At 71.5% G+C, this 56,240-nt stretch carries 50 protein-coding genes, 2 tRNA genes and 1 riboswitch (2 of these 53 cut by a window edge); of the genes, 20 read left to right on the plus strand and 32 right to left on the minus strand.

Annotation, left to right across the window (positions count from 1 at the left end; genetic code table 11):
- On the minus strand, positions 1 to 663 hold the 5' portion of the coding sequence (locus ACZ7LT_RS21945) for an extracellular solute-binding protein (protein ID WP_471237743.1). The gene continues 621 nt to the left of window position 1, outside the view; the window shows 663 of its 1,284 coding nt (coding positions 1-663); its start codon is at positions 661 to 663; its stop codon lies beyond the left edge, outside the window.
- A gap of 286 nt (positions 664 to 949) precedes the next feature.
- On the opposite strand from ACZ7LT_RS21945, the gene ACZ7LT_RS21950 reads away from it, so the two are divergent.
- The 7 genes from ACZ7LT_RS21950 (at position 950) to ACZ7LT_RS21980 (ending at position 8,491) form a co-directional block, all read left to right on the plus strand.
- Positions 950 to 1,714 (plus strand): GntR family transcriptional regulator, encoded by a 765-nt coding sequence (locus ACZ7LT_RS21950; protein WP_471237744.1) that lies wholly within the window; start codon positions 950 to 952, stop codon positions 1,712 to 1,714.
- 217 nt (positions 1,715 to 1,931) lie between these two features.
- Positions 1,932 to 2,186 (plus strand): DUF3311 domain-containing protein, encoded by a 255-nt coding sequence (locus ACZ7LT_RS21955; protein WP_471237745.1) that lies wholly within the window; start codon positions 1,932 to 1,934, stop codon positions 2,184 to 2,186.
- Positions 2,183 to 3,811, plus strand: coding sequence for a monocarboxylate uptake permease MctP (gene mctP, locus ACZ7LT_RS21960; RefSeq protein WP_471237746.1), 1,629 nt, complete (start codon positions 2,183 to 2,185; stop codon positions 3,809 to 3,811). The genes ACZ7LT_RS21955 and mctP overlap by 4 nt, the downstream gene beginning before the upstream one ends.
- Before the next feature lie 116 nt (positions 3,812 to 3,927).
- Positions 3,928 to 4,431 (plus strand): GNAT family N-acetyltransferase, encoded by a 504-nt coding sequence (locus ACZ7LT_RS21965; protein ID WP_471237747.1) that lies wholly within the window; start codon positions 3,928 to 3,930, stop codon positions 4,429 to 4,431.
- A 64-nt stretch (positions 4,432 to 4,495) separates the two neighbouring features.
- A riboswitch (cobalamin riboswitch) is annotated at positions 4,496 to 4,618 on the plus strand.
- A 137-nt stretch (positions 4,619 to 4,755) separates the two neighbouring features.
- The gene (locus ACZ7LT_RS21970; protein ID WP_471237748.1) at positions 4,756 to 7,116 is read left to right on the plus strand and encodes a ribonucleoside-diphosphate reductase subunit alpha; all 2,361 of its coding nucleotides are present in this window, start codon (positions 4,756 to 4,758) and stop codon (positions 7,114 to 7,116) included.
- On the plus strand, positions 7,116 to 8,123 hold the full coding sequence (locus ACZ7LT_RS21975) for a ribonucleotide-diphosphate reductase subunit beta (protein WP_471237749.1): 1,008 nt from the start codon (positions 7,116 to 7,118) through the stop codon (positions 8,121 to 8,123). The genes ACZ7LT_RS21970 and ACZ7LT_RS21975 overlap by 1 nt, the downstream gene beginning before the upstream one ends.
- A 164-nt stretch (positions 8,124 to 8,287) precedes the next feature.
- Positions 8,288 to 8,491 carry a hypothetical protein gene (locus ACZ7LT_RS21980; protein ID WP_471237750.1) on the plus strand — a complete coding sequence of 68 codons (204 nt, stop codon included), beginning with the start codon at positions 8,288 to 8,290 and terminating at the stop codon, positions 8,489 to 8,491.
- Positions 8,492 to 8,549: 58 nt separating this feature from the next.
- On the opposite strand, the gene def is transcribed toward ACZ7LT_RS21980, so the two are convergent.
- The 8 genes from def to ACZ7LT_RS22020 form a co-directional block, all read right to left on the minus strand.
- Positions 8,550 to 9,179, minus strand: a complete 630-nt coding sequence (gene def, locus ACZ7LT_RS21985) for a peptide deformylase (RefSeq protein WP_471237751.1) — start codon at positions 9,177 to 9,179, stop codon at positions 8,550 to 8,552.
- 61 nt (positions 9,180 to 9,240) lie between these two features.
- Positions 9,241 to 10,221, minus strand: coding sequence for a tetratricopeptide repeat protein (locus ACZ7LT_RS21990; protein ID WP_019889310.1), 981 nt, complete (start codon positions 10,219 to 10,221; stop codon positions 9,241 to 9,243).
- Positions 10,222 to 10,335: 114 nt separating this feature from the next.
- Positions 10,336 to 11,616, minus strand: a complete 1,281-nt coding sequence (locus ACZ7LT_RS21995) for an HD-GYP domain-containing protein (protein ID WP_471237752.1) — start codon at positions 11,614 to 11,616, stop codon at positions 10,336 to 10,338.
- A complete protein-coding gene (locus tag ACZ7LT_RS22000) occupies positions 11,613 to 13,019 on the minus strand; it encodes an HD-GYP domain-containing protein (protein WP_471237753.1) in 1,407 nt (468 codons plus the stop codon). Before ACZ7LT_RS22000 ends, ACZ7LT_RS21995 begins: the two co-directional genes overlap by 4 nt.
- Positions 13,020 to 13,128: 109 nt before the next feature.
- Positions 13,129 to 13,434: a mycothiol system anti-sigma-R factor gene (gene rsrA / locus ACZ7LT_RS22005; RefSeq protein WP_019889307.1), complete on the minus strand. Its 306-nt coding sequence runs from the start codon at positions 13,432 to 13,434 to the stop codon at positions 13,129 to 13,131.
- The gene (locus ACZ7LT_RS22010) at positions 13,431 to 14,087 is read right to left on the minus strand and encodes a sigma-70 family RNA polymerase sigma factor (RefSeq protein WP_019889306.1); all 657 of its coding nucleotides are present in this window, start codon (positions 14,085 to 14,087) and stop codon (positions 13,431 to 13,433) included. The genes rsrA and ACZ7LT_RS22010 overlap by 4 nt, the downstream gene beginning before the upstream one ends.
- Before the next feature lie 231 nt (positions 14,088 to 14,318).
- On the minus strand, positions 14,319 to 14,954 hold the full coding sequence (locus ACZ7LT_RS22015; RefSeq protein ID WP_471237754.1) for an alpha/beta hydrolase family protein: 636 nt from the start codon (positions 14,952 to 14,954) through the stop codon (positions 14,319 to 14,321).
- Between the two features lie 40 nt (positions 14,955 to 14,994).
- Positions 14,995 to 15,810 (minus strand): SOS response-associated peptidase, encoded by an 816-nt coding sequence (locus tag ACZ7LT_RS22020; RefSeq protein ID WP_471237755.1) that lies wholly within the window; start codon positions 15,808 to 15,810, stop codon positions 14,995 to 14,997.
- Between the two features lie 50 nt (positions 15,811 to 15,860).
- Here ACZ7LT_RS22020 and ACZ7LT_RS22025 point away from each other — a divergent pair, with 50 nt between their 5' ends.
- From ACZ7LT_RS22025 to ACZ7LT_RS22040, 4 genes are all read left to right on the plus strand, one after another.
- On the plus strand, positions 15,861 to 16,547 hold the full coding sequence (locus ACZ7LT_RS22025) for a M50 family metallopeptidase (protein WP_471237756.1): 687 nt from the start codon (positions 15,861 to 15,863) through the stop codon (positions 16,545 to 16,547).
- Between the two features lie 28 nt (positions 16,548 to 16,575).
- Complete coding sequence (aroA, locus tag ACZ7LT_RS22030; RefSeq protein WP_471237757.1) at positions 16,576 to 17,892, plus strand: 3-phosphoshikimate 1-carboxyvinyltransferase; 1,317 nt, start codon at positions 16,576 to 16,578, stop codon at positions 17,890 to 17,892.
- Positions 17,893 to 17,896: 4 nt separating this feature from the next.
- On the plus strand, positions 17,897 to 18,904 hold the full coding sequence (gene rsgA / locus ACZ7LT_RS22035; RefSeq protein ID WP_471237758.1) for a ribosome small subunit-dependent GTPase A: 1,008 nt from the start codon (positions 17,897 to 17,899) through the stop codon (positions 18,902 to 18,904).
- A gap of 109 nt (positions 18,905 to 19,013) precedes the next feature.
- Positions 19,014 to 19,337 carry a DMT family transporter gene (locus ACZ7LT_RS22040; RefSeq protein WP_471237906.1) on the plus strand — a complete coding sequence of 108 codons (324 nt, stop codon included), beginning with the start codon at positions 19,014 to 19,016 and terminating at the stop codon, positions 19,335 to 19,337.
- Here the strand turns inward: ACZ7LT_RS22040 and ACZ7LT_RS22045 are convergent.
- The gene (locus tag ACZ7LT_RS22045) at positions 19,303 to 19,935 is read right to left on the minus strand and encodes a TetR/AcrR family transcriptional regulator (protein ID WP_471237759.1); all 633 of its coding nucleotides are present in this window, start codon (positions 19,933 to 19,935) and stop codon (positions 19,303 to 19,305) included. The two genes, ACZ7LT_RS22040 and ACZ7LT_RS22045, sit on opposite strands and share 35 nt — an antisense overlap.
- Positions 19,936 to 20,054: 119 nt before the next feature.
- Here ACZ7LT_RS22045 and hisN point away from each other — a divergent pair, with 119 nt between their 5' ends.
- Both hisN and ACZ7LT_RS22055 read left to right on the plus strand, forming a co-directional pair.
- Entirely contained in the window at positions 20,055 to 20,849 is a 795-nt protein-coding gene (hisN, locus tag ACZ7LT_RS22050) for a histidinol-phosphatase (protein ID WP_471237760.1), read from the plus strand.
- Between the two features lie 244 nt (positions 20,850 to 21,093).
- On the plus strand, positions 21,094 to 21,495 hold the full coding sequence (locus tag ACZ7LT_RS22055) for a CBS domain-containing protein (RefSeq protein ID WP_471237761.1): 402 nt from the start codon (positions 21,094 to 21,096) through the stop codon (positions 21,493 to 21,495).
- A gap of 61 nt (positions 21,496 to 21,556) precedes the next feature.
- On the opposite strand, the gene ACZ7LT_RS22060 is transcribed toward ACZ7LT_RS22055, so the two are convergent.
- Positions 21,557 to 23,008 carry a catalase gene (locus ACZ7LT_RS22060; protein WP_471237762.1) on the minus strand — a complete coding sequence of 484 codons (1,452 nt, stop codon included), beginning with the start codon at positions 23,006 to 23,008 and terminating at the stop codon, positions 21,557 to 21,559.
- Positions 23,009 to 23,151: 143 nt separating this feature from the next.
- Here ACZ7LT_RS22060 and ACZ7LT_RS22065 point away from each other — a divergent pair, with 143 nt between their 5' ends.
- Positions 23,152 to 23,568, plus strand: coding sequence for a Fur family transcriptional regulator (locus tag ACZ7LT_RS22065; protein WP_471237763.1), 417 nt, complete (start codon positions 23,152 to 23,154; stop codon positions 23,566 to 23,568).
- A 145-nt stretch (positions 23,569 to 23,713) separates the two neighbouring features.
- On the opposite strand, the gene ACZ7LT_RS22070 is transcribed toward ACZ7LT_RS22065, so the two are convergent.
- The 4 genes from ACZ7LT_RS22070 to ACZ7LT_RS22085 form a co-directional block, all read right to left on the minus strand.
- Positions 23,714 to 23,787 (minus strand) — tRNA-Met (locus tag ACZ7LT_RS22070).
- Between the two features lie 72 nt (positions 23,788 to 23,859).
- Positions 23,860 to 25,953, minus strand: a complete 2,094-nt coding sequence (locus ACZ7LT_RS22075) for a tetratricopeptide repeat protein (RefSeq protein ID WP_471237764.1) — start codon at positions 25,951 to 25,953, stop codon at positions 23,860 to 23,862.
- A gap of 196 nt (positions 25,954 to 26,149) precedes the next feature.
- Positions 26,150 to 26,223, minus strand: a tRNA-Met gene (locus tag ACZ7LT_RS22080).
- Positions 26,224 to 26,300: 77 nt separating this feature from the next.
- Positions 26,301 to 29,195 carry a UPF0182 family membrane protein gene (locus ACZ7LT_RS22085; RefSeq protein WP_471237907.1) on the minus strand — a complete coding sequence of 965 codons (2,895 nt, stop codon included), beginning with the start codon at positions 29,193 to 29,195 and terminating at the stop codon, positions 26,301 to 26,303.
- Positions 29,196 to 29,332: 137 nt separating this feature from the next.
- Between ACZ7LT_RS22085 and ACZ7LT_RS22090 the strand changes: the two genes are divergently transcribed.
- Positions 29,333 to 29,890 carry a PPA1309 family protein gene (locus tag ACZ7LT_RS22090; RefSeq protein WP_471237765.1) on the plus strand — a complete coding sequence of 186 codons (558 nt, stop codon included), beginning with the start codon at positions 29,333 to 29,335 and terminating at the stop codon, positions 29,888 to 29,890.
- A 54-nt stretch (positions 29,891 to 29,944) separates the two neighbouring features.
- Here ACZ7LT_RS22090 and ACZ7LT_RS22095 read toward each other — a convergent pair whose 3' ends face one another.
- The 3 genes from ACZ7LT_RS22095 to ACZ7LT_RS22105 all read right to left on the minus strand — a co-directional run bounded on the left by ACZ7LT_RS22095 (position 29,945) and on the right by ACZ7LT_RS22105 (position 33,177).
- Positions 29,945 to 31,033, minus strand: coding sequence for a YlbL family protein (locus tag ACZ7LT_RS22095; protein ID WP_471237766.1), 1,089 nt, complete (start codon positions 31,031 to 31,033; stop codon positions 29,945 to 29,947).
- A 458-nt stretch (positions 31,034 to 31,491) separates the two neighbouring features.
- Complete coding sequence (locus ACZ7LT_RS22100) at positions 31,492 to 31,953, minus strand: molybdenum cofactor biosynthesis protein MoaE (RefSeq protein WP_471237767.1); 462 nt, start codon at positions 31,951 to 31,953, stop codon at positions 31,492 to 31,494.
- Between the two features lie 114 nt (positions 31,954 to 32,067).
- Positions 32,068 to 33,177 (minus strand): SDR family oxidoreductase, encoded by a 1,110-nt coding sequence (locus ACZ7LT_RS22105; protein WP_471237768.1) that lies wholly within the window; start codon positions 33,175 to 33,177, stop codon positions 32,068 to 32,070.
- A gap of 191 nt (positions 33,178 to 33,368) precedes the next feature.
- On the opposite strand from ACZ7LT_RS22105, the gene ACZ7LT_RS22110 reads away from it, so the two are divergent.
- Positions 33,369 to 34,763: a zinc-dependent metalloprotease gene (locus ACZ7LT_RS22110; RefSeq protein WP_471237769.1), complete on the plus strand. Its 1,395-nt coding sequence runs from the start codon at positions 33,369 to 33,371 to the stop codon at positions 34,761 to 34,763.
- A complete protein-coding gene (locus ACZ7LT_RS22115) occupies positions 34,760 to 35,281 on the plus strand; it encodes an NUDIX hydrolase (RefSeq protein ID WP_471237770.1) in 522 nt (173 codons plus the stop codon). Before ACZ7LT_RS22110 ends, ACZ7LT_RS22115 begins: the two co-directional genes overlap by 4 nt.
- 85 nt (positions 35,282 to 35,366) lie before the next feature.
- On the opposite strand, the gene ACZ7LT_RS22120 is transcribed toward ACZ7LT_RS22115, so the two are convergent.
- The 4 genes from ACZ7LT_RS22120 to ACZ7LT_RS22135 form a co-directional block, all read right to left on the minus strand.
- The gene (locus tag ACZ7LT_RS22120) at positions 35,367 to 36,122 is read right to left on the minus strand and encodes an AIM24 family protein (RefSeq protein WP_471237771.1); all 756 of its coding nucleotides are present in this window, start codon (positions 36,120 to 36,122) and stop codon (positions 35,367 to 35,369) included.
- Between the two features lie 17 nt (positions 36,123 to 36,139).
- On the minus strand, positions 36,140 to 36,820 hold the full coding sequence (locus ACZ7LT_RS22125; protein WP_471237772.1) for an AIM24 family protein: 681 nt from the start codon (positions 36,818 to 36,820) through the stop codon (positions 36,140 to 36,142).
- Positions 36,821 to 36,834: 14 nt separating this feature from the next.
- On the minus strand, positions 36,835 to 38,436 hold the full coding sequence (locus ACZ7LT_RS22130) for a TerD family protein (RefSeq protein ID WP_471237773.1): 1,602 nt from the start codon (positions 38,434 to 38,436) through the stop codon (positions 36,835 to 36,837).
- Positions 38,437 to 38,544: 108 nt separating this feature from the next.
- Positions 38,545 to 39,120: a M48 metallopeptidase family protein gene (locus tag ACZ7LT_RS22135; RefSeq protein ID WP_078513406.1), complete on the minus strand. Its 576-nt coding sequence runs from the start codon at positions 39,118 to 39,120 to the stop codon at positions 38,545 to 38,547.
- A 195-nt stretch (positions 39,121 to 39,315) separates the two neighbouring features.
- Here ACZ7LT_RS22135 and ACZ7LT_RS22140 point away from each other — a divergent pair, with 195 nt between their 5' ends.
- Positions 39,316 to 40,467, plus strand: coding sequence for a ThiF family adenylyltransferase (locus ACZ7LT_RS22140; protein WP_471237774.1), 1,152 nt, complete (start codon positions 39,316 to 39,318; stop codon positions 40,465 to 40,467).
- Between the two features lie 63 nt (positions 40,468 to 40,530).
- Entirely contained in the window at positions 40,531 to 41,934 is a 1,404-nt protein-coding gene (locus ACZ7LT_RS22145) for an ABC1 kinase family protein (protein WP_471237775.1), read from the plus strand.
- 19 nt (positions 41,935 to 41,953) lie between these two features.
- Here the strand turns inward: ACZ7LT_RS22145 and ACZ7LT_RS22150 are convergent, their stop codons facing one another.
- From ACZ7LT_RS22150 to ACZ7LT_RS22170, 5 genes are all read right to left on the minus strand, one after another.
- Positions 41,954 to 42,160, minus strand: coding sequence for a hypothetical protein (locus ACZ7LT_RS22150; protein WP_471237776.1), 207 nt, complete (start codon positions 42,158 to 42,160; stop codon positions 41,954 to 41,956).
- A gap of 113 nt (positions 42,161 to 42,273) precedes the next feature.
- The gene (locus ACZ7LT_RS22155; RefSeq protein ID WP_471237777.1) at positions 42,274 to 42,597 is read right to left on the minus strand and encodes a hypothetical protein; all 324 of its coding nucleotides are present in this window, start codon (positions 42,595 to 42,597) and stop codon (positions 42,274 to 42,276) included.
- On the minus strand, positions 42,594 to 42,965 hold the full coding sequence (locus ACZ7LT_RS22160) for a WhiB family transcriptional regulator (protein WP_471237778.1): 372 nt from the start codon (positions 42,963 to 42,965) through the stop codon (positions 42,594 to 42,596). Before ACZ7LT_RS22160 ends, ACZ7LT_RS22155 begins: the two co-directional genes overlap by 4 nt.
- Positions 42,966 to 43,137: 172 nt before the next feature.
- Positions 43,138 to 43,470, minus strand: coding sequence for a hypothetical protein (locus tag ACZ7LT_RS22165; RefSeq protein ID WP_471237779.1), 333 nt, complete (start codon positions 43,468 to 43,470; stop codon positions 43,138 to 43,140).
- A gap of 169 nt (positions 43,471 to 43,639) precedes the next feature.
- Positions 43,640 to 45,817 (minus strand): ATP-dependent DNA helicase UvrD2, encoded by a 2,178-nt coding sequence (locus ACZ7LT_RS22170; protein WP_471237780.1) that lies wholly within the window; start codon positions 45,815 to 45,817, stop codon positions 43,640 to 43,642.
- Between the two features lie 145 nt (positions 45,818 to 45,962).
- On the opposite strand from ACZ7LT_RS22170, the gene ACZ7LT_RS22175 reads away from it, so the two are divergent.
- Positions 45,963 to 46,205, plus strand: coding sequence for a mycoredoxin (locus ACZ7LT_RS22175; protein WP_019889264.1), 243 nt, complete (start codon positions 45,963 to 45,965; stop codon positions 46,203 to 46,205).
- A gap of 114 nt (positions 46,206 to 46,319) precedes the next feature.
- Here the strand turns inward: ACZ7LT_RS22175 and nudC are convergent, their stop codons facing one another.
- The 5 genes from nudC to ACZ7LT_RS22200 form a co-directional block, all read right to left on the minus strand.
- Positions 46,320 to 47,267, minus strand: coding sequence for an NAD(+) diphosphatase (gene nudC, locus ACZ7LT_RS22180; RefSeq protein ID WP_471237781.1), 948 nt, complete (start codon positions 47,265 to 47,267; stop codon positions 46,320 to 46,322).
- Between the two features lie 59 nt (positions 47,268 to 47,326).
- Complete coding sequence (locus ACZ7LT_RS22185) at positions 47,327 to 48,748, minus strand: dipeptidase (RefSeq protein WP_471237782.1); 1,422 nt, start codon at positions 48,746 to 48,748, stop codon at positions 47,327 to 47,329.
- A 10-nt stretch (positions 48,749 to 48,758) separates the two neighbouring features.
- The gene (locus ACZ7LT_RS22190) at positions 48,759 to 52,235 is read right to left on the minus strand and encodes an ATP-dependent helicase (RefSeq protein ID WP_471237783.1); all 3,477 of its coding nucleotides are present in this window, start codon (positions 52,233 to 52,235) and stop codon (positions 48,759 to 48,761) included.
- Between the two features lie 69 nt (positions 52,236 to 52,304).
- Positions 52,305 to 53,126: a hypothetical protein gene (locus tag ACZ7LT_RS22195; RefSeq protein WP_471237784.1), complete on the minus strand. Its 822-nt coding sequence runs from the start codon at positions 53,124 to 53,126 to the stop codon at positions 52,305 to 52,307.
- A gap of 105 nt (positions 53,127 to 53,231) precedes the next feature.
- Positions 53,232 to 56,240 carry the 3' portion of an ATP-dependent helicase gene (locus ACZ7LT_RS22200; protein WP_471237785.1) on the minus strand. 408 nt of this gene lie beyond the right edge of the window, so only the last 3,009 of its 3,417 coding nucleotides appear in the window; the start codon falls outside the window, past its right edge — the gene reads right to left on this strand; it ends in the stop codon at positions 53,232 to 53,234.

Consider the following 56,240-nt stretch of genomic DNA (forward strand, 5'->3'; position numbering starts at 1 on the left):
GCCCTTCCACTTGTCGCCGTCCTTGACCGCGAGGTCGCTGCCCTCGTCCCAGACGAAGCCGGCGTAGACGTACCAGCTCTGGCCGGGCAGGTAGATCGGCTGGGTCTTCGGGTCGGAGGCCTTGAGCTTCTTGAGGCCGTCGATCCACTCCTGGCGGGTCTTGGGCGGCGTGACACCGGCCTTCTTGAAGGCGGCCTTGTCGTAGATGACGACACGGTTGGCGGCGTACCAGGGGGCGGAGTAGAGCTTGCCGTCCAGCTCGTTGGAGGCGAGCATGCCCTTGTTCCAGGCGTCGTGGCCGAGCTTGGCCTTGTCGCCGGTGAGGTCGGCGAGGCCGCCGGTGGCGGCGTAGCCCGCGGTCTGGGTGTTACCGAGCTCGACGACGTCCGGCGGGGTGTCCTCGGAGAGGGCCGTGGTGACCTTCTCCTGGATGCCGTTCCACTGCTGCTTCTCGACCTTGACCTTGACGCCCTTGTGCTTGGCCTCGAACTCCTTGGTGACCTCGGCCATCCACGCGTCCGGGGCCGAGCCGTCCATCACCCAGACGGTCAGGGTCTTGTTGCCCGACGCGTCCGTCCCGCCCTTGCCGTCCTCGGAGCCGCACGCGGCAATGCCGACCATCATGCCCGCGACGCCGATCGCCGCGATGAGCTTGCGCTTCACGCCACCCTCCTCAGGGATGCCTGCAACCCCTGCCCACCGCGCGAAGTCATACGCCTCGTCATGCTCGTTGGGGCTGGGACCTGGCCTTTAATGGTTTAGACCAGTACCGGGAGCTTGGCCTAGACCTTTAGGGGTGTCAAGGGTGTATAAGAAGGGCAGTCGGGTCCGTTATCGGACCGACACCTGAGGAGGGGCGACGACCCGTGACCGGTCCGTGCCACCATGTGAGCCGCAGCAGACGGAGGAGCCGGTGACGGCAACAGCACAGGAGTCGGGAAGGCAGGCCATGGCCACGGACGGGGGCAGTACGGAGAACGAGGGCGGGGCCACCACCCGTACCGCGCGCGTGCCCAAGTACTACCGGCTCAAGAGGCATTTGCTCGACATGACGGAGACGCTTCCGCCCGGCACCCCGGTGCCGCCGGAGCGCACCCTCGCGGCCGAGTTCGACACCTCGCGCACCACCGTGCGCCAGGCCCTCCAGGAGCTGGTCGTCGAGGGCCGCCTGGAGCGCATCCAGGGCAAGGGCACGTTCGTCGCCAAGCCGAAGGTCTCCCAGGCGCTCCAGCTCACCTCGTACACCGAGGACATGCGCGCCCAGGGCCTGGAGCCGACCTCCCAGTTGCTGGACATCGGGTACGTCACGGCCGACGACACGCTCGCCGGGCTGCTCGACATCAGCGCGGGCGGGCGGGTGCTGCGGATCGAGCGGCTGCGGCTGGCCAGCGGCGAACCGATGGCCATCGAGACGACCCATCTGTCCGCCAAGCGCTTCCCGGCCCTGCGCCGGTCGCTGGTGAAGTACACCTCTCTCTACACGGCGCTGGCGGAGGTGTACGACGTCCACCTCGCCGAGGCCGAGGAGACGATCGAGACCTCGCTCGCCACCCCGCGCGAGGCGGGCCTGCTCGGCACGGACGTCGGCCTGCCGATGCTGATGCTCTCCCGGCACTCGCGGGACGAGAACGGCGAGCCGGTGGAGTGGGTGCGCTCCGTCTACCGCGGCGACCGCTACAAGTTCGTCGCCCGCCTGCAGCGGCCGAACGGCTGACCCGAAGGACTGGCCCGAACGGCTGAGAAAAGCCTGGTAATTCGGTGAACCGGTGCCCCGGCACATCCGTGAGGAGTGCCGGGGCACCGGTATGTCCAGGGCCGGCGGTCAGATCGACACTCGTCCGTTATTCGGACGGGGGTTCCATAGACCGAAACAGTCCCCTAGATTTCCTGCGCATTACGCAGGTGATCAGCGGAGGGGACGGTATCGCCGTATGTCGGAAGAGACGCAAGGAAAACCGCCGACCATCACGCCTTTGCGCGTCGTGGTGGCGCTGTGCCTCATCGCACCGTTCGTGGCCATGCTCTGGGTGAGCTCGTACGCGAAGACCGAGCCGGCCTTCATCGGCATGCCGTTCTTCTACTGGTACCAGATGGCCTGGGTCCTGATCTCGACCGCTTTGACGATGGTCGCGTACAAGCTGTGGCAGCGTGACCAGCGCGCCCGCAAGGAAGGTGCGTCGAAGTGAAGGACGGCGTGAACGGCGTCGCACTCGCCGTCTTCATCTTCTTCTTCCTGGCCGTCACGGTCATGGGATTCCTCGCCTCGCGCTGGCGCCGGGCGGAGAACGAGAACAGCCTCGACGAATGGGGCCTCGGCGGCCGCTCGTTCGGCACCTGGGTGACCTGGTTCCTGCTCGGCGGCGACCTCTACACCGCGTACACCTTCGTCGCCGTCCCGGCGGCGATCTACGCGGCGGGCGCGGCGGGCTTCTTCGCCGTCCCGTACACGATCCTGGTGTACCCGCTGATCTTCACCTTCCTGCCCCGGCTCTGGTCGGTGTCGCACAAGCACGGGTACGTCACCACCTCCGACTTCGTCCGGGGCCGCTTCGGCTCCAAGGGCCTGTCGCTGGCGGTCGCCGTCACCGGCCTGCTCGCCACCATGCCGTACATCGCCCTCCAGCTCGTCGGCATCCAGGCCGTCCTGGACGTGATGGGCGTGGGCGGCGGCGAGACCACCCACTGGTTCATCAAGGACCTGCCGCTGCTGATCGCCTTCGGTGTGCTCGCGGCCTACACCTACTCCTCCGGCCTGCGGGCCCCCGCGCTGATCGCCTTCGTCAAGGACACGCTGATCTACATCGTCATCGCGGTGGCGATCATCTACATCCCGATCAAGCTCGGCGGCTTCGACGAGATCTTCGCCAAGGCCGGTGAGGCGTACGCGCAGATCAACCCCGCGACCGACAAGCCGCGCGGGGCGCTCGTGCCCGGGGAGATGGGCCAGTGGGGGTACGCCACCCTCGCGCTGGGCTCCGCGCTCGCGCTCTTCATGTACCCGCACTCGATCACGGCGACGCTCTCCTCGCGCAGCCGTGAAGTCATCCGCCGCAACACCACGATCCTGCCGCTCTACTCGCTGATGCTGGGCCTGCTGGCGCTGCTCGGCTTCATGGCGATCGCCGCGGGTGTGAAGGTGAAGAACGGTCAGCTGGCCATCCCGCAGCTGTTCGAGAACATGTTCCCGGACTGGTTCACGGGCATCGCCTTCGCCGCCATCGGCATCGGCGCGCTGGTCCCGGCGGCGATCATGTCGATCGCGGCCGCGAACCTCTTCACCCGCAACATCTACAAGGACTTCCTGAAGCCGGACGCCACGCCGGCGCAGGAGACCAAGGTCTCCAAGCTGGTGTCGCTGCTGGTGAAGGTGGGCGCGCTGGCCTTCGTCCTCACCATGGACAAGACCGTCGCCATCAACTTCCAGCTCCTCGGCGGCATCTGGATCCTCCAGACCTTCCCGGCGCTGGTGGGCGGCCTGTTCACCCGCTGGTTCCACCGCTGGGCGCTGCTGGCCGGCTGGGCGGTCGGCATGGTCTACGGCACCGCGGCGGCGTACGGGGTCGCGAGTCCGACGCAGAAGCACTTCGGCGGCTCGTCGGCCGAGATCCCCGGCATCGGCGAGATCGGCTACATCGGTCTGACCGCGTTCGTCCTGAATGTCGTCGTGACGGTCGTGCTCACCTTCGTGCTGCGGGCGGCCAAGGCGCCCGAGGGCGTCGACGAGACCTCCCCGTCCGACTACACCGCGGACGCGGGCGACCCGGGCGTCAAGACGGAGCTGCCTCCGGCGACGGCCGGCTCGGCGCACTGACCTCCCGGCCTCCCGAGGGCCGTCGGGTGTTCCTTCGCGGAGCGCCCGGCGGCCCTCGTCGCGTGTGCGCGGCGATTCGGTGGGCGCCGGCGGCCCGGCCGGGTCACACTCACGCCATGGAGATAGCCATTCGTACGGCACTGCCGGCCGAGTACGAGGCCCTCGGCGAACTCACCGCACAGGCCTATCTGGACGACGGCCACCTCGATCTCAACGAGGACGACGACTACCTGGGCGTCCTGCGGGACGTGGCCCGCCGGGCCGCCGAGGCGGAGGTGCTGGTCGCCGTGGACCCCCGGGGGTGCCTCCTCGGTGGCGTGACCTTCGTCGCCTCAGGGGCGCGGCCGTGGGCCGACGTCGCCCGGGCGGACGAGGCCGAGTTCCGGATGCTGGCGGTCTCCAAGGAGGCGCGCGGACAGGGAGCGGGCGAGGCGCTCGTACGGGCCTGTGTGGAGCGGGCGCGGGCCACGGAGGGGTGCGTACGGCTGATGCTGTCGACCCAGCCGTCGATGGGGTCGGCCCACCGGATCTACGAGCGGATGGGGTTCGTACGGACTCCTGAGCGGGACTGGGAGCCGATTCCCGGTCTCCGGCTGCTCACCTACGGGTTGGAGCTCTGACGGGGAGTCCGGATACACGACACACAACATGTGGGGGGTGCCGCATCCGGCGCCCCCCACATGTATGCTCATGCTCGCTGTCGTCGCAGGGGAATCCGGTGGAAATCCGGAACTGTCCCGCAACGGTGTGTTTGGTGTACGTGTGCACCCGATGAGTCCGAGGACCTGCCGACAGCGCGCCCGGTCCGTCCGTTCCGGGTGCCGAAGACGTCCGGGCCTCGCGGAATGGGCCGGTGGACGCCGCGCATCCGCCGTCACCGGTGTGTGCCCGTGCGCCCCGACTCCTGCCGCCGGCCCCGAGCCGAGCGAGGGAGAGCCCCCACAGTGACCATCGCGCCCGCCGATCCGGCCTCAGCGATTGAGAACGACGGACCCGGGACCGTACTCCTGCGGACCCTGACCGACCTCACCGCCGATCTGCCCGAGACCGACCCGGGACGGGTGGCGGCCGCCGCGCTGCGCGGCCGGCACGCCGGTTCGGACGAGGCGGAGCTGCGGGAGCTGGCCACCGAGGCGGCCGCCGGGCTGATCTCCGAGGACCCCGCCTACTCCCGGCTCGCCGCCCGGCTGCTCACCCGCGCCATCGCCGACGAGGCGGCCGGCCAGGGCGCCGTGTCGTTCTCCGCGTCGGTCGCGGTCGGCCACCGGGAGGGCCTGATCGCGGACCGTACGGCCGACTTCGTGGCGCTGCACGCGGCCCGTATGGACGCGCTGATCGACCTCGACGCGGACGACCGCTTCGGCTACTTCGGTCTGCGCACGCTCTACTCGCGCTATCTGCTGCGCCACCCCCTGACCCGCAAGGTGATCGAGACCCCGCAGCACTTCATGCTGCGCGTGGCCGCCGGTCTCGCCGAGGACGACTCCGAGCTCGCCCTGGACGAGGTCGCCTCGCTGTACCGGCTGATGAGCCGGCTGGACTACCTGCCCTCCTCCCCCACGCTCTTCAACTCCGGCACCCGCCACCCGCAGATGTCCTCCTGCTATCTGCTGGACTCGCCGCTGGACGAGCTGGACTCGATCTACGACCGCTACCACCAGGTCGCGCGGCTGTCGAAGCACGCGGGCGGCATCGGCCTCTCGTACTCCCGTATCCGCGCCCGCGGTTCGCTGATCCGCGGCACCAACGGCCATTCCAACGGCATCGTGCCGTTCCTGAAGACGCTGGACGCCTCCGTCGCCGCGGTGAACCAGGGCGGCCGCCGCAAGGGCGCGGCCGCGGTCTACCTGGAGACCTGGCACGCGGACATCGAGGAGTTCCTGGAGCTGCGCGACAACACCGGTGAGGACGCCCGGCGTACGCACAACCTGAACCTCGCGCACTGGATCCCGGACGAGTTCATGCGCCGGGTCGACGCGGACGGCGAGTGGTCGCTGTTCTCCCCGGCGGACGTGCCGGAGCTGGTGGACCTGTACGGCGAGGAGTTCGACGCCGCCTACCTCAAGGCCGAGGCGGCGGGCCTGGCCAAGAAGACCATGCCGGCCCGCGACCTGTACGGCCGCATGATGCGTACGCTCGCGCAGACCGGCCAGGGCTGGATGACGTTCAAGGACGCCTCCAACCGGACCGCGAACCAGACGGCCCTGCCCGGCACGGTGGTGCACTCCTCGAACCTCTGCACCGAGATCATCGAGGTCACCAACGACGACGAGACCGCGGTCTGCAACCTCGGCTCGGTCAACCTCGGCGCGTTCGTGCTCCCCGGGACGGGCGAGCTGGACTGGGAGCGCCTGGACGAGACGGTCCGTACGGCCGTGACGTTCCTCGACCGGGTCGTGGACATCAACTTCTACCCGACCGAGCAGGCGGGCCGGTCCAACGCCAAGTGGCGCCCGGTGGGCCTGGGCGCGATGGGCCTCCAGGACGTCTTCTTCAAGCTGCGGCTGCCCTTCGACTCCGCCGAGGCGAAGGCGCTGTCCACGAAGATCGCCGAGCGGATCATGCTGGCGGCGTACGAGGCCTCGGCCGACCTCGCCGAGCGCAACGGCCCGGTCCCGGCCTGGGCCGAGACCCGTACCGCCCAGGGCGTGCTGCACCCCGACCACTACGGCGTGGAGAAGGCCTGGCCGGAGCGGTGGGAGGCGCTGCGGGCGCGGATCGCGAAGACCGGAATGCGCAACTCGCTGCTGCTCGCCATCGCCCCGACCGCGACGATCGCCTCGATCGCCGGTGTGTACGAGTGCATCGAGCCGCAGGTCTCCAACCTGTTCAAGCGCGAGACGCTCTCGGGTGAGTTCCTCCAGGTCAACTCCTACCTGGTGGAGGAGCTGAAGGAGCTCGGCGTGTGGGACGCGCAGACCCGTGAGGCGCTGCGCGAGGCCAACGGCTCGGTGGCGGGCTTCACCTGGGTGCCGGCCGAGGTGCGCGAGCTGTACCGCACGGCGTGGGAGATCCCGCAGCGCGGTCTGATCGACATGGCCGCGGCGCGGACCCCGTTCCTGGACCAGTCGCAGTCGCTGAACCTGTTCATGGAGACGCCGACGATCGGCAAGCTGTCGTCGATGTACGCGTACGCCTGGAAGCAGGGGCTGAAGACCACGTACTACCTGCGCTCCCGCCCGGCGACGAAGATCGCCCGCGCGGCCCGCGCCGCCACCACCGTCCCCCTCCAGCAGACGGCCGCCGACGCCGACGCGATCGCCTGCTCCCTTGAGAACCCCGAGTCCTGCGAGGCCTGCCAGTAATGTCCGAGAAAAACCTGCTCGACCCGGGCTTCGAGCTGACTCTCCGTCCGATGCGCTACCCCGACTTCTACGAGCGCTACCGGGACGCGATCAAGAACACCTGGACCGTGGAGGAGGTCGACCTCCACTCCGACGTGGCCGACCTCGCCAAGCTCAGCCCGGGTGAGCAGCACATGATCGGCCGTCTGGTGGCGTTCTTCGCGACCGGCGACTCGATCGTGGCGAACAACCTCGTGCTGACGCTGTACAAGCACATCAACTCCCCGGAGGCGCGCCTTTATCTGTCGCGCCAGCTCTTCGAGGAGGCCGTGCACGTCCAGTTCTATCTGACGCTGCTCGACACCTACCTGCCCGACCCCGACGACCGGGCCGCCGCGTTCGACGCCGTCGAGAACATCCCCTCCATCCGCGAGAAGGCGCAGTTCTGCTTCAAGTGGATGGACTCGGTCGAGAAGATCGACCGCCTGGAGACCCAGGCCGACCGCCGCCGCTTCCTGCTGAACCTGATCTGCTTCGCGGCGTGCATCGAGGGTCTGTTCTTCTACGGCGCGTTCGCCTACGTGTACTGGTTCCGGTCCCGGGGCCTGCTGCACGGTCTGGCGACCGGCACCAACTGGGTGTTCCGGGACGAGACGATGCACATGAACTTCGCGTTCGAGGTCGTCGACACCGTCCGCAAGGAGGAGCCGGAGCTCTTCGACGACGCGCTCCAGCAGCAGGTCACGGACATGCTGAAGGAGGCCGTGGAGGCGGAGCTGCAGTTCGGCCGCGACCTGTGCGGCGACGGTCTGCCGGGCATGAACACCGAGTCGATGCGTGAGTACCTCCAGTGCGTCGCCGACCAGCGCCTCCAGCGGCTGGGCTTCGCGCCGGTGTACGGCTCGGAGAACCCGTTCGCGTTCATGGAGCTCCAGGGCGTCCAGGAGCTGACCAACTTCTTCGAGCGCCGGCCGTCGGCCTACCAGGTCGCGGTCGAGGGCACGGTGGACCTGGACGAGGACTTCTGAGGCTTCCGAGCCTTATGAGTCTTCTGAGCAGCGGATTCCGGATGTGGAGATAACGGATCATTCGCCAAAGCTTGGCTTAGAGTGATCTCGCCCCGCCCGGACAGGTGTCGCACAGCTGTCCGGGCGGGGCATCCATCGTCTTCCGACGCATCAGGGGGATCCGCATGTCTCGTACCGCTCGCGCACTCACCACCGCCGCGATCGCCGCGCTGCTGGTGGGCGGCGCCGCCGCCACCGCCTCGGCGGACACCGGCTGGACGACGAAGCCTGCCGACACCGGCTGGACCTCCACCCCGGCCGACACCGGCTGGACCTCGACGCCGGCCGACACCGGCTGGACGTCCGCCCCGGCCGACCTCGGCTGGTAGTAGCCGCACACGAAGGGGCCCCGCTCGCACACGCGAGCGGGGCCCCTTCGTGCGTACGTCAGTCGTTGGGGACGGTCTCGTACCGCGGGGTCCCCTCGGCCATCTGCTTCAGCGCGTCCTTGCGCTCGCGCTTGGACAGCCGGTCGATGTACAGGTAGCCGTAGAGATGGTCCGTCTCGTGCTGGAGGCAGCGGGCGAAGTAGCCCGTGCCGCGCACCTTGATCGGGTTGCCCTGCGCGTCCTGGCCGTGGACCTCGGCGTAGTCCGGGCGGGCCAGCGAGGCGTACGCCGTCGGGACGGAGAGGCAGCCCTCGTTGGAGTCGTCCAGGATCCGGTACTCGGCCGGCAGCTCCTGGAGCACGGGGTTGACCACGACACCGGTGTGCCGCACGCCCTCGTCGTCGGGGCAGTCGTAGACGAAGACCTTGAGGTCGACGCCGATCTGGTTGGCGGCGAGCCCCACACCCTCCGCCGCCTTCTGGCTGGCGAACATGTCGTCGATCAGCGCCGCGAGCTTGTCGTCGAACTCCGTGACGTCCTTGCACTCCTTGTGCAGGACCGGGTTGCCCACGACCGTGATCGGCCGCGCCGTGCCGCGCTCGCGGTACGCGAGCTCACGCGCCTCGCAGTCCTCCGTGTCGACGACGAAGCCGTCGTTCACCTGCTCGTCCGTCTCCTGCTGCGCCATTGGGCCGCACGCCTTCCTCAAACACCCCAGTCAGTGGTCCCGTACAGCCTACGGCCAGCTGTCAGCAGACTTCTTCGAGATCCCGCCACTCTCGGCTGTCGGGGCTGTCCGCGACCCACCCGTCGAGCAGCCCGCGCACCAGACCGGCCGGCGCCGCGATGCCGCACTCGCGCTCGGGCACCCACAGCTCGCCCGGGGAGCGGTGGCCGAGCGGCCCCGGGTGCCCCGGCTCGCTGTGGTCGTGCGGGTCGAGGTGCTCGCCCTCGCCCTCGGCGCTGGGCATGGTCGATTCCGAGCAGGCCCGGCACAGCAGCCGGACCGACGAGGACCAGTCCTCCGCGGCGAACCCGGCGTCCGCGGCCAGCTGCTCCAGGGCGTCCCGGTCGGCCTCGGTGGCGGCCTCCAGGAGGACCACCCAGGTCGGCACGGGCGACGGCGCCCACAGCTCGATCTCGTCGAAGACGGGGTACGACGGCCCGGCGGAGGTGGTCCGCTCGCCGTGCGGGACACCGTCGTGCAGCACGACCTCGCCCCAGCGGCGGCCCGAGGACGGCAGCGGGATGGAGAGGACCTCCATCCGGGCCGGGTCGAGACGGCGGCCCCACACGACCTCGGCCTCGCCCTCCGGGGAGAGCCGCACGGCCGCGCTGCCCAGGTCCATCCCGGCCGGTTCACCGGTCCCGGCGGAGGCGCCGGGGACCTTCAGGCCGTACGCCTGCCAGGCGCGCCGGGCCAGCGGCCAGTCCTGCAGGGCGGTGGCGGCGATCCCGACGTTCCACCAGTCGGGAGCGCCGGTCTCCTTGTCGAGCAGGGCGACCGCGCGCAGCCCCGCGGCGCGGGCCTGCTCCCAGTCGTGCCGGAACTTGTGCAGCAGCGCCAGGTTGAACCAGGACTCGGAGAGCCAGGGCTCCAGGTCCGCCGCACGCGTCAGAAGCGCGCCCGCGTCCTCGTACCGGCCGTCACCGATCAGCGTGAACGCGCGGTCGGTGGCCTGCCGCCACGAGGCGGAGGGCCGATGCCGTACCTTCCCGAAGATCCTCACGATTCCCGCCTGCCGGTCGCTCGGGTTCAGGCCCGAGGGAACCCTCGACAACACTGTCACCCTCTTGTTCGCATCCAACCATGCCCGGTCGGACGCCCGCTCATTACCCATGGGTTACCCAGGTCGACCGGGGGCGACGCCGCCCCGGGCCAGGACTCTGGCGAGGGACTCGACGACCTCCGGCTGGTAGTCCCGGGCGGTGCCGAGCCTGAGCCGTTCGAGTGCCTTCAGGGCGCCCGCCGCGGTGTCCCCCGCAAGATCGTCGTACGCGTTGACGGCACGGACGATCCGGGCGGGCAGGGGTTGTTCGCGGTACGGATCGGCCTGGCGTTCCACGACGACGGCGACGGCCGCCGGCACCCCGGTCTGGCGGACGACGGCCCCGCCCAGCAGCGCTATCCGCCGCTGCTGGGGGACCGGCAGGAGGGCGGTGGCGCCCTCCGGTACGGGGTCGACGAGGGAGAGCTGTCCGATGTCGTGCATCAGGGCCGCGTATTCCAGTACGGTCAGCTCCGCTCCGGACATGCCCATCTCCCGGCCGACCGCCCCGCTGAGGGCCGCCACCCGCCGTGCATGCCCCGCCGGGGTGTATCCGGCGATCTCGGTGGCGCGGGCGAGCGAGGCGATGGTCTGGCCGTTGACCGTGCGGACGGCGGCGTACCGGCGGAAGGCGAGCTGGGTGAGGAGGAGGGGTACGCAGAAGACGGGCAGCGCCCAGAGGCCTGCGGCGGCGACCCCGAGGGCCATCACGGCGCCGGTCGCGCAGACCGCGGAGCCGATGCCGAGGTGGGCACGCAGCTGGTCACGGAGGAGAGGGCCGTACGGGTAGCCGCTGCGGGCGCGCTGGATCAGGGCGGCGAGGACGGCGTCGCACAGGGCGGTCAGGACCAGCAGGACCAGCAGGAAGAGGGCGAAGAGCGGGCCGTGGCCGATGTGCTCGGTGACCAGGCCGGTGTTGTAGGGCGGCTGGAAGCAGACGGCGGCGAAGCCGACGGTCAGCACCCGGCGGACGACATGGTCGAGGGCGGGTGCGCGGCCCCGCGCGACATGGAGCACGTTTCCGGCGAGTGCCCCGGCGACGACCACCGAGACGACCTGGAGGACGCCGTGGGTGGTGGGCTCCCCCGCGCTCTCGCCGAGCAGGGCGTACGCGAGCGCCCCGGCGGCCCCGAGCGGCGCGGGCTCCTTTCCGCCCAGCTCGCCGGGGAGGGCGCCGGGCGCGGCGCCCCAGCGGGCGAGCTCGCCCACCGCGATGAGCACCCCGAAGGCGAGTGCGGTGCCGCGCTGGTCGACACCGCACCACAGGGTGTGGCCGAGCCCCCCGGCGGTGAGCAGGGCGGCGGCGCCGTACACGACAGCGACCGGGGCCGCCACGCGCGCGTGGCGGGCGGTCATGGCCGGGCCCCTGGGTGCGGGGCGGGCAGCGGGCCGACAGCGAGGCCGGGGCCGGGCGCGGCCGGTGCGGAGGGCCGGGGTGGCGGAACGTTCCCGCTGGGTTCGTCGGCGGTGACGTCCGACTGCCAGCCGTGCCGGTCGAGGGCGCGGACCAGCGCGCGGACCATCCGGGGGTCGAAGTGGCTGCCCGCGCACCGCCGGAGCTCGGCGAGCGCCGTGCCGACCGGGCGGGCCCGGGAGTAGCAGCGGGTGGAGGTCATCGCGTCGAAGGCGTCCGCGACGGCGACCACGCGCGCGAACTCCGGGATCTGAGTCCCGCTCAGCCCGTACGGATAGCCGCTGCCGTCCATCCGCTCGTGGTGGTGCAGGATCGCCGAGCGCGCCTCGCCGAGGAAGCCGATGCCGCGCACGATCTCGTGTCCGTACTCCGGGTGCAGCTCGATGATCCGCCGCTCCTCGGGCGTCAGCGGCCCGTCCTTGCGCAGCACCCGGGTGGGCACGCCCAGCTTGCCGACGTCGTGCAGGATCCCCGCGAAGCGCAGGACCTCCAGGCGTCCTTCGTCCATGCCCAGCTCGCGGGCGATGAGGACGGACGCCCGGCCGACCCGTTCGCTGTGGCCCCGGGTGTAGCGGTCCTTGAGGTCGACGGCCTGCACGAGCGCCCGGATGGTGGCCTGGTGCGCGGCCCGTTCGCGGTGGTACTGCGCGAAGACCCAGCAGGTGATGTACATCGGCAGCAGCACGAAGAGCGCGGCGACCGGCCCGTGGGCGCTGCGCCAGAGCACGGCCATCATCAGTCCGGCCAGTCCGTGCACGGCGTGCGGGGCGAGCGAGGGCCACAGCAGCCCCCGCCAGGCGGTGCGCACCGGCCGCCGCTCCGCCGTGACGCGGATGCCGCCGTCGAGAACGGCGAGGACCAGGCAGAAGGTGCACGTCGAGACCGCGGCGGGCAGCAGGACGTACGGGAAGTCCGGGGTCCCCGAGGCGCCGCCGAGCGCGGCCGGGCCGCCGAGGAGCGCCGCGGCCTGCGCGGCGGCCCAGGCGGCGAGGGCGAGCCGGCCGGCCCGCCAGATCCGGCGCGGCCGGGCCGGGCGCTGGTCGACCCTGGCCAGCAGCGCACCGGGCAGGGCGACGGCCGCCGCCCCAGCGGGCGGCAGGAGCAGCGCGGCGGCGAGGAGCACGGGAAAGAAGGATCCGGTGCCGGGCGGCATCGACCCGAGGTGGGTGCGGCCGAGCAGCGGACAGCGTGCGGGCACTTCGCAGGCGGCGTAGAGCCCCGCCAGCAGGGCGACGGCTCCCCAGGAGCCGCGCGCGGCCGGCCCGAGGACGGGCAGCGCGCAGACCACGGCGCCGGCCACGACGCACCCGATGTACGCGCGGGCGGCTCCAGGAATCCCCATCACCCGCGTCACGCTAGCGACTTGGGCACAGCATCACGGCGGGTAACGGCCGATTAGCACCATCGGGTGATGGGGGCTGCTATGGCGCGGGGCCGGGACCCGCGCCGTACGATCAGGTCTCCTGAGGCGTCGGTGCCGACACGTCGTGGTCGGGGACGATCTGCCCGGAGCGGATGAGGTCGATCCGGCCCATGACCTTGGCCCTGAGGTCGGTGGGCACGTCGTCCTGGCCGCAGCACCGCTTGACCAGTTTCTTCACGGCCTGCTCGAGCCCGTACTTCTCCAAGCACGGGGAGCACTCCTCGAAGTGCGACTCGAACTTGGTGCAGTCGCTGTCGGGCATCTCATGGTCGAGGAACTCGTAGAGATGGTCGAGTACCTCACTGCAATCCGTCTCGTGCGGCTCTCCGCAGCTCATGAGCCCGAGCCTTTCAGATCGTTCGACGACTCTCCGGCGCCCGCGGGCACGAGCCCGCGGTCGCGGGCGTAGTCCTCGAGCATGCCGCGCAGCTGGCGGCGGCCCCGGTGCAGTCGGGACATCACCGTACCGATGGGTGTACCCATGATGTCCGCGATCTCCTTGTACGCAAAGCCCTCGACATCCGCCAGATAGACGGCGATGCGGAACTCCTCGGGGATCGCCTGCAGCGCTTCCTTCACATCGGAGTCGGGCAGGTGGTCGAGAGCCTGCGACTCCGCCGACCGCAGACCCGTCGACATGTGGGACTCGGCCCGGGCGAGCTGCCAGTCCTCGATCTCCTCGGCGGCGCTGCGCTGCGGCTCGCGCTGCTTCTTGCGGTACGAGTTGATGAAGGTGTTGGTCAGGATCCGGTACAGCCATGCCTTGAGGTTCGTGCCCTCACGGAACTGGTGGAAGGATCCGTACGCCTTCGCGTAGGTCTCCTGCACCAGATCCTCCGCGTCGGCGGGATTGCGCGTCATGCGCAGCGCCGCGGAGTACATCTGGTCGAGGTATCCGAGGGCGTCCCGTTCGAAACGCGCATTGCGCTCGGCGGCCGTCTCCTCGGGGCCGTTGTCGGTCCCTGTGTCGGTCCCAGTGACCGGACCCACCTCCTCCAACGATGTGGCGGATCCGAATGCGGACCCACTCGATTCGGAGGATAGACGAGGAACCGCTCCGCCCGCCGCCCGAATAGGGGCGGTCTTGGCCGCGGGCAGCACCGTCCAGTCCAGGTCAGCGGCGCGCGAGCGGCTCGGGCAGATGGTCGAACTCATGCGACGGGCTCCCTCTCCAAAGCTCTTTCTTCCGATGCACCCGTTGCAACAGAGGGGTCGCCCGCATCATTCCCGGAGAGTTCCGATCCATTTCCGAACGCCTTCGGCGATCACACCGAGAGCGTCGTCCTGGGTGAGCGGGGCGCGCTTGGGCACGGCGAAGGAGTGGTCGCCGAATGGAACCTCGACAAAGGTGTAGGTCCCATCGGGAAACTCCTCGGGCTTGCCGAAGGGGTCGTTTCCGCCCTGGACGACGAGCGTGGGCAGTCCGGCGTCGAGGAGTTCCCCGGCGCGTGAGCTCTCCGGGCGGCCCGGCGGGTGCAGCGGGAAGCTGAGCGCGAGCACGGCCCGGGCCCCGAGCTCGGCCGCGGTGCGGCACGCGACCCGCGCCCCGGCGCTGCGCCCGCCGGCCACGACGGGCACCGCGCTCTTGGCCAGGGCCGGCCACACCTCGCGCCATCCGGCGTCCAGGGTCCTCGGCGCGGGCGCCACCTTCTTCCCGGCCACCCGCCAGGGCATCTCGACGAGGGCGACGCTCACCCCGTCGGCGGGCAGCTCGGCGGCGAGGGCCTGGAGGTCGCGGGCCTCGATCCCGCCGCCGGCGCCATGGCCGAGGGCCAGCACGAGGCGCGCCTTCCTGGCGGGGTGCCAGGTGATCCGCGCGTCTCCGGTCTCGGTCGAAACGATCTCGCTCTTGGTCACGCCTCCATACTGCCGCGCGCCGGGCGGGCCGGGCCGGAGCTCAGAACAGCGTGCCCACCTCGGGGCCCGCCAGCTCCGTCAGGAGCTCCGGCCCGTTGTTACGGACGTTGCTGACGGCGGTCGCCACGGGATACGCCCGCATCAGGCCCTCCGGCGGCGCCTGGAGCAGCTCCCGCAGCTCCTCCGGCTCGGTGAGCGCGGGGTCGAGCCAGGCCGACCAGCGGTCCGGGGTCAGCATCAGCGGCATCCGCGGGTGGATGTCGGCCAGCGAGCTCGGGCCCTCCGCGGGTGCCACCCCGAGGGGTCCCTTCTCCGCCTCGGTGGTGATGACCGAGCAGGTCACCCACCACGCCGAGGGATGGTCGTCCGGCAGCGTCCGGTCCCGCCAGAACTCGTAAAGACCGGCCATCGCGAAGACCGAGCCGTCCGCCGGGGTCACGAAATACGGCTGCTTGCGCGGGCGCTTCTTCTTGCCCTCGACCTCCAGCTCCCGTTCCTGCTCGCCGGTCACCCACTCGTAATAGCCGTCCGCGGGCAGGATGCAGCGCCGGGCGGAGAACGCCCGCTTGAAGGAGGGCTTCTCGGTCAGCGTCTCGGCCCGCGCGTTGATCATGCGGGCCGCGCCCTCCGGGTTCTTCGCCCAGGAGGGTACGAGGCCCCATTTCAGGACCCGCATCTGGCGAACCGGACGCCGTGAATCCGCGTCTTTCAGAGGGCGCTCCAGGATCGCGTAGACCTCTTTGGTCGGGGCCACGTTCCAGTCGGGCGCCAAAGTCTCCTCCGGCTCCCACTTCTCGACCTCGAAGAGCCCCACCAGATCCTCGGGCCGACGACTCGCTGAATACCGTCCGCACATACGTGCCACACTGCCACGATCCGCGCCGAGCCCAGGAGCCCGTCCAGAAAATGTCCGACGTCTTCGGCATCCAGCCCGCCCCCGAGCAATGGCTCGTCCTCGCCACCGCGGCCGTCGCGCTGCTCGCGGTCGTACCGCGCGCGATATGGCGGCTCTCCCGTAACGCGATCACCATCGCCCACGAGGGCGGCCACGGTCTGATCGCCCTGGTCACCGGCCGCCGGCTGGACGGCATCCGGCTGCACTCCGACACCAGCGGCCTCACCGTCAGCCGTGGCCGGCCCACCGGACTCGGCATGATCCTCACGGCCGCCGCCGGCTACACCGCCCCGCCGCTCCTGGGCCTCGGCGGCGCCTGGCTCCTCTCCGCCCACCGCATCACCCTGCTGCTGTGGCTCGCCACCGCCCTCCTCCTCGCCATGCTGGTGATGATCCGCAACGCGTACGGGGCACTGACCGTCATCCTCACGGGTGCCGCGTTCCTCCTGGTCTCCTGGCTCACCGAGCCGGACGTGCAGTCCGCGTTCGCCTACAGCGCGGTGTGGTTCCTGCTCCTCGGCGGGGTCCGGCCGGCCTTCGAGCTCCAGGCCAAGCGCCGCCACGGCGGCGCCTCCGACTCCGACGCCGACCAGCTCGCCCGGCTCACCCACGTACCGCCCGTGCTGTGGCTGTTCCTCTTCCACGCGGTGTCGCTCTGCTCGCTGATCGGCGGCGGGCGCTGGCTGCTGGGGCTGTAGTGCGTGTGCCCCCCACTAAAGTGAGGGCATGACCGAGAGTTCCGTGCACCCCGATCTCTGGCCCGCCCCGTCCGCGAGCGGAGCCGTCAACGCGACCGTCACCGTGCCCGGGTCCAAGTCGGTCACCAACCGCGCCCTGGTCCTCGCCGCGCTCGCCGCGGAGCCCGGCTGGCTGCGCCGCCCGCTGCGTTCCCGGGACACGCTCCTGATGGCGGAGGCCCTGCGCACGCTGGGCGTCGGCATCGAGGAGGGCGTGGGCCCGGACGGCACCGGCGAGGCGTGGCGGATCATCCCCGCCCGGCTGCACGGCCCGGCCACGGTCGACGTCGGCAACGCCGGTACGGTGATGCGCTTCCTGCCGCCGGTCGCCACGCTCGCCGACGGGCCGGTCCGGTTCGACGGCGACCCCCGCGCGTACGAGCGCCCGCTGAACGGTGTCATCGACGCGCTGCGCGCGCTGGGCGCCCGGATCGACGACGACGACCGCGGCTGCCTGCCGATGACCGTGCACGGCGGCGGCGTCCTGGACGGCGGCCCGGTGGAGATCGACGCCTCCTCGTCGTCCCAGTTCGTCAGCGCCCTGCTGCTGTCCGCGCCCCGTTTCAACCAGGGGGTGGAGGTGCGCCACACCGGTGCCCGGCTGCCCTCGCTGCCCCACATCCGGATGACCGTCGACATGCTCCGCAGCGTCGGCGCGCAGGTCGACGAGCCGGAGACCGGGGGCGAGCCCAACGTCTGGCGGGTCGCCCCGTCCGCGCTGCTCGGCCGCGATCTGACCGTCGAGCCCGATCTGTCCAACGCCCAGCCGTTCCTGGCCGCGGCGCTGGTCACCGGAGGCCGGGTGACCATCCCGGACTGGCCGGAGCGGACCACCCAGCCCGGTGACGCGCTGCGCGAGATCTTCACCGAGATGGGTGGCTCCTGCGAGCTCACCGACCTCGGTCTGACCTTCACCGGCACGGGCCGGATCCACGGCATCGACGTCGACCTGAGCGAGGTCGGCGAGCTCACCCCGGGCATCGCCGCGGTCGCCGCGCTCGCCGACTCGCCCTCCACGCTGCGCGGTGTGGCCCATCTGCGCCTGCACGAGACGGACCGGCTGGCCGCCCTCACCAAGGAGATCAACGAACTCGGCGGCGATGTCACCGAGACCGCGGACGGTCTGCACATCCGCCCGCGCCCGCTGCACGGCGGGGTGTTCCACACCTACGACGACCACCGCATGGCGACCGCCGGCTCGATCATCGGACTCGCCGTGGACGGCGTACGGATCGAGAATGTGGGGACCACCGCGAAGACCCTGCCGGACTTCCCGCAGATGTGGACCGGAATGCTCGAGGCCTGACGACATGCGCCGCTACGGCAAGCACACCGACGAGGACGACATCCGCCAGCGCCCGAACCCCAAGGGCAACCGGCCTCGTACCTCCATCCGCCCCAAGCACGAGGACGCCGCCGAGGGCATGGTCCTCACCGTGGACCGGGGACGGCTCACCTGCCTGGTCGACGACCGGGTCGTGATGGCCATGAAGGCCCGTGAGCTGGGCCGCAAGGCCGCCGTCGTCGGCGACCGGGTCGAAATCGTCGGTGACCTGTCCGGCAAGAAGGACACCCTCGCCCGGATCGTCCGGATCGGTGAGCGCAGCTCCGTGCTGCGCCGTACGGCCGACGACGACGACCCCTTCGAGCGGGTGGTCGTCGCCAACGCCGACCAGCTCGCCATCGTCACCGCCCTCGCCGACCCCGAGCCGCGGCCCCGGCTCATCGACCGCTGCCTGGTCGCCGCGTACGACGGCGGTCTTGAGCCGCTGCTCGTGCTGACCAAGTCGGACCTGGCTCCGCCGGACCAGCTGCTGGAGATGTACGGCGCGCTGGGCGTCCCGTATGTGGTGACGACCCATGACGAGTTTGTGGACGGTGTGGCCGCCGAGCGGGTGCACGAGCACCTGAAGGGCCGCACCACCGCCTTCGTCGGGCACTCCGGCGTCGGCAAGACGACGCTGGTCAACGCGCTGGTGCCGAAGGACCGGCGGCGGCTGACGGGCGTGGTGAACGCGGTCACGGGCCGCGGCCGCCACACCACCACCTCGGCGCTCGCCCTCCCACTGAGCAGTGGGGGCTGGGTCATCGACACCCCGGGTGTGCGCTCGTTCGGGCTGCACCACGTCGACCCGTCCCGGGTGATCCTCGCCTTCCCTGATCTCGTGGCGGGCACCGAGAACTGCCCCCGCGCATGCAGCCACGACGAGCCGGACTGCGGGCTGGACGCCTGGGTGGAGGAGGGCCACGCCGATCCGGCCCGGCTGTACTCACTGCGGCGGCTGCTCTCCACCCGCGAACGACGCGAGGGCGACTGACTCGCGCACGTTTGCGGTTGCCTCCCCTTGGTAAGTGCATAATCGCACCCAGTGATCCAAGCGAGCCGAGTGAGCCGAAGCAGTCACCGAAGGCGTGGGAGGCACTGAGATGGCGTGGCTGCTGGTGGTGGTGGCCGGTCTCCTGGAGACCGGCTTCGCGGTGTGTCTGAAGCTCTCCCACGGTTTCACCAGGCTCTGGCCCACCATCGCGTTCGCCTGCTTCGCCCTCGGCAGCTTCGGTCTGCTGACGCTTGCCCTGAGGCGGCTCGACGTCGGTCCGGCGTACGCGGTCTGGACGGGCATCGGGGCGGCCGGGACCGCGATCTACGGAATGATCTTCCTCGGCGATCTGGTCTCCACCCTGAAGATCATCTCGATCACGCTGGTGATCGTCGGCGTCATCGGTCTTCAGCTGTCGGGCTCGTCCCACTGATCCCCGGATTCCCCCGATCGGCGGTCCCCCGGACGGCGGTACGGACGAGCTGACCGACCCCGTCCGCGCCGGGCGCGACGACGTACGACAGCGCGAGCCGGACGGCCAGTTCGCAGCGGTACGCGTCGGTGGAGGCGTGCAACGCGGCCAGGGACCGGTCCCGTACCGCCTCGGCGAGCTCGGCCGGTGCGGGGGTGCCCGCGTCGGCGCGGCGCTGGGCGGGGACGGCGGCCGCGAAGGTGGCCCGGCGGGCCGGGCGGGGGTTGGGGAGACGTTCCTCCCAGCAGCCGGTGAGCAGGGCGCGCAGCAGCGGCCGGGTGTGCGCCTGGCCGACGATCCATTCGGCGACGTCGGCGAGGCGGTCGGCGGCCTCGGCCCGGCCCTCCGCGAGGACCCGGTCCACGCCGTACAGATAGGCGTCCGCCTCGCGCCGTACGAGGGCGCGGGCGAGTCCTTCCTTGCTGCCGAACTCGTTGTAGAGGGTCTGGCGCGAGACCCCGGCCCGCGCGGCCACGTCGACCATACGGACGCCGGACCAGGGCAGGGTGGCCAGGGCCGCGAGAGCGGCGTTCAGCAGTGCCTCACGCGCTGTAGGCATCGTCGCCTCCCGACCGTGCTGCTGGACGCACGGTGTGTCTGCGCACAGAGTTGACGGGCGGACACGGACTGTCAATAGCCCCCGCGAGTCGTCGTACGGCACCGGGATAGGCTGCCGCCATGGCCGATTACCACGATGATCTCCGGCTGGCCCATGTCCTCGCGGACGCCGCCGACGCCGCCACGATGGACCGGTTCAAGGCGCTCGACCTGAAGGTCGAGACCAAGCCGGACATGACACCGGTGAGCGAGGCCGACAAGGCCGCCGAGGAGCTGATCCGCGGCCAGCTCCAGCGGGCCCGGCCGCGCGACGCGATCCTGGGTGAGGAGTACGGCATCGAGGGCACCGGCCCGCGCCGCTGGGTGATCGACCCGATCGACGGGACGAAGAACTACGTGCGCGGGGTGCCCGTGTGGGCGACCCTGATCGCGCTGATGGAGGCCGGCGAGGGTGGCTACCAGCCGGTCGTGGGCGTGGTGTCGGCGCCCGCGCTGGGCCGTCGCTGGTGGGCGGCGAAGGGGCTCGGCGCGTACACGGGCCGCAGCCTGTCCGCCGCGAGCCGGATCGGGGTCTCCAAGGTCGGCGAGCTGTCGGACGCGTCGTTCGCGTACTCCTCACTGAGCGGCTGGGAGGACCGGGGCCGCCTCGACGGTTTCCTCGACCTCACGCGCGCGTGCTGGCGTACCCGGGCGTACGGCGACTTCTGGCCGTACATGATGGTGGCGGAGGGCGCGGTGGACATCTGCGCCGAGCCGGAGCTGTCGCTGTGGGACATGGCGGCGACCGCGATCGTGGTCCAGGAGGCCGGCGGCACCTTCACCGGCCTGGACGGCAGGCATGGCCCGCACAGCGGCAACGCGGCGGCCTCGAACGGTCTGCTCCACGGCGAGCTGTTGAGCTACCTGGGTGGCTGACCCGGGCTGAAACCGGGCGCCGAATGGCGCCCGGAGGCACGACGAGCCATCAGGGGCTCGACTCCCGGGCCCCCTCCACCGGCCCGCGCTCCCCAGGCGCACCCGGCGACACACCCCGCCCCGCCGGTCCTCGCACGCCCTCTTGTTCAACCTCCGCGGCCCTGCCACTCTGACAGTCCCCCCACTTGTGAACTTGTGAATCCGTTCTCTTGGGGGACGGTTCACCAAGGAGGTGGCTCCATCCATGCTCGTCCGTGACGCCATGAGCACGGTGGTCCTCACCATCGGACCCGCCCATACCCTCCGTCAGGCAGCCCGGCTGATGGCGGCGCGCCGCGTCGGCGCGGCCGTCGTCCTCGACACCGACACCAGCGGGCTCGGGATTCTCACCGAGCGCGACATCCTCAACGCGATCGGCGCCGGCCAGGACCCCGACCGTGAAACGGCCGGCGGTCACACCACCACCGACGTCGTCTTCGCCGCCCCCGGCTGGACCCTGGAAGAGGCCGCGGAAGCCATGGCACACGGCGGTTTCCGGCATCTGATCGTGCTCGACGGGGACGGCCCCGTCGGGATCGTCTCCGTACGCGACATCATCCGCTGCTGGGCCCCGGCACGACGGCACCCCGCCGCCCTGGCCGGATAGGCCGAGAGGGCCGGCCTCCCCCACAGGGGAGTCCGGCCCTCTCCATCAACGGCAGGCGACCTCAGCCACGCAGGGCCTGGACCGCGGCGTCGAGCCGCTTGCCGAAGTCTCCGTCCGCCTGACGGAAGTTGTTGATCGCGCGCTCGACGATGTCGTCCCGCGAGACCTTGGCGATGAAGCCCGACAGGTTCTCCACCAGGCGGCCCTTCTCGTCCTCCGACATCAGCCGGTAGAGGTTGCCCGCCTGGACGAAGTCGTTGTCCTCGGCGTGCACCGGGGCGGCGTGGTTGCCCGTGCCACCGGTGAGCGGGACCGGCTGCCACAGCGGGCGGTCGGTCTGGTGCGGGCCGCCGAAGCTGTTGGGCTCGTAGTTCTTCGCGCCCTTGTGGCGGCCGTCGTAGAGGAAGCCGTCACGGGAGTTGGTGCGCGCCTCGGTGGCGTGCGGGCGGTTCACCGGCAGGTGGTCGGCGTTGATGCCGACGCGGTAGCGGTGCGCGTCGCCGTAGGCGAAGAGACGGCCCTGGAGCATCTTGTCCGGGGAGGGGCCGATGCCGGGCACGAAGTGCGCCGGGCTGAAGATGGACTGCTCGACCTCGGCGAAGATGTTCTCCGGGTTGCGGTTGAGCTCCAGCTTGCCGATCTCGATCGGCGGGTAGTCCTCGTGCGGCCACACCTTGGTGAGGTCGAACGGGTTGAAGCGGTAGGTCGCCGCCTCGGCCGCCGGCATGATCTGGACCTGCACGGTCCAGGTCGGGAAGTCACCGCGCTCGATCGCCTCGCGCAGGTCGCGCTGGTGGGAGTCCGGGTCCTCACCGGCGAGCTTGTTGGCCTCGGCCTGGGTGAGGTTCTTGATGCCCTGGTCGGTCTTGAAGTGGTACTTGACCCAGAAGACCTCGCCGGCCTCGTTGTTCCACTGGTAGGTGTGCGAGCCGTAGCCGTTCATGTGGCGGTACGAGGCGGGGATGCCGCGGTCGCCGAAGAGCCAGGTGACCTGATGGGTCGACTCCGGGGACAGGCCCCAGAAGTCCCACACGTTGTCGGCCTCCTGCGAACCGGTGTACGGGTCGCGCTTCTGGGTGTGGATGAAGTCCGGGAACTTGATGGCGTCCTTGATGAAGAACACCGGGGTGTTGTTGCCGACGAGGTCGTAGTTGCCCTCTTCGGTGTAGAACTTCAGCGCCCAGCCCCGCGGGTCGCGCACGGCGTCGGCCGCACCGAGGTTGCCCGCGACGGTGGAGAAGCGCAGGAACGCCTCGGTCTGCTTGCCGACCTCGGAGAGGAACTTCGCCCGGGTCCACTGCGAGACGTCACGGGTCAGCGTGAAGGTGCCGTAGGCGCCCGCACCGCGCGCGTGGACGACGCGCTCCGGGATGCGCTCCCGGTTGAAGTGCGCGAGCTTCTCGAGCAGCAGCTGGTCCTGGACCAGGACCGGACCGCCGACGCCCGCCGTCTCGCTGTTCTGATTGTCGGCGACCGGCGCGCCGGCCTCCGTGGTGAGCGGTCCCTGCGTCACGTGCGCCTCCTGGTCATGTCCTGCAAGTCCTGTCCCTTGGCTAATGCCGTAGCCGATCCTACAATGGACATTGTCTAAGTCAAGCGAACTTCCAAAGTCACACCCGTTCGGGACCTGGTCCCTTGGCTGTTAGGCTGGTTCTCATGAGCGACCTGTTGGAACGACTGCGCGGACGCGGATGGCGGATGACCGCGCAGCGGCGCGTCGTGGCCGAGGTCCTCGACGGTGACCATGTGCACCTCACCGCCGACGAGGTGCACGCCCGCGCGGTGGAGCGACTCCCGGAGATCTCCCGGGCGACCGTCTACAACACGCTGGGCGAGCTGGTCAGCCTCGGCGAGGTCCTGGAGGTCTCCACGGACCGCCGCGCCAAGCGCTACGACCCGAACGCCCACCGGCCCCACCAGCACCTGGTCTGCGCCCAGTGCGGCGCCATCAGGGACGTCCACCCGGCGGGGAACCCGCTCGCGGACCTGCCGGACACGGAGCGCTTCGGCTTCACGATCTCGGCGGTCGAGGTGACCTACCGCGGCGTCTGCCCTAACTGCTCCGCCGCCTGACGACAGACGGAAAAAGAGGGGGTGTGCCCGCCGGGCACACCCCCTCTTCGCATGACCCATGGCCGATTCCTGTGGCCCATGGCCGAAAAGGACGCCGAAAACGACTCAGGGCCCGGATCCAATGGATCCGGGCCCTGAGCTTCAGTAGCGGGGACAGGATTTGAACCTGCGACCTCTGGGTTATGAGCCCAGCGAGCTACCGAGCTGCTCCACCCCGCGTCGGTGAACACAACCTTACGGCACCCCTCGGACCAGCGCAAATCCCATAGCTACGCGGGTTGAACGCGGGCCTTAAGCGGTGAGCTCCTGATGCAGCGCCTCGCTCAGCCGCGCCGCCCGCTCGGCGACCTCCGCCGGACCCAGCTCCACCGCCCGGGCGCACCAGCGCCGCCCCTCGGTCAGCTCACCACGGCGGGCCGCGAGGAGCCCGAGCCGGAGCGCGGCGCGGCCGTGCCCCGCGCGGGCGGCCCGGGCCCACCACAGCGCGGCCTCGCGCTCGTTGCCCTCGCGGGCGAGCAGCAGGCCGAGGTTGAAGGCGCCGTTGCGGCTGCCCGCGTCGGCGGCCTCGCGGTACCAGCGGGCCGCCTCGGGGGTGTCGCCGCGCGCGGCGGCGAGCATGCCGACCCGCACCTGCGCGCGGCGGTGGCCCTGCTCGGCGGCGCGCTCGTACCACTCCTCGCACTCGGTCTTCTCCGCGCGCGACTCGCCGAGCGCCGGCCGGCCGGGCTCCGGGCGGCGCGCGTCCAGCAGGGTGGCGAGCCGGAAGGCCGCCTCGGCGCTGCCGCCGCCCGCCGCGCACCGCAGATGGCGCTCCGCGGCCTGCTCCTCGCCGTCCCGCAGGCAGGCGATGCCGACCTGGAGCGCGGCCTCGGTGTGCCCGGCCGACGCGGCGCGCTCGTACCAGCCAAGGGCCGTACGGTCGTCGTCCCGGCCCGCGTAGAGGATGCCCAGGTTGAACGCGGCGTCCACGCTGCCGGCCTCGGCCGCCTTGGAGAACCACGGCTCGGCGCCGCCCGGGTCGCCCGCCTGCAGCAGCAGGACGGCGAGCGCGTTGGCGGCCTCGCGGTGGCCCGCGTAGGCGGCGCGGCGGTACCACTGCTCGGCCTGCTGGGTGCGGTCCTGGGCGGCGTAGAGCAGCCCGAGGTTGTACGCGCCGTTCACGTCGCCCGCGTCCATGGCGGCGCGGTACCACCGCTCGGCGCTCTGCTGCTCGCCGCGCGCGGCGTGCAGGGCGCCCAGCGCGTTGGCGGCGTTGCCGTCGCCGTCCTGGGCGGCGCGCAGCCACCAGACGGCGGCGCTCTCCTCGTCCCCCGCGTCCCGCAGCAGGAACCCGAGCGCGCAGGCAGCCTTCGGCTCGCCGTCCTTGGCGGAGTTCAGGTACCAGCGGCCGGCCTCCTTGAGCTCGCCGCGCTTCTCCAGGATGGCGCCGAGGTGCAGCGCGGCCCGCCGGTGCCCGCGCGCGGCGGCCTGGCGGTACCACTGCTCCGCCTCCAGGGCGGCGTCGAGGTTGTGGCGGGTGCCGGTGCCGTAGGCGGTGTGACGGGCGCCCGTGCCGTGGGCGCGGTCGGCGGACTGCCCGGCGCCGGTGCCGCGGTCGGCCGCGTGGCGGGTGCCGGTCGTGTACGCCGACGCGTCGTGCCGCGTACCGGAGGCGTGCGCGCCGTCGACGGGACGGCCCGTGCCGGTCGCGTACGCCCCGTCACCGGCCTGAGCGGCCGCCGCGGCGGCCGGGGTGCCTGCCTGGCGCTCCAGGACGCGGGCGAGGCGGTAGGCGGCCTCGCGATGGCCCTGCTCGGCGGCGGCGCGCAGCCAGCGCTCGGCGCCCACGTCGCTGCGGTGCTCCAGCAGATCGGCGAGGGCGTAGGCGCCCAGCGCGTGCCCCTGCTCGGCGGACTGGCGCAGCCAGTACTCGGCGGCCGGTTCGTCGCCGCGCTCGCGGTAGTGGCGGCCCAGCGCGTGCGCGGCGGCCGCGGACCCCGCGACAGCGGCCACCCGCCACCAGCCGGCGGCCTCCTCGGCGTATCCGCGCTGGTGGAGCAGGACGCCCAGATTGTTGGCGGCGGCCCGGTCGCCCTCGGCGGTGGCGCCGCGCAGGTAGGGCTCGGCGCCGTCGAGGTCGCCGCGGCGCAGCAGCAGGGCGCCCAGCACGCTCATCGACGCCGCGTCCCCGCCGTCGGCGGCCCGCCGGTGCCGGGCTTCGGTCTCCACGGTGTCGGTGGTGTCGGTGGTGCAAGCGGGGTCGGTGGTGTCGGCGCTGTCGACCATGTCGACGTTCTCCACGGTCCCGGAGTCACCCGTCCCGTACGCGTCCGCGGCGCTCTCGGCATGCCGCTGCACAAACCGCCTTGTCTCCAACAGAGTTGCCCTGTCCCCCATAAATTCCATCGTCGCACCACCCGCAACCCGCGTACACCTGGTATACCGCAGCCAGTGAGGTCACTTCAGCGTTTTGTCGACATGCCCACAGAGAGATAAGTCAAACACGCCTCACCCCAACTCGCCCCACCAGACAGGCCGTTCGCCCCCGTGTCGCGCACATGAGAAGGGCCCGGATCCATTGGATCCGGGCCCTTCTCTTCAGTAGCGGGGACAGGATTTGAACCTGCGACCTCTGGGTTATGAGCCCAGCGAGCTACCGAGCTGCTCCACCCCGCGTCGGTAAACCAACCGTATCACGGTGCGGAGCGGGCTCCGACCAGGGCCGCTCGGGCCCCGGCCGGCTGCCCGGCGCGCTATCCGGTCGGCTTCTGGGCCGCCTTCAGCTTCGCGCTGGCGTCCGCCGCGCGCTGGATCGCGTCCTGCAGGGCGTCCTGCGCCTTGCCGTATGCCGTCCAGTCGCCCTTCTTCATCGCCGCCTCGGAGTCCGCGTACGCCTTCTGCGCGTCCGCGATCGCCTGGTTGAGGGCGGCGTCGGCGGTGGCCGGCGGCTTGGGCGTGGTCTCGCCCGGCGGGGGCGGGGTGGGCTTGGCGCCCTCCACCCCGAAGACCGCGTTCAGCGCCTCGCCGAGGGTGTTCTCGAACACCGTGGTGTCCTTGGTGGTGTCACCGTCCGGCTGGTCCGCGTCGACGTACGACACCGCCACCTTCTTCAGCAGCGGATAGAGCGCGTTGCGGCCCTGGGCGTAGACCGGCTCGACGTAGAGGAACCCGCCGTCGAGCGGCACGGTGAGCAGATTGCCGTACTGGATGTCGGAGTCGGCGCCCTTCATGTCCCGGACGAACTGGGCCACCGACGGCAGACCGTTGAGCTTGCTCTGGACCTGTGCCGGGCCCGGCACGTCCGAGGTCACTCTCAGCAGCCTTATACGGCCGTAGTCCTTGCTGGTGGCGTCCGCGTCGACCGCCATGAAGCCGCCCAGGTTGGGCCGCCCGTTGGGGGTGAACGTGGTCGTCAGCGAGAACTGCTGCTGCTTGTCCCCGGGCATCTTCATGCTCAGGTAGTACGGCGGGACCGCGTTGCCGTCCTTGTTGGTCGGGTCGTCCGGGACCTGCCAGGCGTCACTGCCGCTGTAGAACTGCGCCGGGTCCTCGACGTGGTAGCGGGTGAGCAGCTCGCGCTGGACCTTGAACATGTCCTGCGGGTACCGCAGGTGCTGCATCAGGCTCGGCTTGATCTCGGCGCGCGGCTTCACCGTGTCCGGGAACGCCTTCATCCAGGTCTTCAGGACCGGGTCCTTGGTGTCCCACTGGTAGAGCTTCACCGTGCCGTCGTAGGCGTCGACGGTGGCCTTCACCGAGTTGCGGATGTAGTTGACCTGGTTCTGCTGGGCGACGACCGTGCGCTGCTGGTTGCCGACGGTCAGCGCGTCGGCCGTGGTCTCGCCGAGCGTGGTGCGCGACGCGTACGGGTAGCCGTTGGTGGTCGTGTACGCGTCGACGATCCACTGGATGCGGCCGTCGACGACCGCCGGGTAGGCGTCGCCGTCGATGGTCAGCCAGGGCGCGACGGCCTCGACCCGCTCCTTGGGCGTGCGGTTGTACAGGATCCGCGAGCCCTCGCCGATGGCTCCCGAGTAGAGGATCTGCGGCTCGCTGAAGGCCACCGCGTAGGCGGCCCGGTTGAACGCGTTGGAGAGGTTGACCCCGCTCTTGCCCTCATAGCTGGTGGTCTTCTCGCCGTTCTCCTCGTAGTCCAGCTCCTTCTGCGGCCCGCCGACGATCGAGTACTGGTCGGTCTTCTCGCCGTAGTAGATCCGCTGCTGGTACTTGGGCGTCTGGCCGCTGGTCGGCAGCCCTGCCTCGGTGAAGACCGGCGAGCCGTTGGCGTCGGTCGTGGTGCCCGTGGCCATGATCGCGCCATAGCCGTGTGTGTAGGTGAAGTGGTCGTTGATCCAGTTCCGCTTCGGGATGCCCTTGATGTTGAGCTCCCGCAGGCCGACGACGGTGTCCTGGCCCTTGTAGCGGTCGACGTCGAGGGTCGTCGGGAACTGGTAGTACTTCCGCTTCTGCTCCAGCTGCTGGAACGTCGGCGAGACGATGTTCGGATCGAGCAGCCGGTAGGCCGCCGCCGAGTCGGCGTCGTTGCGGAGCCTGTCCTTGGCCTTGACCGTGGACTTGCCCGAGTAGTTCTCCGGCTTCGTGTCACCGATGGCGTACGCCTGGCGCGTCGCGTCGATGTTCTTCTTGATGTACGGGGCTTCCTTGGCCTGCTCGTTCGGCTGGACCTGGAACTTCTGCACGATGGCCGGGTACAGGCCGCCGATCAGGATGGCCGACAGCACCATCAGGCCGAAGCCGATCACCGGCAGCTGCCACGTGCGGCGCCACAGGGTGGCGAAGAACAGCACGGCGCAGATGGCGGCGATGCAGAAGAGGATCGTCTTCGCCGGCAGATAGGCGTTGGCGTCGACGTACCGCAGACCCGTCCAGTTGCCGGTCGCCTTGAAGTCGCTGGACTTCACGGCGAGGCCGTACCGGTCGAGCCAGTACGCCACGGCCTTGAGGGAGACGAAGACACCGAGCAGCACCGACAGGTGGCCGGTGGCCGCCGCCGTGGCCCGGGCGCCGGGGGAGGTGATGCGCAGCCCGCCGTACAGGTAGTGGGTGAGCGCCGCGGCGATCAGGGACAGCACGGTGGCGGCGAAGCCGAAACCGAGCAGGAAGCGGTACCAGGGCAGGTCGAAGGCGTAGAACGCCACGTCCAGCTTGAACTGCGGGTCCTCCTGGCCGAAGGGCACGCCGTTGACGTACATCAGCCAGGTGCGCCACTGGCCGGAGGCGGAGGCACCGGCGATCAGCCCGACCAGGGCGGTGATCCCGAGGAGCACCCACTTCTTGTACGGCGCGAGACCCATGCGGTACCGGTCGAGGCTCTGCTGCTCCAGCGACATCGCGCTCAACGGCGGGCGCAACCGGTGTGCCAGCCAGATGTTCAGGCCGACGGCGGCCGCCATCAGCAGACCGAACACGGCGAACAGGCCGATCTTGGTCCATAGTGTGGTGGTGAAGACGGTCGAGTAGTTGACCGAGCGGTACCACAGCCAGTCCGTCCAGAACCCGGCGAACATGACGAACGCCATGGCCAGCACGGCCAGCACACCCAGTGTCATGAGCAGGGTGCGGGCCCGGCGGGAGGGCCGGCCGACTCTGATCCGTGGCCCGGTCGGGCCTCCGCCGCGGTCCGGCATCTGGAAAGCCAACGTGCGCCCCTCGAAGTTCGCGGTCGTGTGAAGCGGGCCCCCGCGATGCTAGAGCCCACTGATGCAACTTACTGAGGCTTTACCTAGTTCCCGTCTCGGGGGGATAACGAGGCAGGATATTGACCATGTCCAACGTTTCCTCCTCCGGCCCCCCGATGGCCGCGAGCCCCCTCACCCGAGCCGTGCTCGAGATCGACGAGTACGCGTCCGGTCTCGGCTGGGACCAGCCCGCCCGGCTCTTCGCCCTTGTCGACACCGCCCAGCTGCGCAGCCAGGAACCGGCGCTCGCCGCCCAGCTCGGCCTGGACGGCGACGACGCCGCCGCCCCCCTCACCCCGATCGAGCAGGACGAGTTGCCCGCCGGGCAGGCCCTCGACGACTTCCTCGGGACGATCGCCTGGCCCGACGCGGTGGCCGGCTGCGCGCTGACCGTGGAGCGGCTGATGCTGCCTCCGTCGGCCGAGGCGTCCGTCCCGGAGAACCTCAGCGAGGCCGCCCTCGCCAAGTGGGTCGCCAAGCACCCGGACCGCCAGGAGGTCCGCATGACCGTCGCCGTGCTGCGCGACGGGGCCCGCGAGTCCGCGCTGCGGCTGCGCGAGAAGGACTCTCCCAACGAGGTCCTCACCGGCGCCGATCTGGTGCCGGGTCTGGCCGAGGCGCTGTCGGCGACCTTCGAGTCCTAGGCCGTACGTCTCCGGGGTCCGCGCCGCGTACGGGCCCCGGGGGCGCCGCCGCCGTCAGCTCGTGGAGCAGCGCGGCAGGGAGGCGAGGTCTCCCTTGCGGAGCTTCTCCAGCGACTTCGTCGCGTCGTCGATGGTGTCGACCTTGATCAGGGTCAGGCCGTCGGGGGTGTCCGTCGCGGCGGAGGCGCAGTTGTCCGCCGGGGTCAGGAAGTAGCGCGCGCCCGCGTTGCGCGCGCCCACCAGCTTCATGTCGATACCGCCGATCGGGCCGACCTTGCCCTTCTCGTCGATGGTGCCGGTGCCGGCGATGAACTTGCCGTCGGTCAGCTCGCCGGGGGTCAGCTTGTCGACGATGCCGAGGGCGAACATCAGACCGGCGCTCGGTCCGCCGACGTCCGCGAGCTTGATGTCGATGGTGAACGGGAAAACGTGGTCCGTCCCGGCCCGGATGCCGACGATCGCCCGGTCCCCCTCCGGGGACTTGGCCGTGGTGAGGGTGACGTTCCTCGTGACGGTGGGCGCCTTGCCCGCCTTCTCCGCGGCCGCCGCGTCCTTGGCCGGGACGATGGTGAAGACGACCTTCTGCCCCGGCTTGCGCTTGACGACCTGCTTGGCGACGTCGTCGGGCTGCGTGACGGGCGTACCGTCGACCGCCTTGATCACATCTCCGGCGTGCAGCGTGCCCTCGGCCGGGCTGTCCTTCTGCACGGAGGCGACCACCACGCGCGTGGTGACCGGGATACCCAGCTCGCCCAGGGCGGCGACCTTGGCGCTCTCCTGGGACTGGCTGAATTCCTCGGCGTTCTCCTGGGTGGACTGCTCCTCGGTCTTGCCGTCCGGGTACAGCGTGTCGTGCGGCACCACGACGTTGTCATGGGCCAGCCAGCCGTAGACCGCCTCGACGATGTTCATCCGGTAGTCCGCGCTGGTGACCCTGACCGTGGTCATGTTGAGATGCCCGCTCGTGGGATACGTCTCGCGGCCGCTGATCCGCAGCACCGGCTCGCCGTCGGCCTCGCCGAGCGTGTTGACGGTCGGGCCCGGGCTCATCTCCGAGTACGGCACCGGGAGGAGGACGCCGACACAGAGCAGGGTGATCAGAACGAGCGTGGAGGCGAGCATCGTCGCAGTGCGGCGTGGCATGGAACGACAGTACGGGACGGGTCTGTCAACGCACTGTCGGGGCGGTCCGTACGAGGCGGCCGGCGGGGAGAGGCCGGAGACGTGGCAACTGCGTACGGTGGGCGCCGGTGTCAGGCAGGTCCGGTACCGGAATGGGACTTCTCCATCGCGTCACGGAACCGCGCGTAGCCGGCGAGCTCGGCGACGTCGCCGACAGTTCGGTTCCTCGAGACCCAGCTTGCCCATATCGCCGCGCCTACGACGGCGAAAAGCGGAATCAGCAACCAGGCGAGCACTGCCATCCCGTCCTCCCATCCCCAATGAGCGACCGCAACCAGTGACCGCAACGAGTGATCAGCAGACTAGCCATCCGCTGCTTCAACGCTGCTGCCAGGGGGGCGGTTACGCAAATTGGGGCGGATGCCACCTCAGGGTGTTTCACGGGACGTTTTGCCAGGTCCGAGCGGCGTGTCGGAACCTCAGCAGGCGCCTACCCACTCCTCGGTGCCGTCCGAGAACTGCTGGTGCTTCCAGATCGGCACCTCGTGCTTGAGGTCGTCGATCAGCTTGCGGCAGGCCTCGAAGGCTTCACCGCGGTGCGGGCAGGAGACGGCGACGACGACGGCGAGATCGCCGACGGTCAGATCGCCCACTCGGTGGACGGCGGCCAGGGCGCGTACGGGATAGTCCGCGACGACCTTCTCGGCGACCCGCCGCAGCTCGGCCTCGGCCGTCGGGTGGCAGGAGTAGCCGAGGGCGTCGACGTCGGCGCCACCGTCGTGGTTGCGCACGGTCCCGACGAAGAGCGTGGTGCCGCCGGCCGCGTCGTCGCCGACGGCCCGGAAGACCTCGTCGACGGAGAGCGGGGTGTCACGGATGGCAAGCAGCTTGATGGGGTCCGCCGCAGCCTGCTCACCGGGATGATCGTGCGTGGGTGCCATGCGGTCCATGGTGCCGTACCGCCACGACATCCCGGAATAGCGTTTTCGACCGGCGGTGAGGACCCTCCGTAGGAGGGTCCTACAGACCTCCGTGCCGGGCCGGGGACCGCTGCCTCACAGACCCCGCCGCTTGCGGGCGCGGCGTACCAGCGCGGCCGTGCCGAGCAGCGCGACCGTCGCACCGGCGGCGCCCGCGGCGGTGGCGTCCTTGCGGCCGAGGCGGCGTCCGGCGAGGGTGTGCCGGCCCTGGACCTCTTCGAGCAGCGCCGCGAGGACCTCCTCGTTGGTCCACCGGGGCCGCCAGCCTGCGTCGTGCAGCCGTCCGACACTGACCACCCAGGGGTGCATGGTGTACGCGAGGTCGCCGGCCGGGGACGGGGTCAGGCCGATCCGGTGCAGCCGGGCCGCGGCGCCGAGGGCGACGGCCGACGGCAGCTCCATCCGCCGGATCCCGCTCAGCTCCTCGACCTCCTCCTGTTCCAGCCAGCCGTCGCAGCCGACCGCGAACTCCCCGTCGACCTTCTCGAGGGCCGCGTACTCCAGGGCGCTGACCAGGTCCTCGACGTGGCAGAACTGCCAGGTGGGCCGGGATCCGGCCACCACGAGGAGGCGCGGCGACTCGAAGTAGCGGGTGAGGGCGGTGTCGGTGCCGCCGACCAGGACGGCGGGCCGGACGACGGTGACGTTGAGGCCGGGGTGGGCGCGGGGTGCGCGGCGGCCGAGGCGTTCGATCTCCAGCAGGTCGCCGACGCCGGTGGCCTCGGCGGTCGCCCGGAGCTCGGCGTCCTCGGAGAGCGGGATGTCGTTGTCCGGCAGGGCGCCGTAGACCATCGCCGAGGTGCACAGCACGACCCGGTGCACGCCCGCCGCGGCGGCCGCGGTGAGCACGGTCTGGGCGCCGCGGACGTTGTACGCCGTCCGGGCGGCGGCGTCGGTCTCCAGGTCGAGGTCGACGGCGAGGTGCACGACGACGTCGGCGCCCCGCAGCTTCTCGGCGATGGCCGGATCGCGTACGTCCAGGATGTGCCACTGCGCCTCGGGGATCTCGCCCCTGCGCTCGTCGATGGCGATGACCTGCTTGATCTCCTCGCACGCGACGAGGCGCCGGGTCAGCAGCTCACCGACACCGGAAGCGGCGCCGGTGACCGCGACGACGGGGCCGCGCGCGGCGGACCGGGTTGAGAGGTTTCGCGCTGCGCGAACCTGCGGATCTGGGGAACTCACCGGGCGTCTCCAGCGGTTGTCTTCAGTACGTACGTGAATGACGCGTACGTACCAGGTGGCGTCCATCCTGCCGCAGGCCGCGAGGCGGCGAAGCACTGAGGCCTTATCCGGCCTCGATGTCTAGGCTTGGTGGTGTTGTCGGGCAGTCGCCGCCGGCGGAGAGCCGGCGGCCCTACGAGCCGAGGAAACCCGTGAGTGACACCCCATTCGGATTCGGCCTTCCGCCGGAGGAGCCGGAGAACGGCGACGAGGGCAAGAAGAAGGACCCCGCCGGAGGTGGCCAGGGGTCGGGCGGCGACCCCTTCGGGTTTGGCGGCCTGCCGGGCGGCGCGGACAATCCGTTCGCCGCGATGTTCGGGTCCCTGAACCCCAACGACCTGGGTGCGGCCTTCCAGCAGCTCGGCCAGATGCTGAGCTACGAGGGCGGTCCCGTGAACTGGGACATGGCCAAGCAGATCGCCCGGCAGACCGTGGCGCAGGGCACGGCGGACGGCACGAAGGACGCCAGTGTCGGCCCGGCGGAGAAGACGGCCGTCGAGGAGGCGGTGCGCCTCGCCGACCTGTGGCTGGACCAGGTGACCTCCCTGCCGTCCGGTGCGAACACCGCTGTGGCGTGGAGCCGCGCGGAGTGGGTCGAGGCGACCCTGCCCGCGTGGCAGCAACTGGTGGACCCGGTGGCCGAGCGGGTCGGCGCGGCCATGGGCGATGTGCTGCCCGAGGAGATGCAGGCCATGGCGGGCCCGCTGATCGGCATGATGCGCTCGATGGGCGGCGCGATGTTCGGCCAGCAGATCGGGCAGGCCGTGGGCGCCCTCGCGGGCGAGGTGGTCGGTTCGACCGATGTCGGCCTGCCACTCGGCCCGGCCGGGAAGGCTGCGCTGCTGCCACTGAACATCGAGACGTTCGGCAAGGACCTTGGCGTGCCCAAGGACGAGGTCCGGCTCTATCTGGCCCTGCGCGAGGCCGCCCACCAGCGGCTCTTCGCCCACGTGCCGTGGCTGCGCTCGCATCTGTTCGGTGCGGTCGAGGGGTACGCGCGCGGGATCAAGGTCGACACCTCCAAGCTGGAGGACGCGGTCGGCCAGCTCGACCCGACCCACCCCGAGCAGCTGCAGGAGGCGCTGCAGCAGGGCATGTTCCAGCCGCAGGACACCCCGGAGCAGAAGGCCGCGCTGGCCCGTCTGGAGACCGCTCTGGCGCTGGTCGAGGGCTGGGTGGACGCGGTGGTGCACGAGGCCGCGAAGACCCGGCTGACCTCGGCGGACGCGCTGCGCGAGACGCTGCGCCGGCGCCGGGCGACGGGCGGGCCTGCCGAGCAGACCTTCGCCACGCTGATCGGTCTTGAGCTGCGGCCGCGCCGGCTGCGGGACGCCGCCCGGCTGTGGGCGTCGCTGACCGACGCGCGCGGGGTGGACGGCCGGGACGATCTGTGGGGCCACCCGGACATGCTGCCGACGGCGTCCGACCTGGACGACCCGGACGGCTTCGTCCACCGCGAGCAGCTCGACTTCTCCGAGCTCGACAAGATGCTGGGTGAGGCGGCCGAGCGGGCCGACGAGGACGGCAAGGACGACACCGACAAGTGAGCCTGCACGATGACGCCGTTCTCGTACTGAAGGCGTACGAGGACCAGCTGGAGCTGCGCCAGCTCTATCTGGATCATCTGGCCGCCCACCCGGACGGCATGTGGAAGGCCTGCGGCGCCGGGCACCTCACCGCGAGTGCGCTGGTCGTGGATCCGGAGCGCGGGCGGGTGCTGCTCACGCTGCACAAGAAGCTGGGCATGTGGCTGCAGATGGGCGGTCACTGCGAGCCGGGCGACGCGACGGTCGAGGCGGCCGCGCTGCGGGAGGCCGTCGAGGAGTCGGGCGTGCGGGGGCTGACGCTGCTGCCGGGCGGTCCGGTGCGTCTTGATCGGCATCCCATTCCGGCGCCGTGCCACTGGCATCTGGATGTGCAGTACGCGGCACTGGCGTCGGCCGACGCGGTCGAGGCGATCAGTGACGAGTCGTTGGATCTGCGCTGGTTCCGCTACGACGAGGTGGCGGAGGTGGCCGACGCGTCGGTGGTCCGGCTGGTGGAGCACACCCGCGCCCGGCTCTGACGCCGTGCGGAACACGGTAAGGGGCGGCCTCCAGGGAGGCCGCCCCTTACGTCTGAGCTCTGCGCTCTTGCCGAGCTGTCCGGGCTCAGTTCCAGGCGTTGTTCTGGTTCTGGGCGTGGGAGCCGTGCTGCCCGGCTCCGAACTGGGCGCGCACGCCCTGCCCGATCTGCGCGTTCTGCGGTGGCATGACCTCGCTGGGCTGGACCAGGGCGAAGCCCTGTCCGAGGAAGCTGAGCTCCCAGCCCTCGCCGGTGTTGCCGCGGCGCCGCATCACGCCGGAGGAGTGCGTCTGCGCCTGCATCTGCACCCGCAGCCCGGAGGACCAGGCGACGATCGCGTCGGCGTCGGCGTTGACGTACTTGTCGGGCGTGACCTGCATCATCAGCGGCTGCCCCGAGGTCATCAGGGCGACCTTGCCGCGGCCGGAGATGTTGAGCTGGTACTTGCCCGAGCCGGAGATGCCGTACTGGCTGTCCACGGCGATCACTTCGGTGTGCAGGGTCGAGTCCAGCGCCAGGACGTAGGCGCTGTCGACGGTCATGCCCTCCTGGTCGACGTCCACGACGTGGATGTACTGGGCCAGGTTGGCGAAGTAGACCGTGCCCTGTCCGGAGCAGCGCATCAGGTCGAGGCCCTCGCCGGTGTTGGCGCGGGCCCGGCGCTGGCTGCTGGTCTGGTATTCGCCGTCGAAGTCGACGAGTCCCTGGTAGGCGACCATGGCGCCCTTACGGGCGAGGATGTCGTCGTGGCCGGTGAGCGCGACCCGCAGCAGCTGCGGGTTCTGTACGACGTACCGCTCCTGGCTCTGCTGCTCGGCGTGGTTGAAAAGCGGGCTCTGCATGGTGTTCTCGCTCCCCCTCAGCCCCGGATCCGCAGACGGTCGGTGCTGTCCTCACTCGGCTGGACGACGACGATGCCGCGTCCGGAGAAGGCCATCTGGTAGGCCTCTCCGCTGCCCCGTCCGATCAGGGAGGAGGCCTTGAAGCTGCGCTTGCCCTTGACCTTCAGCTCCGGGGACCAGGCGACGAGGGCGTCCGGGTCGACGTACGTCTCGTCCTCGCCGCGGCCGCAGTCGACGACGATCGGGGTGCCGCGGGAGGTGAGGGCGACCCAGCCCGTACCCGCGATCTGGACGTTCCACAGCCCCTGGCCGGCGAACTTGGCCAGGCCCTTGACCTTCTCGACGCCCCACTGGAGGTGGGCGTCGAAGGCGAGGAGGTTGGTGCCGTTGACGGAGAGCGAGTCGTTGTTGAGGTTGATGACGACGACGTCGGCGCCGTAGTCGGCGAGGTAGAGCAGTCCGTCGCCGGAGCACTTCATGATCGGCGCGCCCTCGCCGGTGATCCACTGGGAGGCGACCTGGCGGGCAGCGGGCGGGTTGGGCTCGTACTGGATGAAGCCTTCGTAGGCGACCATCGAGCCGGTACGGGCGAACAGGTCCTGGCCGGAGGCCATGGCGACCTTCAGCATGGAGCGGCCGTGGTTCTCCATCCGGGCCGCCATCGGAGTCGGGGCGTAGCCCGCGAGTTGCTGGTTCATGTCTTCGGGCTCCCTCAGACCTCGTACGGCTGGACGACGATGAAGTTGCCGGGGGCTCCCCGGAACTGGAGGTTGACGGTCTCTCCGCTGTGGCCGGGGTAGGCGTTGCGGCGCAGCCGGACCTGGCTGGAGAGGATCACCTGCGAGGCGGCGGACCAGGCGACGACGGCGTTGCAGTCGGCGAACGTGGTCGGCGTGACGGGCAGGACGACGGGGACGCCGTGGGTCTTCACGACGACGGTGCCGGTGCCCTGGAACTGCATGGTGAACAGGGCGCCGCCAGGGATGCCGTGGCCCTCGATGCGACGGACCTCGTGCTGGAGGGACTCGTCGAAGGCGAGGACGTTCTCGGCGGAGACGCAGATGGCGTCGCCCTGGAGCTCGATGGGGTGCAGATGGGCGCCTTCCTCGGCGAGGAACACCTGTCCGCGGCCGGTGCAGCGCATCAGCTGCATCTCCTGACCGGTGGCGTTGCCGACGATACGGCCGGCGAACCCGGCGCCCTTGTAGCCGAATTCGACCTTGCCCTGGTACATGACCATGCTGCCCTGGCGGGCCAGGACGGGAACGCCGCCCATGGCCAGGTCGACCCGCATGAGCTGCTGGTTCTGCGGGGTCCAGCGCTGGCCGGTGGCGGCCTCCTTGTACGGAGCGAGCGCGGCGGCGAGTCCGGCGCCGGCGCCCTGCGGGGCCCCTTGCGGCATGCCGCCGGGCGGCATGCCCATGGGGGGCTGCTGGCCGAACTGCGGCTGACCGTAACCGGCCGGCGCGGGCTGGCCGTACGGCGAGGGGGCGGGCGGCGCGGCCTGGCCGGGGACCTGCCCGAACTGCGGCGGCTGAGGCGGCTGGCCGTACGGGGACGGGGGCGCGGGCGGGGCCATCGGCGCCGCGATCGTGGGCGCCCCGTGCACGGGCTGGGGCGCGGGCGCCGGGGCAGGCGCGGGGGCGGCCGGGGCGCCGAAGGAGGGCGCGGGCTGGGCCTGCTGAGGCTGCTGGGGCGCGCCGAACGCGGGAGCCGGGGCAGCAGCCGCCGGAGCCGGGGCGGCGAAACCGGGGGCCGCCTGCGGCGGCTGGCCGGCCGGTTCCTCCTCGGCGACCTCGCCGCCGAAGTTGCGCAGCAGCGCGGCGAGTCCGCCGTCGAAGCCCTGGCCGACGGCGGCGAAGCGCCAGACGTCCTTGAGGTAGAAGTCACCCAGCATCACGGCGCGCTCGGTGGTGAACTCCGAGCCCGTGAAGGAGTACCGGACGACCTCTTCGCCGCCCGCGACGATCCGGATGTAGCCCGGACCGATCTGGGACATCTGGCCGTCGCCGTCGATGGTCGCGGTGAAGGACAGCTTGTGGATCGAGGCCGGGATGCGGTCCAGCGTGACCCGGAAGGACTCGGTGTCACCGGCCTGTGCGCCCAGGAGCTGGATGGATTCCTCGGGTGACTTCGGCTGGTTGAAGAAGACGAAATACCGGTCGTCGGAAAGCTGTTCGTCGGCGTCCAGGCCGAAGCAGCTGATGTCGAAGCTCAGCCCGGGCGCCGCGATCTGCACGCCCACGTACAGGTCGGTCCCGGAAGTGAGATCACTGATCTTGGCCTTGTGGCCCCGTTGGAATTCCCTGGCCATGCGTAACGACCGTCCCCCATCCCGAAATGTGAATGCGTCGCGCCAGGCTAACGGCTGGCGACGACATTGAGCCAAGTCGGGACGGATTCGGTACAGGATCGACGAATGTCACTCTCCGCGAGCGGCCGGCAGATGCGGCAACCGCTCGGCGGCGACGACGCCTTCGAGGTAGCCGCGGGCCCGCTCGGTACGCGGGTAGGCCTCCAGGAGCCGCCAGAAGTCCGGGCCGTGACCGGGCACCAGGAGGTGGGCCAGCTCATGGACCAGGACGTAGTCGACGACGTACTCGGGCATCCCCTGGAGCCGGTGGGAGAGACGGATGCTGCCCTCGGAGGGGGTGCACGACCCCCAGCGGGTGTTCTGGTTCGTCACCCACCGCACGGACGTGGGGCGCGCCCTGCCGCCGAAATACTGGTCCGACAACCGCTCGGCGCGCTCGCCCAGTTCGACGTCGCCCAGCATGCGCTTGCTCTCCTGGGCGGCGAGCTTGTCGAGCATCACGGTCACCCAGCGATGCTCCTCCGCCTCGGACATCCGGGCGGGGATGAGCACGATGGTCCGGTCGCCCTCCCGGTAGGCGGAGACTGTTCTGCTCCGCCGGGAGCTCCTCCGGACCTCGACCGCACTCGTCCCCGACCCGCGGGGCGGTTTCCTTGTCTCGCTGCGCTGTGGGTCGGCGGGCACGCCCCGACGTTACCCGCTGTCAGCGGAGGAAGTCCCGCCTCCAGGACGGTTCGGACGGGATCCACCCACGTCGTACACCATTTGAACGACTAATACCCCGCCCCTGTGGACAACTTTCCGTGGTCTTCGCGCCGCCGAGGCATTCTGACGGCGGAGATCACCACAGCGAGTGATCATGAAACTCCGGGGGCGGAAATGCATCCGATGGTGAAGCCGGCGCTGCGGCGTGCCTGGCGGAATCTTCAGTACGTGCAGTTCGGTGTGACACCGGCGCACGCGGTGGTGGTCGGTCCGGTGGACACGACCACCGGCAGCCTGATCGGGCTGATGGACGGGACGAGGGGCATCGATCTGCTGCGCGCGGAGGGCAGGGCGCTCGGGCTGGACGAGGACCGGGTGGACGTGCTGGTGGACAGGCTGGCCGCGGCGGGGCTCCTCGTCGACGCGGCGGCGGGCAGAGGGGGCGCCGTGGCGTCCGGGCGGCGTCCTGGGGCGCCGGATCCGCTGCGCGCCGATCTGGAGTCGCTCTCCGTGGTCCACCGGGAGCCGGACGGCGCGGCACGGCGCTGGTCGGCGCGGCGGACTGCGCGGGTGCAGGTGCGCGGCGCCGGGCGGGTGGGGGCGGCGGTGGCGGCGCTGCTGTCCGCGTCCGGGGTGGGGCGGGTGGAGGTGCTGGACAGCGGGCCGGTGGAGCCCTGGGACGTGTCCCCTGGCGGGCTGCCGCCGGAGGCGGTGGGCGAGCGCAGGGCCACCGCGGCCCGGCGGCTCGTGGGGAGATCGGCGCCGGGGGGCCGGGTACCGCGGGCCCGGCAGGCGGCCGACGCGCCGGGAGCGGGCAGCGGGCGGCCGGTCTCGCTGATCGTGGTGGCGCCGAGGGACGGGCTGGGGGCGTATCTGCCCGACCCGGTTCCGGCCGGGGAGTGGATCGCGGCCGGCACCCCGCATCTGTACGCGGGGGTGGCCGAGGCAACCGGCGTGGTGGGCCCGCTGGTGCTGCCCGGCGGGACGGCCTGCGCCGGGTGCATGGAGCGGGAGCGGACGGACCGGGAGCCGGTGTGGCCGCGGATGCTGGCGCAGTGGCGGTCCGGCGGGCCGGGCGCCGTGCCCGCCTGCGATCTGGGTCTGGCGACGGTGGTGGCCGGGCTCGCCGCGGCGCACGCCCTGGCGTTTCTCGACGGTGAGCTGCCGGCGAGTGTCGGGGCGCGCTGGGAGACGTCTTCGCCGTTGCTGGAGTGGCGCTCGGAGCGGGTGGTGCCGTACGCCGGGTGTGTTTGCGGCGCCGCTGGTGACGGAGAAGGGGAGCGGGCCTCGGGCGCCGGAGCCGCGCACGACACAATGGCGGGGTAACGGCCACCGGTACGCGACATCGGCGGCGAACGCGGCACAGCAGTCTGGGATTTGGAGGGGCGCATGTCTGATCTACCCCGGAAGGCGGTCACTCGGACCGCCAAGTTGGCCGCGCTGCCACTGGGCTTCGCCGGTCGGGCCACGTGGGGGCTTGGGAAGCGGATCGGCGGGAAGTCCGCCGAGATCGTCGCCCGTGAGCTGCAACAGCGCACCGCGGATCAGCTCTTCAAGGTGCTTGGTGAGCTCAAGGGCGGGGCGATGAAGCTCGGGCAGGCGCTGTCCGTCTTCGAGTCGGCGCTGCCGGAGGAGGTGGCTGGCCCGTACCGCGCGGCGCTCACCAAGCTGCAGGAGGCGGCGCCGCCGATGCCGGTGCGCACGGTCCACGCGGTCCTCGCGGAGCGGCTGGGCGAGGACTGGCGGGAGCTGTTCCTGGAGTTCGAGGACAAGCCGTCGGCGGCTGCGTCGATCGGTCAGGTGCACCGGGCGGTGTGGCACGACGGCCGCGAGGTCGCGGTGAAGGTGCAGTATCCGGGGGCCGGTGAGGCGCTGCTCTCCGATCTGACCCAGCTCAGCCGGTTCGCCCGGCTGCTCGGCCCGCTGGTTCCGGGCATGGACATCAAGCCGCTGATCACGGAGCTGCGGGACCGCGTCTCCGAGGAGCTGGACTACGGCCTGGAGGCACAGGCCCAGCGGGAGCACGCGGCGGAGTTCGCGGACGATCCGGATGTCGTGGTGCCCGATGTGGTGCACCAGTCCGACCAGGTGCTGGTGACGGAGTGGATCGACGGCATCCCGCTCGCCGAGGTGGTGGCGGACGGCACCCAGGAGCAGCGGGACCGGGCGGGTCAGCTGCTGGCCCGGTTCCTGTTCTCCGGTCCGGCGCGTACGGGGCTGCTGCACGCCGATCCGCATCCGGGGAACTTCAGGCTGCTGCCCGCGGTGGCGACGGACGACGGCGAGGAAGGAGAGCCCGGGGACTGGCGGCTGGGGGTGCTGGACTTCGGCACGGTGGACCGGCTGCCCGGCGGGCTGCCGGAGACGATCGGCATCTGTCTGCGGATGACGCTGGCGGGTGAGGCCGAGACGGTCTACGAGCTGCTGCGTGAGGAGGGCTTCGTCAAGGAGAGGATCGCACTCGACCCGGACGCGGTGCTCGAGTATCTGCTGCCGATCATCGAGCCGGCGGAGGTGGACGCGTTCGCCTTCTCCCGGGAGTGGATCCGCAACCAGGCCGCCCGGATCGCCGACCTGCGCTCCCCCGCCCATCAGTTGGGCAAGCAGCTCAATCTGCCGCCGTCGTATCTGCTGATTCACCGTGTGACGTTGAGCACGATAGGGGTGCTCTGTCAGCTGAACGCGACGGTCCGGCTGCGGGACGAGCTGGAGGAGTGGCTGCCGGGGTTCCTGCCGCAGGACGAGGAGACGGAGCCGGACGCGCCGGAGCCGCAGGTGGTGGCGGAGGGCTGAGCGGGGGCGGCCCGCGCCCTCACCACCAGGACGAGTCGAGCCGACCCTCGATCGCCCTGATGTTGGCGCGGGCGCACGCCTCGCAGAAGTACTCGCGGCGGCCGTTCTCCACCGAGCAGGTCCAGGTCACCGGAAGCGGGTCGGCGACCCGGCCGCAGCGGGCGCAGGCGATGCTCTTGCTCTCCTCGGGTGTCCGGGGGTCTCCACCGGAGTCACTACTCAGCACCCTGAAGACGATAACCGGGCGGGGCTCCGCGGCCGGGGCAACGCACCGCGGGGGCCGGTCCGTTCGGACCGGCCCCCGCGGCGGTGGGCTCAGCTGGTGAGCTCCCTGGGTTCTCAGTGCATGACGGCCATGGCCAGCGCACGGCGGGCGCGCAGGGAGACGCGCTCGGCGCGGCGCTGCATGCGCCGGGCGGCGACCAGGCGTACGGCCTGACGTTGCGCGTCGGCTTCCCTCAGGCGGTCGTGCATATGCGCACGGGCCAGGGCTTCTGGGATGAGTTGCATCTCGCGGGTCCTGTTCTGGCGCGAGGCGTTCGCGCCGATGGTGGTGACAGCTGGGGTGGCGGAGCCGGACGGCTCGCTCGTGGAAGAGGACATGGGGGCCTGCTTCTGGGGATCGTGCGTGAGGGGTCGGTCGATGGTTCCGGTGGCGGTCATGCCGCGACGACCGGGTTCTTGCGCGGGCGGCCACGCGGCCGCTTGCGGGCCACGACGACACCCTGGACGAACAGCTCGCCGCCCCAGACACCCCACGGCTCACGCCGCTCCTTGGCGCCCGCCAGGCAGGCCTCCATCAGAGGGCAGGTCCGGCAGAGGGACTTGGCGTACTCGACGTCCGCCGGCGACTCGGCGAAGAAGACCTCCGGGTCGTAGGAACGACAGGGGACCGGTACGCCGAGGTTCTCGATGGCGTCGTCGAGCGCGGTGAGCGCGGTGAGGGGGGTCAAGGTGGAGTCCTCCGTGAGGCCGGGCGGGGGGATCGTTTCGGAAGGCGGTACGGACGGGGCGTGCGCTTCGAGTTGCACGGGGTGTTCTTCCTCGTCTGTTGTTCCGGCCTGTTGACCGGGTGTCGGCTGGTACCGGGTCTTGCGCTGTCCCAAGGCCCCTTCGGCCTGCTCCGCCCGTTCGGGCAAAACAGAAGGGCCGCGGATCCCGGGTGGGGTTCCGCGGCCCTGAAGGCGCCGGCCTGATCATGGATCAGGCTGGATCACTCCAGGGTTCGAGCCCACGGAAGGCCCACATCGTGTGGTGCTGCGTCGTCTGCTGCTTGGTTTCGGCACCGGTCGCCGCGAAGGCGTAGGCCTTGGCCTCGCCAGCCGCTACTCCTGCTTCCAGTGCCTTGGTCGGTCGCTCATTGCGCTCCATGACGGGGAGAGCCGCCAGAAGCGTGGCCGGACGCAGGGACGCGAAGCCGGACACACCGGTGCCAATGAACGCCGAACCGGAGAGGCCGAGCGAGCAGGTGGAGACGACCGAGCGATCGGTCATTTTGTCGGTGCGGACGGTGGTGCTGTTGATGTAGCTGATCACTGGAATCGCCTCCTCTCGGCGTCTCAGGGGGATCGGGGTGAGCCGGTCCCACACGTATTCGGATAAGTACAGCACGGAGACACGGCTTCAGAGAAGCCGCCGTTTCCGTGGTTAAGAACCTATGGGGCTTCCCCAGGCGGGCGCAAACTATTTTTTCGACGAGTTTGCATCAGTCCTCCTCGTCGCCTCCCCCAACCTCTTCACCTGCGCAGATGGCCAGGACATCGGCGCCGAAGCGGTCCAGCTTGCGGGCGCCGACACCGGAGATGCCTGCGAGCTCCCCATCGGTGGAGGGCACGGTCTCGGCGATCGCCATCAGCGTCTTGTCGGTGAAGACGCAGTACGCGGGCTGGCCCAGCTCCTTCGCCTGCTCGGAGCGCCACTCGCGCAGCCGTTCGTAGAGCGCCTCGTCCATGTCGGAGGGGCAGCCCTCGCAGCGCATCAGCTTCATCTCGCCGGCGTCGGTGAGTGTGGTGCCGCAGACCCGGCAGAGGACGGGTCCCCGGCGCTTGCGTCGGCTGCCGCCGCTGCCGCGCTCGATGCCGCCGCCTCCGCCCGCGCCCCGGGCTCCGAGGGCGCCGGAGCCGGGCCGCAGGCCGGTGAGGAAGCGGGTCGGCCGGCGGGAGGCCCGTCCGCCGGGCGAGCGGGACAGCGCCCAGGACAGGGAGAGATGGACCCGGGCCCGCGTGACGCCCACGTACAGCAGGCGGCGCTCCTCCTCGACCTGCTCGTCGGTCTTGGCGTACGTGATCGGCATCATGCCTTCGGTAAGGCCGACCAGGAACACCGCGTCCCACTCCAGGCCCTTCGCGGCGTGCAGCGAGGCGAGCGTGACGCCCTGGACGGTCGGGGCGTGCTGGGCGGCGGCCCGCTCGTCGAGTTCGGCGACCAGATCGGCGAGGGTCGCCTCCGGCTTGACCCGTACGTAGTCCTCTGCGAGCCGGACGAGGGCGGCGAGGGACTCCCAGCGGTCCCGGACGGCGCCGGAGCCGGACGGCGGCTCGGGGGTCCATCCCTTGGTGGAGAGGACTGCCCGGACCTGGGAGGGCAGGTTGTCGGCGTCGTCGAGCAGGGCGTCGTTGCCCCCGGCGCGGGCGGCGCCGCGCAGGGCGACACCCGCCTCCCGTACCTCGGGGCGGTCGAAGAAGCGCTCGGCACCACGCAGCTGGTAGGGCACCCCGGCGTCGGCGAGCGCCTGCTCGTAGACCTCCGACTGGGCGTTGACGCGGTAGAGCACGGCGATCTCGCCGGCCGGGACGCCGGCGGCGATCAGGTCGCGGATGCGGCGGGCGGTGCCCTCGGCCTCGGCGGGCTCGTCGGCGTACTCGGTGTAGACGGGCTCGGGGCCCGGGTCGCGCTGGGAGATCAGCTCCAGGCGGTGCTCGGCGGCCCGGCCGCGGGCCTGGCTGAGCAGGCCGTTGGCCAGGTGCACGACCTGGGGCGTGGAGCGGTAGTCCCGGACGAGCTTGACGACCGTCGCGCCGGGGTGACGGGTGCGGAAGTTCAGCAGGTGGTCGGGGGTGGCGCCGGTGAAGGAGTAGATCGTCTGGCTGGCGTCGCCGACGACGCAGAGGCTGTCGCGGTCGCCGAGCCACAGGTCGAGCAGCCGCTGCTGGAGCGGGGAGACGTCCTGGTACTCGTCCACGACGAAGTGCTGGTACTGGCGGCGGATCTGGTCGGCGATGTCGTGCCGGTCCTGGAGGATGCCGACGGTGAGCAGCAGCACGTCCTCGAAGTCGATCACCGAGCGGTCCCGCTTGAGCTGCTCGTAGAGCGCATAGATCTGGCCGATCTCGGCGGGGTCGCGCGGGGCGTCGCGATGGGTCTTGGCGACGGCGGCGGGATAGTCGGCGGGGACGGTCTGGGTGACCTTCGCCCACTCGATCTCGCTGGTCACGTCGCGCAGCTCGTTGCGGTCGAGCCGGACGCGGCAGCGCGCGGCGGCCTCGGCGACGAGCTGGATCTTCCGTTCGAGCAGCCGCGGCAGATCGCCACCGACTGCTTTCGGCCAGAAGTACTGGAGCTGGCGGAGCGCGGCGGAGTGGAACGTCCGGGCCTGGACGCCGCCCGCGCCGAGCTGCCGAAGCCGCCCGCGCATCTCGCCGGCGGCGCGGTTGGTGAAGGTGACGGCCAGCACACTGGCGGGCGGGAGTATGCCCGCGCGCACGCCGTAGGCGATCCGGTGGGTGATCGCCCGGGTCTTGCCCGTGCCGGCGCCCGCCAGCACGCACACCGGGCCGTGCAGGGCCAGCGCGACCTCGCGCTGCTCGGGGTCGAGCCCGTCGAGCACCGCGTCGGCGGTCTCGGGGACCTGCGGGAAGAGAGTGGAGTGCGTTGCTGCTGTCACCCCGCCATGCTGCCAGGTTCGGGTGGGTCGGTGCGGCGGCTTGTCCACAGGCCCGGGCGACCGGTCGTACGAATACGGGAATGGTGGCGCCGGAGCATACGTTCTCCCCCTGGCACCTCACCCACCAACGAAGGAGCACCGGGCCATGCAGGGCACTGTGACGATGTACAGCACCACGTGGTGCGGCTACTGCCGTCGGCTGAAGAGCCAGATGGACCGCGAGGGCATCGCGTACACCGAGATCAACATCGAGCAGGACCCTGAGTCGGCCGCGTTCGTGGAGAAGGCCAACGGGGGCAACCAGACCGTTCCGACCGTGCTCTTCGGGGACGGTTCGACGCTGACGAACCCCTCGCTCGCGCAGGTCAAGCAGAAGATCGGCGTCTGAGCCGGCTCCGCTCATGGCCGAAAACCCCCGTCCGGGATGTCCGGGACGGGGGTTTTCGTCGTCAGGCCAGGTCTTCAGGCCAGGTCTTCAGGCCAGGCTCTTCGGGCCAGGTCGTCAGGCCACGTCGCCGGGCTTCGGCAGCGGCTTGCCGTACCAGAGCTCGATCAGCCGGGACGCGATCGAGATGCCGTACGGCGGCAGCACCTCGCCGGACTCGAAGGCGGCCGTCAGGTCCTCGCGGGAGAACCAGCGCGCCTCGTGGATCTCCTCCCCGTCCACATTGATCTCGGACGAGGTGGCGCGCGCCATGAAGCCGAGCATCAGGCTGGAGGGGAAGGGCCAGGGCTGGCTGGCGACGTACTCGACCTCGCCGACCGTGACACCGGCCTCCTCGAAGACCTCCCGCGCCACCGACTGCTCGATCGACTCGCCGGGCTCGACGAACCCCGCCAGCGTCGAGAAACGCCCCTCCGGCCAGTGCACCTGGCGGCCGAGCAGCGCCCGGTCCTCCTCGTCGGTGACCAGCATGATCACGGCGGGGTCGGTACGGGGGTAGTGCTCGGCGCCGCAGGCCTGGCAGCGGCGGACATGGCCGGCGGCCGCGATGACCGTGCGCTCGCCGCAGCGGGAGCAGAAGCGGTGCAGCCGCTGCCAGTTCTCCAGCGCCACCGCGTGCACCATCAGGCCGGCGTCGCGGGGCGACAGCAGCAGTCCGGCCTCGCGCAGCCCGGCCGGGCGCGCCGACTGGTCCATGCGGCCCGGCAGGGAGTCCTTCTGCAGGGCGAAATAGCTGACGCCGTCGGTGTCGGTGCCGAGGAAGTAGCGGTGGGTCTCGGTGACCGGTGCCTCGAAGGCCGGAGTCATGACCAGTTCGGTGCGGCCGTCGGGGGTGTCGTCGATCAGCACCTGGCCCCCGGAGACGACGAAGACGCGGGTCGTCGGGTGGCTCCAGGCCGCCGCCAGCCAGGCCTCGTCGAGGCGGTGGTGCGCCATGCGGTCGATGCCGCTGGGCGCGGTCAGCCCGATGGGGCGGTCCGCTGAGTCGTTGCTGATGGTGCTCACAGGTACTTCCAACTCCCCCGGATCGGTGTGCGTTCAGTCAGGATCGGCAGGATCACAGGTCAGAATCGCGCGGTGGGCAGCTCGGACCACAGGTGTGCCGTGGCCTCGACGCCTTTGAGCAGCAGGTCCAGTTCGACCTTCTCGTTCGGGGCGTGCCAGCCGTCGGAGGGCACGGAGATCCCCAGGAAGAGCACGGGCGCGTGCAGGACGTCCTGCAGGTCGGCGGCCGGGCCGGAGCCCCCTTCTCGCGTGAACCGGATCTTGGCGCCGTCGAAGGCGAGGCTCATGGCCTTGGCGACGGACCGGAGGGCGGGGTGGTCGAGCGGCGTCAGGCAGGGCCGGGTGGGGGCGCCGAAGGTGATCTCGTACCGGATGCCGGCCGGGACCTGGGCCGCCAGCCAGTCGCGTACGGCCAGCTCGATCTTGTCGGGGTCCTGGCCGGCGACCAGCCGGAAGGAGATCTTCAGCTGGGCGGAGGCGGGGACGATCGTCTTGCCGCCGGGGCCCTGGTAGCCGCCGCCGATGCCGTTGACCTCGGCGGTCGGGCGGGCCCAGACGCGCTCCAGGGTCGAATACCCGGCCTCGCCCAGGACGCCGTGGGACTTCGCGGTGGCCAGCCAGGACGACTCGTCGAAGGGGAGCTCGGCGATCAGGGCGCGCTCGGCGTCGTCGAGCGGCGCGACGCCGTCGTAGAAGCCGGGGATGGCGACGCGCTCGTTCTCGTCGTGGAGCGCGGCGACCAGGCGGCCCGCGACGGTGGCCGGGTTGGGCACGGCGCCGCCGAAGGAACCGGAATGGATGTCCTGGTCGGGGCCGTACAGCTCGATCTCGCAGTCGGCCACGCCGCGCATGCCGGTGCAGATGGTGGGCGTGGTCTCGGACCACATGCCGGTGTCCGAGACGATCACGGCGTCGGCGGCGAGGCGGTCCGCGTGCTGTTCGACCAGCGCCCGGAAGTGCGGAGAGCCGGACTCCTCCTCGCCCTCGACGAGGAGCTTGAGGTGGACGGCGGGGGCGGTGCGGCCGGTGGCGGCGAGGTGGGCGCGTACCCCCATGGTGTGGAAGAAGACCTGGCCCTTGTCGTCGGAGGCACCGCGCGCGTACATCCGGCCGTCCCGGACGACGGGCTCGAACGGGTCCGTGTGCCAGCCGTCCTCGCGGGCCGCGGGCTGGACGTCGTGGTGGCCGTAGACGAGGACCGTGGGCGCGTTCTCGTCGTCGGAGGGCCACTCGGCGAAGACTGCGGGGGCCCCTGCGGTCTCCCAGACCTCGACGGCCGGGAAACCGGTCTCCGTCAGCTTCGCGGCGAGCCACTCGGCACTGGCCCGTACGTCCGCGGCGTGGCCGGGCTGCGCCGACACGGACGGGATGCGCAGCCAGGCCGCGAGGTCGTCGAGGAAGGCGGCGCGGTGCTGCTCGACGTACGCGCGTACGGCATGGGTCCGTGCGGTCTGGACGGCGCTGTCCGGGGTGTCGCTCATGCTCCTGAGCCTATCCGGCGCCGGGAAGGGGCCGGTCGGGTGTCCCGGTCAGCAAGATGCGCTCCAGCTCCGCGCGGCCGGGCAGCCGGCCGGGGCGGACGACCTCGCCGGTGCGTACGTAGACGAACGCGGCGGTGACCCGGTCGGGCGGGAGGCCGTGCCGCTCGGCCCAGGCAAGCCGGTAGACGGCGAGCTGGAGGGGGTCGGCGGTGCGGGTGCGGCTGGTCTTCCAGTCGACGATCTCGTACGCGCCGGTGTCCTCGTCGCGATAGACGGCGTCGATCCGGCCGCGGACGACCCGGCCGGCGAGGGTGAGCTGGAAGGGGGCCTCGACGCGGTACGGCGTGCGGTGGGCGTAGGGAGTGAGCTCGAAGGCCTCCTTGAGCCGGGCGAGGTCGCGCTCGTCGGCGATCTCGGGCTCGTCGGCGAAGTCCTCGCCGCCGGGGAGCTCGTCGGGGCCGAGCATGGGGAGCGGGAGCGCGTCGAACCGGGACTCCACCCACGCGTGGAACCGCGTGCCGCGACGGGCCGCCGGCTGCGGCGGCCGGGGCATGGGACGGGCCAGCTCCTCGGCGAAGCCGTCGGGGTCGGCGGCGAGGCGGACGAGCTGGGAGGCCGAGAGGGAAGCGGGCAGCGGGACGTCGCGCGTGGTGGCGCGGGCGCGCCGCAGCTCGCCGGTGAGCGCGTCGAGGTCGCGATCCCAGGAGGCGACGAGCCGGGCCTCCTCCGGGGCGAGCCGGGGGCCTTCGGGGGCGACACGGGCGTGCGGGACGGCCTGGGCGTGCGGGACGGGCTCGGGGTGGGGGACGGGCTCGGGGTGGGGGACGGACTCGGCGTGAGGGGCGGATTCGGCCTGCGGTGCCGGTGGGGCGTCGGGGGCGTCCTGGGGCCAGGGCTCGTCGTCCGGCCAGGGCTCCTCGTCGGGCCAGGGGGCTTCGTCCTGCCATGGCTCCTCCTCCGGCCAGGCGTCCTCGCCGGGGTGCGGGGGTTCGAGGGACTCCGGGGCGTCCAGGTACGCCAGGACCGTGTCCGCCGCGGCGCGGCGGCGGGCCAGGGACAGGGCGTCCAGTGGCAGGGGCCAGGCCTGGTCGGCCCGCTTCTCGTCGAGGGCGGGGTTCTCGGCGCCCTTCTCGGGCTCGTCCGCCCATACCTCGATCTCGCCGAAGCCGGCCGCGCAGTGGTCGTACAGCGCGTGGAGGAACGACGACGGGCCCCTGGGCCGCTTCTGGGAGGGGCCCCACCAGTGCGCGGAGGCGAGCAGGAGGGAGCGGGGGCGGGTGAAGGTCACGTAGCCGAGGCGGAGCTCCTCCGTGTGCTGGTGCTCGCTCATCCGCTCCTTGAAGGTCTTCATGGACCGCGCGGTCCACTCGTCGAGGGAGGGCAGCGTCGGCGCGTCTCCGCGCAGGGCGTGCGGCAGGACCTGGGGCTGGGACGTCCAGGACTCGCGCGAGCGGCTGCTGGGGAACTGGCTCACCACCAGACCCGGGACGGCCACCACGTCCCATTCCAGGCCCTTGGACTTGTGGGCGGTGAGGACCTTGACCGTGTTCTCGCCGCCCGGGAGGGCGTTGTCGAGGCCCTTCTCGTACTGGGCGGCGGTGCGCAGGAAGCCGAGGAAGGCCAGCAGGGTGGCGTCGCCGTCGAGGGAGGCGAAGCCGGCGGCGATGTCGAGGAAGTGGGAGAGCGTCTCGCGGCGGCGGGCCGCGAGGGCGTGCGGGGAGGCGGAGAGCTCGACCTCGAGGCCGGTGGCGGCGAGGACGCGGTGCAGCACGTCCATCAGCGGGTCGGCCAGCGAGCGGCGCAGCTCGCGCAGTTCGGCGGCGAGGCGGGCGAAACGGACCCTGGACTCGGCGGAGAAGGGCAGGCCGTCGTCGTCGCCGTTCGCGGCGATGAAGGTGTCCAGGGCGTCGGCCAGCGAGATCACCTCGGCCGGGTCGACGCCTTCCACGGCCGCGGCCAGGCGCTCGTCGGGATCGTCCAAGTCCCCCGGGGGGCGGTGGACGAGCAGCCGGGCGCGGCGGCCGAGGAGGGCCAGGTCGCGGGCGCCGATGCGCCAGCGCGGGCCGGTCAGGAGCCGTACGAGCGAGGCGTTGGCGCCGGGGTCCTGGAGGACCTCGCAGACGGCGACCAGGTCGGCGATCTCGGGCAGGTGCAGGAGCCCGGACAGGCCGACCACCTCGACCGGGACGTCGCGCGCGACCAGGGCGGCCTGGATGGCCGCGAAGTCCGTGGCCGTACGGCACAGGACGGCGATCTCGCCGGGCTCCTTGCCCGTACGGACCAGATGGGCGAGGGAGTCGGCGAGCCAGTCGATCTCCTCGGCGTGGGTGGGCAGGAGGGCGATGCGGACCGAGCCGTCACGCTCGGCGCCCGGGGCCGGTCGCAGCGCCTCCACGCCCGCGTGCCGGGCGCGCAGCGGCTCGGCGAGGCCGTTGGCGAGGTCGAGCAGGCGGCCGCCGCTGCGCCGGTTCTCGCTCAGCGAGTAGCGGGTGGCGGGGGTGCCGTCGGCATACGGGAAGTGGGCCGGGAAGTCGTCGAGGTTGGCCACGGAGGCGCCGCGCCAGCCGTAGATGGCCTGGCAGGGGTCGCCGACGGCGGTCACCGGGTGGCCCGTGCCGTCCCCGAAGAGCCCGGACAGCAGGAGGCGCTGGGCGACGGAGGTGTCTTGGTACTCGTCGAGCAGGACGACCCGGAATTCGTCGCGGAGGATCGCGCCGACCTCGGGCCGGGTCGTGGCCAGCTCGGCGGAGAGGGCGATCTGGTCGCCGAAGTCGAGCAGGTCGCGGGCGCGCTTGGCCGCGCGGTAGCGGACGACGAGGTCGAGCAGCTCCCGGCGGGCGGCCGCGGCCTCGGGCACCTTGCGCAGGTCGGCGTTGCTGAGCTTGGCCGACTCCAGGGCGGTGAGCAGCGCGGAGTCGTACGCGCGGAGGTCGGCGGGGCGCACGAGGTGCTCGGAGAGCTCCGCGTCGAGGGCGAGGAGGTCTCCGACCAGTGTCGGGAAGGACTTGGTCAGCGCGGGGTACGGCCCGGGCGCCTCGCGCAGCACGCGCGCGGCGAGCTGGTAGCGGGTGGCGTCGGCGAGGAGCCGGGAGGTGGGCTCCAGGCCGATGCGCAGGCCGTGGTCGGTCAGGAGCTGCCCGGCGAAGGCGTGGTACGTGGAGATGCGGGGCTCGCCGGGCGGATCGTCCGCGTCGATGACGTCGGGGTCGGTCACCCCGGCCCGTACGAGCGCCTTGCGGACGCGCTCGGCGAGCTCGCCCGCGGCCTTGTTGGTGAACGTGAGACCGAGCACCTGCTCGGGGGCGACCTGTCCCGTGCCGACCAGCCAGACCACCCGGGCGGCCATCACCGTCGTCTTGCCGGAGCCGGCTCCGGCCACGATGACCTGCGGGGCGGGCGGCGCGGTGATGCAGGCCGTCTGCTCCGGGGTGAACGGAATGCCGAGGAGCTCCTTGAGCTGCTCGGGGTCGGAGATACGTGCGGTCACCTCAGAGAGGCTAGCCGGGGCCACTGACACTCCCCCGCCGCGCGGTCCGGCGGGCGAGGGCCGGGCAGGTCAGAGGGCGGTTCCGCGGTCGAGCTTCTCCAGGTCCACCGTCTCGTCGGCGGGCGGGACGACGACCTTCACCGGCTTGTCGAAGTCGGACAGGAGCATCGTGCCTGGCTCGTCCCCGCCCTTCTTCACGATCTTGAGGATGTAGGGCTTGCCTTCCTTCGCGACGTACACGGTCGTGGTCTCCCCGTCGGCCTTCTTCTTCACCAGCGTGGCCACCGGTGTGTCCTCGACCTTGGTGTCGGCGCCCCTGGTCAGGCCGGTGCGCTCGTCCTCGTCCTTGTCGAGGTCGGCCAGTAGGGCCTTGAGGTCACAGACCCCGGACAGATCGGAGCTGCCCTCCTGCCCCGGGGCGATCTTCAGCCAGCGGCCCTTGAGGAGCTCGATCGTGGGGCCGATCTGCGGCTCGGGCATGCCCTGGGAGGTCATGGAGGCGCGCCAGAACTTCTCGTCACCCTTCATGTACGTGGCACCGCCCGTCTGCCGCAGCTCGGCGGTACCGCCCTCGACCTTCAGCTTGCCCGTGCACTGGGCCCTGTCGTTCACCGAGAAGTCGACGTCGAGGGGCTGGCCGTCCGAGACGCTCCGGCCGCTCATGCGCAGCGAGGTCGCGGACTGCGTCGCCTTGACGGCGCGGTCGCCGATCTCGTCGGCGCTCAGGTCCTTGAACGGGTCGGGCGAGGGGGTGGGGGCGGCGACCCGCACGTCCTGGGCCACGGGACCGGTCGGGGCCCCGGCGCTCGCGGCCTGGGTGGAGCCGGCCGTGCCGGCGATGACGGCCGCGCACACCATCGCGGCGGCCTGGAGCTTGCGACGGGACGGCATGCGGCCCTCCTCGGATTTCCGGGGGGCTCGGTGGATTCCGGGGCTCGGTTCGCCTCGATTCCCTTGTCTCCCCTCGTCCAGACTGACCCGCCTGGCCCAACGCCGCTACTCCACGATGTGGCGGCCCTCGGGCTGAGCACTGCACGAGGCGCGGAACGTGCAGTGGGTGCAGTGCTGGCCGGTGGTGGGGGTGAAGCGTTCGTCCAGGACCCGGCCGGCGGCGGTGGCCAGCAGGTCGCCGACCCACTCGCCGGAGAGGGGTTCCTGAGCCTGGATCTTCGGCAGGGCATCGCCGCCCTCCTTCTGGGGGGCGGCCTGGCGCAGCTGGACGAGTTCGGCGCCGCCGGGGTCCGGGCGGTGGCCGTCGAAGACCTCGTCGACCGCGCCCTCGCGCACGGCGAGCTGGTAGACGGCGAGCTGGGGGTGGTGGGCGACCTCGTCCTTGGTCGGCGCGGACTTGCCAGTCTTGAAGTCGACGACGTACGCGCGGCCCTGTTCGTCGCGTTCGACACGGTCCATGGAGCCCCGGATCCGTACGGCGTACTCGCCCGCCTCCAGGGTCACGTCGAAACCGTGCTCGGTGGCGGCGGGGGTGCGGCCGCCGCGGTCCATGACGTGCCAGCGCAGGAAGCGCTCCAGCGCCACGCGCGCGTGCTCCTTCTCCTGGACCGACTTCCAGGGGGCGTCGAAGGCGAGGGCGTCCCACACGGAGTCGAGGCGTTCCATGAGCACGGCGAGGTCGGCGGGGGTACGACCGGAGGCGACCTCGTCGGCGAGGACGTGGACGACGTTGCCGAAGCCCTGGGCTGCGGTGGCGGGCGCGTCCGCCTTGACCTCGCGGCCCAGGAACCACTGGAGGGCGCAGGTGTTGGCGAGCTGGTCGAGCGCGCTGCCGGAGAGGGCGACGGGGCGGTCGCGGTCCCGCAGCGGCGCGGTGGAGTGCGTGGCGTCGTACAGCCCCCACCAGCGGTACGGATGGGCTGCGGGGACGAGCGGCTGGTCCTCGTCGTCGGTGAGGGCGGCGAGCCGGGCGAGGCGGCGGGCGGCGGCGTCGCGGAGTTCGGGGCTCGCGTCCGGGTCGACGGTCGTGGCGCGCAGCTCCGCGACGAGAGCGGCGACGGCGAGGGGCCGGCGGGGGCGGCCGGTGACGTCCTTGGGCTCGGCACCGAGCTCGGTCAGGAAGCGGGAGGGCTGGTCGCCGTCGTCGGCCGGTGCCTTGACGGCGGTGACGACGAGCCGGTCCCGGGCGCGGGTGGCGGCGACGTAGAAGAGGCGGCGTTCCTCGGCCAGGAGGGCGCCGGGCGGCAGCGGCTCGGCGAGGCCGTCGCGGCCGATGCGGTCCGCTTCGAGGAGGGAGCCGCGGCGGCGCAGGTCGGGCCAGAGGCCCTCCTGCACGCCCGCCACGACCACCAGGCTCCATTCCAGGCCCTTGGAGCGGTGGGCGGTCATGAGGCGTACCGCGTCGGGGCGGGCGGCGCGCCGGAAGAGGGTGTCGGCTGCGATGTCCTGGGCGTCCAGCTCCTCGAGGAAGTTGAGGGCGCCACGGCCGCCGGTGCGCTCCTCGGCGCGGGCGGCGGTCTCGAACAGCGCACACACGGCGTCGAGGTCACGGTCGGCGTTGCGCCCGGCGGCGCCCCCACGCAGGGCGGCGCGCTGGAGCCGCTGGGGCCAGCCCGTGCCGTTCCAGAGCAGCCAGAGCGCCTCCTCGGCGGTGCCGCCGTTGTGGAGCAGCGCACGGGTGTCCCGCAGCAGCTCGCCGAGGCGCAGTGCGCCGCGGGCATACGCCGGGTCGTGGACGGCGAGCCGCTCGGGCTCGGCGAGCGCGCGGGCGAGGAGCACGTCGGAAGGCGGCGGGATGCGATTGCCCCCTGCCCGCTCCTCGTCCCGCAGGGCCCGCCCCAGCCGCCGCAGATCGGCGGCGTCCATGCCGCCGAGGGGTGAGGTGAGGAGGGTGAGAGCGGTGTCTGTGTCGAGCCAGGACACGTCGTGGGCCTCGGGGGTCGCCTCGGCCCGGCCGTCCGCCTCGGCCGTCGCGTCGTCGGCCCCGGGCTCCGCGGACGGGGACCCGGGGTCCGCCCCGGGCTCCGGGGACGGAAGCACGGGCTGCCCGAGCGCGGCGCCCGCGGCCTCGCCGGGGCCCGGCGGAGGGGCCGTCGCTGCCGCGCGGAGGGCGGTCAGCAGAGGGGAGACCGCCGGTTCGTCGCGTAGTGGGGTGTCCGCCGAGTCGGTTTCCAGGGGGACCCCCGCGGACGTCAGGGCGCGGCGGAGGGCCGGCACGCGGGTGCCCGCGCGGACCAGGACCGCCATCGCGTTCCAGGGGACGCCGTCCTCCAGGTGGGCGCGGCGCAGGAGGTCCGCGATGTTGTCGACCTCGGTGGAGGCCGTCGGGTAGGTGTACGTCTCCACCTGGCCGCCCTCGCGGACCGGCGCCAGCTCGCGGTGGGCACGGGCCTTGTCGGCGGGCAGCCGGGGCAGCGGCATCCGCTGGGTGAGCAGCCGGGTCGCCGCGAGGAGCTGGTCACCGGAGCGCCGGGAGGTGGTGAGGACGGCCACCGGGGCCGTACGGCCGTCCGCGCGGCGGAAGGTGTCCGGGAAGTCGAGGATGCCGTTCACGTCGGCGCCCCGGAAGGCGTAGATCGACTGGTCCGGGTCGCCGAAGGCGACCAGCGTCCGGCCGCCGCCGGCCAGCGCGCGCAGCAGCCGTACCTGCGCGGGGTCCGTGTCCTGGTACTCGTCCACGAACACGGCGTCGTACTCCGGCAGGGCCACCCGCTCCGCCAGGAGCACGGCGCGGTGGACGAGCTCCGCGTAGTCCAGGACACCCTGCATGTCGAGGACGTCGAGGTACTCGGCGAGAAAGCCCGCCGCCGCCTTCCAGTCCGGCCGCCCCACGCGCGCCGCGAACCGGGCCAGGGCGCGCGGGCCGAGGCCCAGTTCCCGGGTCCGGGCGAGCACGGCGCGGACCTCGTCGGCGAAGCCGCGAGTGGTGAGGCAGGCCCGCAGGTCGTCGGGCCAGTCGATGCCGGCCAGGCCGTCGCGCTCCAGGTCGAGCTGGCCGGCCAGCAGCTCCCGTACGGCCACGTCCTGCTCCGGGCCGGACAGCAGCCGCAGCGG

This window comes from Streptomyces sp. NPDC039465 (assembly GCF_055639315.1).

Excerpts from the sequence above, each read along its gene's own strand:
- ACZ7LT_RS21950 (WP_471237744.1), top strand. The coding sequence starts at position 950 with ATGGCCACGGACGGGGGCAGTACGGAGAACGAGGGCGGGGCCACCACC.
- ACZ7LT_RS21955 (WP_471237745.1), top strand. The coding sequence starts at position 1,932 with ATGTCGGAAGAGACGCAAGGAAAACCGCCGACCATCACGCCTTTGCGC.
- ACZ7LT_RS21965 (WP_471237747.1), top strand. The coding sequence starts at position 3,928 with ATGGAGATAGCCATTCGTACGGCACTGCCGGCCGAGTACGAGGCCCTC.
- ACZ7LT_RS21975 (WP_471237749.1), top strand. The coding sequence starts at position 7,116 with ATGTCCGAGAAAAACCTGCTCGACCCGGGCTTCGAGCTGACTCTCCGT.
- ACZ7LT_RS21980 (WP_471237750.1), top strand. The coding sequence starts at position 8,288 with ATGTCTCGTACCGCTCGCGCACTCACCACCGCCGCGATCGCCGCGCTG.
- def (WP_471237751.1), bottom strand. The coding sequence starts at position 9,179 with ATGGCGCAGCAGGAGACGGACGAGCAGGTGAACGACGGCTTCGTCGTC.
- ACZ7LT_RS21995 (WP_471237752.1), bottom strand. The coding sequence starts at position 11,616 with ATGACCGCCCGCCACGCGCGCGTGGCGGCCCCGGTCGCTGTCGTGTAC.
- rsrA (WP_019889307.1), bottom strand. The coding sequence starts at position 13,434 with ATGAGCTGCGGAGAGCCGCACGAGACGGATTGCAGTGAGGTACTCGAC.
- ACZ7LT_RS22020 (WP_471237755.1), bottom strand. The coding sequence starts at position 15,810 with ATGTGCGGACGGTATTCAGCGAGTCGTCGGCCCGAGGATCTGGTGGGG.
- ACZ7LT_RS22025 (WP_471237756.1), top strand. The coding sequence starts at position 15,861 with ATGTCCGACGTCTTCGGCATCCAGCCCGCCCCCGAGCAATGGCTCGTC.
- aroA (WP_471237757.1), top strand. The coding sequence starts at position 16,576 with ATGACCGAGAGTTCCGTGCACCCCGATCTCTGGCCCGCCCCGTCCGCG.
- rsgA (WP_471237758.1), top strand. The coding sequence starts at position 17,897 with ATGCGCCGCTACGGCAAGCACACCGACGAGGACGACATCCGCCAGCGC.
- ACZ7LT_RS22040 (WP_471237906.1), top strand. The coding sequence starts at position 19,014 with ATGGCGTGGCTGCTGGTGGTGGTGGCCGGTCTCCTGGAGACCGGCTTC.
- ACZ7LT_RS22045 (WP_471237759.1), bottom strand. The coding sequence starts at position 19,935 with ATGCCTACAGCGCGTGAGGCACTGCTGAACGCCGCTCTCGCGGCCCTG.
- hisN (WP_471237760.1), top strand. The coding sequence starts at position 20,055 with ATGGCCGATTACCACGATGATCTCCGGCTGGCCCATGTCCTCGCGGAC.
- ACZ7LT_RS22055 (WP_471237761.1), top strand. The coding sequence starts at position 21,094 with ATGCTCGTCCGTGACGCCATGAGCACGGTGGTCCTCACCATCGGACCC.
- ACZ7LT_RS22065 (WP_471237763.1), top strand. The coding sequence starts at position 23,152 with ATGAGCGACCTGTTGGAACGACTGCGCGGACGCGGATGGCGGATGACC.
- ACZ7LT_RS22075 (WP_471237764.1), bottom strand. The coding sequence starts at position 25,953 with ATGGAATTTATGGGGGACAGGGCAACTCTGTTGGAGACAAGGCGGTTT.
- ACZ7LT_RS22085 (WP_471237907.1), bottom strand. The coding sequence starts at position 29,195 with ATGCCGGACCGCGGCGGAGGCCCGACCGGGCCACGGATCAGAGTCGGC.
- ACZ7LT_RS22090 (WP_471237765.1), top strand. The coding sequence starts at position 29,333 with ATGTCCAACGTTTCCTCCTCCGGCCCCCCGATGGCCGCGAGCCCCCTC.
- ACZ7LT_RS22095 (WP_471237766.1), bottom strand. The coding sequence starts at position 31,033 with ATGCCACGCCGCACTGCGACGATGCTCGCCTCCACGCTCGTTCTGATC.
- ACZ7LT_RS22100 (WP_471237767.1), bottom strand. The coding sequence starts at position 31,953 with ATGGCACCCACGCACGATCATCCCGGTGAGCAGGCTGCGGCGGACCCC.
- ACZ7LT_RS22120 (WP_471237771.1), bottom strand. The coding sequence starts at position 36,122 with ATGCAGAGCCCGCTTTTCAACCACGCCGAGCAGCAGAGCCAGGAGCGG.
- ACZ7LT_RS22125 (WP_471237772.1), bottom strand. The coding sequence starts at position 36,820 with ATGAACCAGCAACTCGCGGGCTACGCCCCGACTCCGATGGCGGCCCGG.
- ACZ7LT_RS22130 (WP_471237773.1), bottom strand. The coding sequence starts at position 38,436 with ATGGCCAGGGAATTCCAACGGGGCCACAAGGCCAAGATCAGTGATCTC.
- ACZ7LT_RS22140 (WP_471237774.1), top strand. The coding sequence starts at position 39,316 with ATGCATCCGATGGTGAAGCCGGCGCTGCGGCGTGCCTGGCGGAATCTT.
- ACZ7LT_RS22145 (WP_471237775.1), top strand. The coding sequence starts at position 40,531 with ATGTCTGATCTACCCCGGAAGGCGGTCACTCGGACCGCCAAGTTGGCC.
- ACZ7LT_RS22155 (WP_471237777.1), bottom strand. The coding sequence starts at position 42,597 with ATGACCGCCACCGGAACCATCGACCGACCCCTCACGCACGATCCCCAG.
- ACZ7LT_RS22175 (WP_019889264.1), top strand. The coding sequence starts at position 45,963 with ATGCAGGGCACTGTGACGATGTACAGCACCACGTGGTGCGGCTACTGC.
- ACZ7LT_RS22185 (WP_471237782.1), bottom strand. The coding sequence starts at position 48,748 with ATGAGCGACACCCCGGACAGCGCCGTCCAGACCGCACGGACCCATGCC.
- ACZ7LT_RS22195 (WP_471237784.1), bottom strand. The coding sequence starts at position 53,126 with ATGCCGTCCCGTCGCAAGCTCCAGGCCGCCGCGATGGTGTGCGCGGCC.